Source organism: Tepidibacillus fermentans (assembly GCF_004342885.1).
Lineage (GTDB): Bacteria > Bacillota > Bacilli > Tepidibacillales > Tepidibacillaceae > Tepidibacillus > Tepidibacillus fermentans.
This window is the reverse complement of the sequence record NZ_SMAB01000007.1, coordinates 1-57,671: the sequence shown is the minus strand read 5'-3', so window position 1 is coordinate 57,671 and position 57,671 is coordinate 1. Positions and strand designations below refer to the sequence as shown.

The 57,671-nt window shown below is 35.5% G+C and carries 60 protein-coding genes and 1 pseudogene (1 of these 61 running past the window's edge); 5 read left to right on the top strand and 56 right to left on the bottom strand.

The window, feature by feature from the left end; all coding sequences use genetic code 11:
* The 8 genes from rseP to rpsB form a co-directional block, all read right to left on the bottom strand.
* On the bottom strand, positions 1 to 1,130 hold the 5' portion of the coding sequence (rseP, locus tag EDD72_RS06185) for an RIP metalloprotease RseP (RefSeq protein ID WP_132768368.1). The gene continues 127 nt to the left of window position 1, outside the view; 1,130 of the gene's 1,257 nt are visible here — the first part of the coding sequence; it begins with the start codon at positions 1,128 to 1,130; its stop codon lies off the left edge, out of view.
* Positions 1,131 to 1,149: 19 nt separating this feature from the next.
* Positions 1,150 to 2,295, bottom strand: a complete 1,146-nt coding sequence (locus EDD72_RS06180; protein WP_132768366.1) for a 1-deoxy-D-xylulose-5-phosphate reductoisomerase — start codon at positions 2,293 to 2,295, stop codon at positions 1,150 to 1,152.
* Positions 2,296 to 2,321: 26 nt separating this feature from the next.
* Complete coding sequence (locus EDD72_RS06175; RefSeq protein ID WP_132768364.1) at positions 2,322 to 3,113, bottom strand: phosphatidate cytidylyltransferase; 792 nt, start codon at positions 3,111 to 3,113, stop codon at positions 2,322 to 2,324.
* Between the two features lie 12 nt (positions 3,114 to 3,125).
* Complete coding sequence (locus tag EDD72_RS06170; protein ID WP_132768362.1) at positions 3,126 to 3,896, bottom strand: isoprenyl transferase; 771 nt, start codon at positions 3,894 to 3,896, stop codon at positions 3,126 to 3,128.
* 66 nt (positions 3,897 to 3,962) lie between these two features.
* Positions 3,963 to 4,520 carry a ribosome recycling factor gene (frr, locus tag EDD72_RS06165; protein ID WP_132768360.1) on the bottom strand — a complete coding sequence of 186 codons (558 nt, stop codon included), beginning with the start codon at positions 4,518 to 4,520 and terminating at the stop codon, positions 3,963 to 3,965.
* Positions 4,520 to 5,245 carry a UMP kinase gene (gene pyrH / locus EDD72_RS06160; RefSeq protein WP_132768358.1) on the bottom strand — a complete coding sequence of 242 codons (726 nt, stop codon included), beginning with the start codon at positions 5,243 to 5,245 and terminating at the stop codon, positions 4,520 to 4,522. The genes frr and pyrH overlap by 1 nt, the downstream gene beginning before the upstream one ends.
* 205 nt (positions 5,246 to 5,450) lie before the next feature.
* Positions 5,451 to 6,101: a translation elongation factor Ts gene (gene tsf, locus EDD72_RS06155; RefSeq protein ID WP_132768356.1), complete on the bottom strand. Its 651-nt coding sequence runs from the start codon at positions 6,099 to 6,101 to the stop codon at positions 5,451 to 5,453.
* 152 nt (positions 6,102 to 6,253) lie between these two features.
* Entirely contained in the window at positions 6,254 to 6,952 is a 699-nt protein-coding gene (rpsB, locus tag EDD72_RS06150) for a 30S ribosomal protein S2 (protein WP_132768354.1), read from the bottom strand.
* A 376-nt stretch (positions 6,953 to 7,328) separates the two neighbouring features.
* Between rpsB and EDD72_RS06145 the strand changes: the two genes are divergently transcribed.
* Positions 7,329 to 10,793, top strand: a complete 3,465-nt coding sequence (locus tag EDD72_RS06145) for a pyruvate carboxylase (RefSeq protein ID WP_132768352.1) — start codon at positions 7,329 to 7,331, stop codon at positions 10,791 to 10,793.
* A 108-nt stretch (positions 10,794 to 10,901) separates the two neighbouring features.
* Here the strand turns inward: EDD72_RS06145 and EDD72_RS06140 are convergent, their stop codons facing one another.
* From EDD72_RS06140 to EDD72_RS12495, 47 genes are all read right to left on the bottom strand, one after another.
* Positions 10,902 to 11,357: an endolytic transglycosylase MltG gene (locus EDD72_RS06140; RefSeq protein ID WP_132768350.1), complete on the bottom strand. Its 456-nt coding sequence runs from the start codon at positions 11,355 to 11,357 to the stop codon at positions 10,902 to 10,904.
* Complete coding sequence (locus EDD72_RS06135; RefSeq protein WP_132768347.1) at positions 11,350 to 11,766, bottom strand: DUF2802 domain-containing protein; 417 nt, start codon at positions 11,764 to 11,766, stop codon at positions 11,350 to 11,352. The genes EDD72_RS06140 and EDD72_RS06135 overlap by 8 nt, the downstream gene beginning before the upstream one ends.
* Positions 11,767 to 11,785: 19 nt before the next feature.
* On the bottom strand, positions 11,786 to 12,037 hold the full coding sequence (locus EDD72_RS06130) for a hypothetical protein (RefSeq protein ID WP_132768345.1): 252 nt from the start codon (positions 12,035 to 12,037) through the stop codon (positions 11,786 to 11,788).
* A 13-nt stretch (positions 12,038 to 12,050) separates the two neighbouring features.
* Positions 12,051 to 13,466: a DUF342 domain-containing protein gene (locus tag EDD72_RS06125; protein ID WP_132768343.1), complete on the bottom strand. Its 1,416-nt coding sequence runs from the start codon at positions 13,464 to 13,466 to the stop codon at positions 12,051 to 12,053.
* Positions 13,467 to 13,492: 26 nt separating this feature from the next.
* Positions 13,493 to 14,263, bottom strand: coding sequence for a FliA/WhiG family RNA polymerase sigma factor (locus EDD72_RS06120; protein WP_132768341.1), 771 nt, complete (start codon positions 14,261 to 14,263; stop codon positions 13,493 to 13,495).
* A 17-nt stretch (positions 14,264 to 14,280) separates the two neighbouring features.
* A complete protein-coding gene (locus EDD72_RS06115; protein ID WP_132768339.1) occupies positions 14,281 to 14,676 on the bottom strand; it encodes a hypothetical protein in 396 nt (131 codons plus the stop codon).
* Positions 14,673 to 15,161 (bottom strand): chemotaxis protein CheD, encoded by a 489-nt coding sequence (locus EDD72_RS06110; protein ID WP_132768337.1) that lies wholly within the window; start codon positions 15,159 to 15,161, stop codon positions 14,673 to 14,675. The genes EDD72_RS06115 and EDD72_RS06110 overlap by 4 nt, the downstream gene beginning before the upstream one ends.
* Entirely contained in the window at positions 15,158 to 15,781 is a 624-nt protein-coding gene (locus EDD72_RS06105) for a chemotaxis protein CheC (RefSeq protein ID WP_132768335.1), read from the bottom strand. The genes EDD72_RS06110 and EDD72_RS06105 overlap by 4 nt, the downstream gene beginning before the upstream one ends.
* Positions 15,782 to 15,783: 2 nt before the next feature.
* Positions 15,784 to 16,263 (bottom strand): chemotaxis protein CheW, encoded by a 480-nt coding sequence (locus tag EDD72_RS06100; protein ID WP_132768333.1) that lies wholly within the window; start codon positions 16,261 to 16,263, stop codon positions 15,784 to 15,786.
* Positions 16,264 to 16,274: 11 nt separating this feature from the next.
* Positions 16,275 to 18,290 carry a chemotaxis protein CheA gene (locus EDD72_RS06095; protein ID WP_132768331.1) on the bottom strand — a complete coding sequence of 672 codons (2,016 nt, stop codon included), beginning with the start codon at positions 18,288 to 18,290 and terminating at the stop codon, positions 16,275 to 16,277.
* Positions 18,281 to 19,378: a protein-glutamate methylesterase/protein-glutamine glutaminase gene (locus EDD72_RS06090; RefSeq protein ID WP_132768329.1), complete on the bottom strand. Its 1,098-nt coding sequence runs from the start codon at positions 19,376 to 19,378 to the stop codon at positions 18,281 to 18,283. Before EDD72_RS06090 ends, EDD72_RS06095 begins: the two co-directional genes overlap by 10 nt.
* Before the next feature lie 10 nt (positions 19,379 to 19,388).
* Positions 19,389 to 20,261, bottom strand: coding sequence for a MinD/ParA family protein (locus EDD72_RS06085; protein ID WP_243643787.1), 873 nt, complete (start codon positions 20,259 to 20,261; stop codon positions 19,389 to 19,391).
* Positions 20,248 to 21,429 (bottom strand): flagellar biosynthesis GTPase FlhF, encoded by a 1,182-nt coding sequence (gene flhF, locus EDD72_RS06080; RefSeq protein WP_132768327.1) that lies wholly within the window; start codon positions 21,427 to 21,429, stop codon positions 20,248 to 20,250. The genes EDD72_RS06085 and flhF overlap by 14 nt, the downstream gene beginning before the upstream one ends.
* Positions 21,426 to 23,459, bottom strand: coding sequence for a flagellar biosynthesis protein FlhA (gene flhA, locus EDD72_RS06075; protein WP_132768325.1), 2,034 nt, complete (start codon positions 23,457 to 23,459; stop codon positions 21,426 to 21,428). The genes flhF and flhA overlap by 4 nt, the downstream gene beginning before the upstream one ends.
* Before the next feature lie 14 nt (positions 23,460 to 23,473).
* Positions 23,474 to 24,565 carry a flagellar biosynthesis protein FlhB gene (flhB, locus tag EDD72_RS06070; RefSeq protein WP_132768322.1) on the bottom strand — a complete coding sequence of 364 codons (1,092 nt, stop codon included), beginning with the start codon at positions 24,563 to 24,565 and terminating at the stop codon, positions 23,474 to 23,476.
* Between the two features lies 1 nt (position 24,566).
* Complete coding sequence (gene fliR / locus EDD72_RS06065) at positions 24,567 to 25,346, bottom strand: flagellar biosynthetic protein FliR (RefSeq protein ID WP_132768320.1); 780 nt, start codon at positions 25,344 to 25,346, stop codon at positions 24,567 to 24,569.
* A gap of 7 nt (positions 25,347 to 25,353) precedes the next feature.
* A complete protein-coding gene (gene fliQ, locus EDD72_RS06060) occupies positions 25,354 to 25,623 on the bottom strand; it encodes a flagellar biosynthesis protein FliQ (RefSeq protein ID WP_132768318.1) in 270 nt (89 codons plus the stop codon).
* Between the two features lie 12 nt (positions 25,624 to 25,635).
* Complete coding sequence (gene fliP / locus EDD72_RS06055; protein ID WP_132768316.1) at positions 25,636 to 26,397, bottom strand: flagellar type III secretion system pore protein FliP; 762 nt, start codon at positions 26,395 to 26,397, stop codon at positions 25,636 to 25,638.
* Positions 26,390 to 26,857 (bottom strand): flagellar biosynthetic protein FliO, encoded by a 468-nt coding sequence (locus tag EDD72_RS06050; RefSeq protein ID WP_165894982.1) that lies wholly within the window; start codon positions 26,855 to 26,857, stop codon positions 26,390 to 26,392. Before EDD72_RS06050 ends, fliP begins: the two co-directional genes overlap by 8 nt.
* 155 nt (positions 26,858 to 27,012) lie before the next feature.
* Entirely contained in the window at positions 27,013 to 27,375 is a 363-nt protein-coding gene (locus EDD72_RS06045) for a response regulator (RefSeq protein WP_132768312.1), read from the bottom strand.
* A 22-nt stretch (positions 27,376 to 27,397) separates the two neighbouring features.
* The gene (gene fliY / locus EDD72_RS06040) at positions 27,398 to 28,588 is read right to left on the bottom strand and encodes a flagellar motor switch phosphatase FliY (RefSeq protein ID WP_132768310.1); all 1,191 of its coding nucleotides are present in this window, start codon (positions 28,586 to 28,588) and stop codon (positions 27,398 to 27,400) included.
* Positions 28,581 to 29,576 (bottom strand): flagellar motor switch protein FliM, encoded by a 996-nt coding sequence (fliM, locus tag EDD72_RS06035; RefSeq protein ID WP_132768308.1) that lies wholly within the window; start codon positions 29,574 to 29,576, stop codon positions 28,581 to 28,583. Before fliM ends, fliY begins: the two co-directional genes overlap by 8 nt.
* A gap of 30 nt (positions 29,577 to 29,606) precedes the next feature.
* Positions 29,607 to 30,053 carry a flagellar basal body-associated FliL family protein gene (locus EDD72_RS06030; protein WP_132768306.1) on the bottom strand — a complete coding sequence of 149 codons (447 nt, stop codon included), beginning with the start codon at positions 30,051 to 30,053 and terminating at the stop codon, positions 29,607 to 29,609.
* A 21-nt stretch (positions 30,054 to 30,074) separates the two neighbouring features.
* On the bottom strand, positions 30,075 to 30,269 hold the full coding sequence (locus EDD72_RS06025; RefSeq protein WP_132768304.1) for a flagellar FlbD family protein: 195 nt from the start codon (positions 30,267 to 30,269) through the stop codon (positions 30,075 to 30,077).
* Between the two features lie 62 nt (positions 30,270 to 30,331).
* Positions 30,332 to 31,249 carry a flagellar hook-basal body complex protein gene (locus EDD72_RS06020; protein ID WP_132768302.1) on the bottom strand — a complete coding sequence of 306 codons (918 nt, stop codon included), beginning with the start codon at positions 31,247 to 31,249 and terminating at the stop codon, positions 30,332 to 30,334.
* A gap of 73 nt (positions 31,250 to 31,322) precedes the next feature.
* Positions 31,323 to 31,712, bottom strand: coding sequence for a TIGR02530 family flagellar biosynthesis protein (locus EDD72_RS06015; RefSeq protein ID WP_243643786.1), 390 nt, complete (start codon positions 31,710 to 31,712; stop codon positions 31,323 to 31,325).
* A complete protein-coding gene (gene flgD / locus EDD72_RS06010; protein ID WP_132768300.1) occupies positions 31,709 to 32,149 on the bottom strand; it encodes a flagellar hook assembly protein FlgD in 441 nt (146 codons plus the stop codon). The genes EDD72_RS06015 and flgD overlap by 4 nt, the downstream gene beginning before the upstream one ends.
* 12 nt (positions 32,150 to 32,161) lie before the next feature.
* Positions 32,162 to 33,946, bottom strand: a complete 1,785-nt coding sequence (locus tag EDD72_RS06005; RefSeq protein WP_132768298.1) for a flagellar hook-length control protein FliK — start codon at positions 33,944 to 33,946, stop codon at positions 32,162 to 32,164.
* Between the two features lie 39 nt (positions 33,947 to 33,985).
* Positions 33,986 to 34,603, bottom strand: coding sequence for a MotE family protein (locus EDD72_RS06000; protein ID WP_132768296.1), 618 nt, complete (start codon positions 34,601 to 34,603; stop codon positions 33,986 to 33,988).
* Positions 34,604 to 34,617: 14 nt separating this feature from the next.
* A complete protein-coding gene (gene fliJ, locus EDD72_RS05995) occupies positions 34,618 to 35,055 on the bottom strand; it encodes a flagellar export protein FliJ (protein ID WP_132768294.1) in 438 nt (145 codons plus the stop codon).
* A 3-nt stretch (positions 35,056 to 35,058) separates the two neighbouring features.
* Positions 35,059 to 36,378: a flagellar protein export ATPase FliI gene (gene fliI, locus EDD72_RS05990; protein WP_132768291.1), complete on the bottom strand. Its 1,320-nt coding sequence runs from the start codon at positions 36,376 to 36,378 to the stop codon at positions 35,059 to 35,061.
* Complete coding sequence (gene fliH / locus EDD72_RS05985; RefSeq protein ID WP_165894981.1) at positions 36,375 to 37,184, bottom strand: flagellar assembly protein FliH; 810 nt, start codon at positions 37,182 to 37,184, stop codon at positions 36,375 to 36,377. The genes fliI and fliH overlap by 4 nt, the downstream gene beginning before the upstream one ends.
* Complete coding sequence (gene fliG / locus EDD72_RS05980; protein ID WP_424565536.1) at positions 37,177 to 38,187, bottom strand: flagellar motor switch protein FliG; 1,011 nt, start codon at positions 38,185 to 38,187, stop codon at positions 37,177 to 37,179. The genes fliH and fliG overlap by 8 nt, the downstream gene beginning before the upstream one ends.
* A 19-nt stretch (positions 38,188 to 38,206) precedes the next feature.
* Positions 38,207 to 39,808, bottom strand: a complete 1,602-nt coding sequence (gene fliF / locus EDD72_RS05975) for a flagellar basal-body MS-ring/collar protein FliF (protein ID WP_132768285.1) — start codon at positions 39,806 to 39,808, stop codon at positions 38,207 to 38,209.
* A 31-nt stretch (positions 39,809 to 39,839) separates the two neighbouring features.
* Positions 39,840 to 40,136 (bottom strand): flagellar hook-basal body complex protein FliE, encoded by a 297-nt coding sequence (gene fliE, locus EDD72_RS05970; protein WP_132768514.1) that lies wholly within the window; start codon positions 40,134 to 40,136, stop codon positions 39,840 to 39,842.
* A gap of 16 nt (positions 40,137 to 40,152) precedes the next feature.
* A complete protein-coding gene (gene flgC / locus EDD72_RS05965) occupies positions 40,153 to 40,605 on the bottom strand; it encodes a flagellar basal body rod protein FlgC (protein ID WP_132768283.1) in 453 nt (150 codons plus the stop codon).
* A 3-nt stretch (positions 40,606 to 40,608) separates the two neighbouring features.
* On the bottom strand, positions 40,609 to 41,025 hold the full coding sequence (gene flgB, locus EDD72_RS05960) for a flagellar basal body rod protein FlgB (RefSeq protein WP_132768281.1): 417 nt from the start codon (positions 41,023 to 41,025) through the stop codon (positions 40,609 to 40,611).
* Between the two features lie 401 nt (positions 41,026 to 41,426).
* A complete protein-coding gene (codY, locus tag EDD72_RS05955; protein WP_132768279.1) occupies positions 41,427 to 42,206 on the bottom strand; it encodes a GTP-sensing pleiotropic transcriptional regulator CodY in 780 nt (259 codons plus the stop codon).
* Positions 42,207 to 42,223: 17 nt separating this feature from the next.
* Positions 42,224 to 43,615, bottom strand: coding sequence for an ATP-dependent protease ATPase subunit HslU (hslU, locus tag EDD72_RS05950; protein ID WP_132768277.1), 1,392 nt, complete (start codon positions 43,613 to 43,615; stop codon positions 42,224 to 42,226).
* 13 nt (positions 43,616 to 43,628) lie between these two features.
* The gene (hslV, locus tag EDD72_RS05945; RefSeq protein ID WP_132768275.1) at positions 43,629 to 44,174 is read right to left on the bottom strand and encodes an ATP-dependent protease subunit HslV; all 546 of its coding nucleotides are present in this window, start codon (positions 44,172 to 44,174) and stop codon (positions 43,629 to 43,631) included.
* Between the two features lie 214 nt (positions 44,175 to 44,388).
* Positions 44,389 to 45,285: a tyrosine recombinase XerC gene (gene xerC / locus EDD72_RS05940; RefSeq protein WP_132768273.1), complete on the bottom strand. Its 897-nt coding sequence runs from the start codon at positions 45,283 to 45,285 to the stop codon at positions 44,389 to 44,391.
* Between the two features lie 48 nt (positions 45,286 to 45,333).
* Positions 45,334 to 46,665: an FADH(2)-oxidizing methylenetetrahydrofolate--tRNA-(uracil(54)-C(5))-methyltransferase TrmFO gene (gene trmFO / locus EDD72_RS05935; protein ID WP_132768271.1), complete on the bottom strand. Its 1,332-nt coding sequence runs from the start codon at positions 46,663 to 46,665 to the stop codon at positions 45,334 to 45,336.
* Positions 46,666 to 46,694: 29 nt separating this feature from the next.
* Positions 46,695 to 48,767: a type I DNA topoisomerase gene (gene topA / locus EDD72_RS05930; RefSeq protein ID WP_132768269.1), complete on the bottom strand. Its 2,073-nt coding sequence runs from the start codon at positions 48,765 to 48,767 to the stop codon at positions 46,695 to 46,697.
* A 139-nt stretch (positions 48,768 to 48,906) separates the two neighbouring features.
* Positions 48,907 to 50,013, bottom strand: coding sequence for a DNA-processing protein DprA (gene dprA / locus EDD72_RS05925; RefSeq protein WP_132768267.1), 1,107 nt, complete (start codon positions 50,011 to 50,013; stop codon positions 48,907 to 48,909).
* 143 nt (positions 50,014 to 50,156) lie between these two features.
* Positions 50,157 to 51,065: a succinate--CoA ligase subunit alpha gene (gene sucD / locus EDD72_RS05920; protein WP_132768265.1), complete on the bottom strand. Its 909-nt coding sequence runs from the start codon at positions 51,063 to 51,065 to the stop codon at positions 50,157 to 50,159.
* A gap of 16 nt (positions 51,066 to 51,081) precedes the next feature.
* The gene (gene sucC, locus EDD72_RS05915; RefSeq protein WP_132768263.1) at positions 51,082 to 52,245 is read right to left on the bottom strand and encodes an ADP-forming succinate--CoA ligase subunit beta; all 1,164 of its coding nucleotides are present in this window, start codon (positions 52,243 to 52,245) and stop codon (positions 51,082 to 51,084) included.
* Between the two features lie 174 nt (positions 52,246 to 52,419).
* A complete protein-coding gene (locus EDD72_RS12495; protein WP_165894979.1) occupies positions 52,420 to 52,596 on the bottom strand; it encodes a hypothetical protein in 177 nt (58 codons plus the stop codon).
* Positions 52,597 to 52,913: 317 nt separating this feature from the next.
* On the opposite strand from EDD72_RS12495, the gene EDD72_RS05905 reads away from it, so the two are divergent.
* The 4 genes and pseudogenes from EDD72_RS05905 (at position 52,914) to EDD72_RS13160 (ending at position 55,577) form a co-directional block, all read left to right on the top strand.
* Complete coding sequence (locus EDD72_RS05905; RefSeq protein WP_132768261.1) at positions 52,914 to 54,959, top strand: glycosyltransferase; 2,046 nt, start codon at positions 52,914 to 52,916, stop codon at positions 54,957 to 54,959.
* Between the two features lie 97 nt (positions 54,960 to 55,056).
* Positions 55,057 to 55,236 carry a transposase gene (locus tag EDD72_RS13025; protein WP_341539467.1) on the top strand — a complete coding sequence of 60 codons (180 nt, stop codon included), beginning with the start codon at positions 55,057 to 55,059 and terminating at the stop codon, positions 55,234 to 55,236.
* A 175-nt stretch (positions 55,237 to 55,411) separates the two neighbouring features.
* Positions 55,412 to 55,498 (top strand): annotated as a pseudogene (locus tag EDD72_RS13070) (hypothetical protein); the annotation flags it as partial.
* On the top strand, positions 55,491 to 55,577 hold the full coding sequence (locus EDD72_RS13160) for an integrase core domain-containing protein (RefSeq protein WP_481557237.1): 87 nt from the start codon (positions 55,491 to 55,493) through the stop codon (positions 55,575 to 55,577). The pseudogene EDD72_RS13070 and the gene EDD72_RS13160, both read left to right, overlap by 8 nt.
* Positions 55,578 to 55,801: 224 nt before the next feature.
* On the opposite strand, the gene EDD72_RS05895 is transcribed toward EDD72_RS13160, so the two are convergent.
* Positions 55,802 to 57,358 carry a YifB family Mg chelatase-like AAA ATPase gene (locus tag EDD72_RS05895; protein WP_132768259.1) on the bottom strand — a complete coding sequence of 519 codons (1,557 nt, stop codon included), beginning with the start codon at positions 57,356 to 57,358 and terminating at the stop codon, positions 55,802 to 55,804.
* Positions 57,359 to 57,671 lie beyond the last annotated feature (313 nt).

The following is a 57,671-nucleotide window of genomic DNA, read 5'->3' as shown; positions in this document are numbered from 1 at the left end:
ATCGTTAAAAAAAGTAGTCGACTACCATCTAAAGCGGGAATCGGTAACAAATTGAAGATTCCTAAGTATAAACTTAAAATAGATGCCCAATTAAACAATGTAGCTAAACCTTGTTTTGCAGCATCACTGGTAATTTTCATGATACCTACTGGGCCAGCTAGATCATTCATCCCTACATGACCTGTCAAAATCATTTTAAAACCGTCTAATATCACTTTGGTCATCGCAACTGTATTTTTAACAGAATAGGATGCTGCTTCAATAATTGTCGCCTTTTTCTGCGCTTGAGTAACAACGGCACCAATTCTACCCGTTTTCGTTTTTTCATCGAATTGTGGTATAACGATAAGTGTCTTTTCTTCACCTTGTCGATCAATAGTAATATTTAATGGTTGATTAGGAGATTGTTGAATCAACCCAATAAAATCTTGAGTAGATTCTACTGTTTTTCCGTTAATACTACGAATCCAATCACCTTCTTGCAGACCTGCTTTCTCTGCTGGAGAATTAGAGGTGATTTCTCCCAATACAACTTTGTTGGAAGGAACACCAACCATATTAAAAACAATAAAAAATAAAACGATGGTTAATAAAATATTAAATAAAGGACCTGCGAAAACAGTTGCGAAACGATCAAAGATTGACTTTGAACTAAATTGTCGATCCCATGGTGCAATCTGAACTTTTTGTTTTTCATAATGTAAGATCGCTTGACGAGATACAGGATATTGAATCAACTGTCCATTTTCATCAGTTCCCTTTATTTCAAGCTCACGTTCTAGATCAATCTCCTCTACATGAATCACTTTTTGACCCAGTTTTATGTCACTGGTGAAAATATCGGTTACTTGATCATTTTTATTTAGATTTACACCGATTTCATCACCACTTTTGATTTCAATAACTTCAGGATCTTCTCCGGCCATCCGTACATATGCACCAAAAGGAAGGATTCGTAATGAATACTGTGTTTCTCCCTTTTTTATAGAAAAAAGCTTAGGACCTAGCCCTAAAGAAAACTCCCTTACAAATATACCTGCTCTCTTCGCAAAAATAAAGTGTCCAAGTTCATGGATAAACATGATAGAAACAAACACAAGAATAATTTCAAGCACTAGTTTAATATCCAAATCGTCATCACCAGTCCCTTCATTTCAACAAATTTGCGATCATTTTTCTAGCCCACTGATCCGCTTCCATAATTTCTTCTAGATTTGGGTTAGAAATTTTAAGATGCTGATCAAGGACTTTTTCAATAAAAGATTCTATTTCAATAAATGGTACTTTTCCTGCCAAAAAAGCGGCAACAATCTCTTCATTTGCAGCATTTAAAACCGTCGGCATTGTACCTCCATCTTTTCCACACTCATAAGCCATTTTTAAACTTGGAAATCGTCTAAAATCCGGTTTTTGAAAATGTAATGAACCTATCTTTGTTAAGTCTAGGGGTTCTTGTTTCAGTTCGAAACGATCAGGATAAGATAACGCATATTGAATAGGTACTTTCATGTCAGGTGTACCTAATTGCGCAATAATGGCACGATCAACATACTCTACCATAGAGTGTATGATACTTTCGGGGTGAATCATGACATCAATTTTATCAAAAGGCATTTGAAATAACCAATGTGCTTCAATGATCTCTAATCCTTTATTCATCATTGTAGCGGAATCTATCGTAATCTTTGCACCCATCGACCAATTTGGATGTTTTAATGCATCTTGTATTGATACATTTCTTAACTCTTCTCTTGTTTTATCGCGAAAAGAACCACCAGAGGCAGTTAAGATAATACGACGTACTTGTTCTTTTTTTTCACTGTTTAAGCTTTGATAAATTGCCGAATGCTCACTATCAATAGGCAAGATAGGAATTTGATGCTTTTTAGCTAAGTCCATTACGATGTGTCCAGCAGAAACTAATGTTTCTTTGTTTGCTAAGCCGATATGCTTTCCAACTTTAATCGCTTCAATGGTTGGTCTCAACCCTATACTTCCTACTACAGCTGTTACCACAAAATTTGCATCAGGATGAGTAGCGACTTCAATGAGTCCCTCTTCTCCATAAACGATTGTAACACGCGAACCGACTTCACGTCGAAGTTCTTCCGCTAATTCTTTTGTTTTCACAGATACGAGCTTTGGCGAAAACATCTTGATTTGTTCCCTTAATCGATTAAGATTTGTTCCGCCAGAAATTGCGACCACACGAAATTGATCTGGATGAGACCTTACCACTTCTAATGTTTGTGTACCAATTGATCCAGTGGATCCTAAGATTGACAAGGTTTTCACGATAATCACCTCAAGGAATAGGAATCTTACAAATTAAAGAGTAGAAACAATATTGGGAAGGTAAAAATGAGGCTATCAAATCGATCTAAAACACCACCGTGTCCAGGTAATAAATTACCAGAGTCTTTAACTCCTTTTGAACGTTTTAATGCTGATTCAACTAAGTCTCCAATTTGCCCTACGATAGATACAAGTATACTCGCTAAGACCACTGTAGTCATTATACTCGTAAAATGTAAGATTTGATTCATCAATAACCCAGCAACGATCGCCAACAATATGCCTCCGATTGAACCTTCAATTGTCTTTTTCGGGCTAATTTCTGGCCAAAGTTTATTTTTCCCAAAAAATCGTCCGCTAAAATAAGCTCCTGAATCGGATGCCCAGGTTGTAATTAATACAAATAAGGTTAAGGCAAACCCATTTTCAATCAATCTTGCCTTCAACATAAAACCAAAGCCAAAAGAAACATAAATTGCTCCAACTAAAAGGATAGAAATCTGGTCAAAAGTAATCTCATTTTTTACAAAGACAACGAAAGCTAGAAATATCCAGAGACTAATTATGAATATATGTAAAATAGATAAACGCTCAAAAAAAGGAACTATCGGATTAAGGCCGAGAATAATAGCAATAACGGACAATAACCCTAGAATACCTTGAATTGAAAAAAAATTCGTATGATTCATTTTAAGAAATTCATAATAGCCTATTGTGGCCAATACAAGAATAAATAACGAATAAGGGACACCCCCGAGAAAAACTAAATATAAGAAACCAATTCCACCTACTAATCCGGTTATGATTCTTTTTTTCATCGTAACACTCCCTTAGATTGCCCCAAACCTTCGACCCCTTTGTTGGTAATCATAAATGGCTTCTATGAAATGTTGTTCATTAAATTCTGGCCAGAAAGCTGATGTAAAATAGAGTTCTGTGTAAGCCATTTGCCATAACAAAAAATTACTTAATCGCAATTCACCGCTTGTGCGGATCAGTAAATCAGGATCCGGATAATTCTTTGTTAATAAATATTGTCCAAGAAGCCTCTCATCAATTTGCTGTTCAGTGATTTTTCCTTCTAGAACGTCATGAACAATTGATTTTGTGGCATGAACAATTTCATGTCGACTACCATAATTCAAAGCGAAATTAAGAATAAGGCCTGTATTCTTTTCTGTTCTTCTCTCTGCCTCACGTACTGCCTTAATTGTATGTTCCGGTAAATTTTCATCAAAGCCCATAATTTTTACTTGAACATTTTGCTCGTTTAATTCATCGATTTCCTTTAGAAGAAATTCTTGAGGAAGACCCATTAAAAAATTCACTTCATTTTCAGGTCTTTTCCAATTTTCAGTCGAAAAAGCAAATAATGTGACAATTTCAACCCCTACTTTATTTGCCGCTTTAGCAACTCTTTTAATTGCCTCCATTCCAGCACGATGTCCTGCGATTCTTGGCAATCCTTTTCCTTTTGCCCATCTACCATTTCCATCCATAATAATTGCTACATGTTTCGGTATATTGAAAGGGTTTAGATCTTCAATATTTACTATTTTTGTGGAATTATTTTTTGTATTTTGAAAAAGTCCTTTAAACATGAACGATCCTCCATCTCCTAAAACAAGGCATTTGAAAAAATCCCCCCTCATGTAAGGGGGGAAAAATTATACTTCCATGATTTCTTTTTCTTTTACACTTACGATTGTATCGACTTCAGCAATATATTTATCTGTTAATTTTTGAATTTCTTCTTGGGTTCGTCGAAGTTCGTCTTCAGATATATCACCATTTTTCTCAAGCTTTTTCAAATCATCATTTCCATCACGACGAATATTTCGAATCGCTACTTTACTTTCTTCTCCCATTTTTTTCACAACTTTAACAAGATCTTTTCTTCTTTCTTCAGTTAATTGTGGTATTGTTATCCGAATCACAATTCCATCATTTGTTGGGGTAAGTCCAAGATCGGATTTTAAAATAGCTTTTTCAATTTCTCCAATTACGCTTTTATCCCAAGGTTGGATCACTAGTGTACGTGGATCTGGAGCTGAGATATTTGCTAATTGATTGATTGGAGTTGATGTACCATAATATTCGACATGAACTTTGTCAAGTAAAGATGGATTGGCTCTTCCAGCTCTTACACTTGCAAGATCCTTCTTTAAACTAACAATGGCTTTACTCATTTTTTCATCTACATTTTTTTTAATGGTTTGAGGCATTATTTTTCCCCTCCAATGATTGTACCGATTTTCTCACCAAGGATTACCTTTTTAATATTACCTTCTTCTGAAATATTAAATACAATTAACGGAATATTATTATCCATACATAATGAAGAAGCTGTAGAGTCCATAACTCCTAAACCTCTTTTAATGACTTCTAAATATGTAAGTGTATCATACTTCACAGCGTTTTTATCTTTGATTGGATCTGCAGAATATACTCCATCTACTTTATTCTTTGCCATAAGAATAACATCTGCTTCAATCTCAGCAGCCCTAAGTGCAGCGGTCGTATCTGTAGAGAAATAAGGGTTTCCTGTACCAGCAGCAAAAATAACGACTCGATTTTTCTCTAAGTGACGGATCGCTTTTCGACGAATATAAGGTTCAGCAACTTGTCTCATTTCGATTGAAGTTTGAACTCGGGTTGGTACAGAAATATTCTCTAAGGCATCTTGTAGCGCTAAAGAATTCATCACCGTTGCTAACATCCCCATATAATCTGCCGTCGCACGGTCCATTCCTTTCGCACTTCCAGCAACTCCTCGCCAAATATTTCCCCCACCAACGACTACAGCTACTTGTACGCCTAATTCTACAATTTCTTTAATTTGATTAGCAATTGAAGAAATGAATATAGGATCAATTCCATACTTCTGTTGGCCAGCTAAAGCCTCCCCACTTAATTTTAAAACAACGCGTTTATATTTTGGACGCTCCATTTAATAGCCCCCGTTCTTTATTCTACAATTGTATTCGTTTTCCTGCCTAAAAAGGACAAATTTGCCTAGTAAAAAATTTAGAAAACCAGAATATATTAGATAATTTTTTTCTAATCAAAAAACAACGTGGTCTTAACTTTAAAAAAATAGGGACACAATGTGTACCCTATTTTAATTAAAATGTATACAGTCAATTGAAGCAAGATTACATTTTAGCCTGTGACATAACTTCTTCAACGAAATTGTCTACCCTTTTTTCTAATCCTTCCCCTAATTCGAAACGAACGAAACGACGAATATTAATATTTTCGCCAATTTTAGCGATTTGCTCTTTTACTAATTGATCAATCGTTTTGTCGGGATCTTTCACAAATGGTTGCTCCAAGAGACAAATTTCTTTATAGAATTTCTCTAAACGTCCTTCAACCATTTTTTCAACGATCTTTTCAGGTTTTCCTTCATTTAAAGCTTGTTGAGTTAAAATCTGACGCTCTTTTTCGATCTCCTCTTGAGGTACCTCTTCACGAGCAATGTATTTTGGATTTGTTGCTGCAATATGCATAGCAACATCACGAACAAAGGTTTTAAATTCATTCGTCTTTGCCACGAAATCTGTTTCACAATTTACTTCTACAAGAACGCCGATACGTCCACCACCATGAATGTATGATTCAACAATACCTTCTGCTGCAATACGGCCAGCCTTTTTAGCAGCAGATGCAATTCCTTTTTCACGAAGAATTTCAATCGCTTTTTCCATATCGCCATTTGCTTCAGTTAGTGCTTTTTTACAATCCATCATTCCTGCGCCAGTTTTTTCACGAAGTTCTTTAACAGCTGATGCTTTAATTTCCATCTTTATTCCTCCTTCAATTTTTCCAATAAGTATGAACCATTTAAAGAGTTACTATGTAATGAAATCAATTGAAAGCTCATATAAATTTGTTATCGTTAAATATAAAAGGGGTGGTAAGGGTATCTTACCCTTAGGCCACCCTTATTGATGACTTACGCGATAGTTTGTTCCCCTTGTTTCCCTTCAAGGATCGCATCTGCCATTTTTTCAGTTAATAGCTTTACTGCTCGAATTGCATCGTCATTACCAGGAATTACATAATCCACTTCATCCGGATCACAATTCGTATCAACAATGGCAACGATTGGGATATCTAATTTTCGAGCTTCTGCAACAGCGATACGCTCTTTGCGAGGATCAATAACGAACAACGCACCAGGAAGTTCTTTCATTTCTTTAATACCGCCTAAGAACTTTTCAAGACGCTCTTTTTCTTTTTTAAGAATGATAACTTCTTTCTTTGGTAGAACATCAAATGTTCCATCGACTTCCATAGTTTCTAATTCTTTTAATCGTTCAATTCGTTTTTGAATGGTAGCAAAGTTGGTTAATGTTCCTCCTAACCAACGTTGGTTAATATAAAAGCTACCGGAACGTTCTGCTTCTTCTTTTACAGAATCTTGTGCTTGTTTTTTTGTACCTACAAAAAGGATACTTTTCCCTGAAGCGGCAACTTCACGAATAAAATTATACGCTTCTTCTACTTTCTTTACCGTTTTTTGCAAATCAATAATATAGATCCCATTTCTTTCCGTGAAGATATAGCGAGCCATTTTGGGATTCCAACGACGTGTTTGATGTCCAAAATGAACGCCTGCTTCAAGCAATTGTTTCATTGAAATTACTGCCATGTTTTTCTTCCTCCTTTGGTTGTTTTCCTCCGCTTACCTCATCTTTAATGATGACTTATCTACATAAGCACCGATCATTAAATTCGTAAACGTGTGTTATTTAACACCGACAAATACTATACCATATCTACTTATTGGATGCAACTATATAGAACAAAAACAAGCAATAATCGATAATTCGTATGTTCACAGACTCAAATCCCAATCGAGAAATTCGATCTTATGCATCATTAATTAATTTGTTAAAAAATTCTTATTAATACGCTTTCATTTATTTTTATACATCTTTTCCCCTTCAAAATATTCAATTAATTGTGGTATATTAATGAATTAAAAAAGGATAAAACTTTACTAGCATATGAAGGGAGAATGAATCATGAATGAAGTTCGGCAGTTTCGTAAAGTTCTTGTGGCTAATCGTGGCGAAATAGCTATTCGTATTTTTCGTGCATGTACTGAATTAAATATTCGCACCGTTGCCATTTATTCAGAGGAAGATAGTGTTTCTCTTCATCGTTTTAAAGCAGATGAAGCCTATTTAGTGGGAAAAGGGAAAGGTCCCGTCGAAGCATACCTCGACATTGATGGGATTCTTGAAATCGCTAAGCGGCATGATGTCGATGCGATTCATCCAGGGTATGGATTTCTATCAGAAAATGCGGAGTTTGCCCGTCGTTGTGAAGAAGAGGGCATTGCTTTTATTGGTCCAAAACCAGAACATATTCAAATGTTCGGCGATAAAGTCAAAGCAAGACAAATGGCGATAGAAGCTGGTATTCCAGTGGTCCCAGGTACAGAACAACCCATTGAACATTTACAAGATGCTATTTTCTTTGCGAAAGAACACGGTTATCCCATTATGGTCAAAGCTGCATTAGGTGGCGGCGGCCGAGGAATGAGGATTGTTCACAATCAAGAAGAATTGGCAGAAGCCATTGAAAGAGCCCGTTCCGAAGCCCGTTTAGCTTTTGGCCATCCAGAAGTCTATATTGAAAAATATTTAGAAAAACCAAAACATATTGAAGTGCAAGTACTTGCTGACAAATATGGTCATGCTGTTCATTTATTTGAACGGGATTGTTCTGTCCAACGACGCCATCAAAAAGTGGTAGAAGTGGCCCCAGCTTTAACCCTATCTGAACGTTTAAAAAATCAAATTTATGATGCAGCTTTAAAATTGATGAAAAAGGCGAATTATGTGAATGCAGGAACCGTTGAATTCTTGGTAACACCTGATGAAAATTTTTATTTTATTGAGGTTAATCCGAGAATTCAAGTAGAGCATACCATTAGTGAGTTGATTACTGGCATCGATATTGTCCAAGCCCAAATTAGGATAGCCGAAGGATACGCATTAGATAGTGAGGAAATTGGGATCTTTTCTCAAGATGCAATTGAGAAAAAAGGATATGCTATTCAATGCCGCATCACCACAGAAGATCCAGAGAAAGGATTTTTACCTGATACAGGACGAATTGTAGCCTATCGTTCGGCTAGTGGATTTGGAGTACGCCTTGATGCAGGCAATGGTTTTGCTGGTTCAGAAATTACTCCTTATTATGACTCTCTTATTGTCAAGGTATCAACTTATGCCAATACTTTTGATCAAGCAGCAAAGAAAATGCTTCGTACGTTGCGGGAGTTTCGCATTCGAGGAGTAAAAACAAACATCTTGTTTTTGGAAAACTTGGTCCAAAACCCGGCGTTTTTAAAAGGAGATTATGATACTTCCTTTATTGATGCACATCCTGAATTATTCATCTTACCAAAACGGCAAGATCGGGCAACGAAACTTCTTTCTTATATCGGCCACATCACAGTCAATGGATTCGAAGGATTACCAAAAAAGGAGAAAAAACCAATCTTTCATCCACCGAGAATCCCAAATACTTCCATTAAAGAGCCTTACCCTTACGGTACAAAACAAAGGCTGGAACAAGAGGGAGTGGATGGTCTCATTCAATGGATTTTACAACAAGAAAAGGTGCTCATCACGGATACGACTTTACGTGATGCCCATCAATCCCTTTTTGCTACCCGTATGCGTACGTATGATATGTTACAAATTGCAGAAGCCACCAGCAAATTAGCACCAGAACTGTTTTCCCTTGAAATGTGGGGCGGTGCTACATTTGATGCAAGTATGCGCTTTTTGAAAGAAGACCCATGGGAAAGACTACATCAACTTAGGGAACGGATTCCAAATATTCTTTTTCAAATGTTGATTCGCGGGGCAAATGCCGTAGGATATACCAATTATCCTGACAATGTGATTAAAGCTTTTATCCAAGAATCTGCAAAGGCAGGAATTGATATTTTCCGTATTTTTGATAGCCTCAACTGGCTAGAAGGAATGAAAGTTTCCATTGAAACGGTACGAGAAACGGGTAAAATTGCCGAAGCAGCCATTTGTTATACCGGTGACATTCTTGATCCTTCGAGAAATAAATATACCCTTCAATATTATGTAAATCTGGCAAAAGAATTAGAGAAAGCGGGAGCTCATATCATTGGAATTAAAGATATGGCTGGTCTTTTAAAACCTTACGCAGCTTATCAGTTAGTGAAAGCATTGAAAGAAGAAGTCGCACTTCCGATTCATTTGCATACCCATGATACGAGTGGAAATGGGCAAGCAACATTGTTAAAAGCCATTGAAGCAGGAGTAGATATTGTCGATGTAGCCATGAGTGCCATGTCAGGTCTTACCTCCCAACCTTCATTAAATGGCCTTGTTGCCGCTCTAGAGCATCGTGAACGAGAAACAGGTCTAAATTTAGATAACCTTCAAAAACTGGATCACTATTGGGAAGATATTCGCCCTTATTATGGATGCTTTGAAAGTGGACTAAAATCAAGCAGTGCAGAAGTGTACAAATATGAAATGCCCGGTGGTCAATATACCAATCTCAAACAGCAAGCCATTTCTTTAGGTCTTCGAGATCGCTTTGATGAAGTGAAAGAAATGTATGCTAAGGTTAACCAAATGTTTGGCGATATTATTAAAGTGACTCCTTCATCAAAAGTTGTTGGTGATATGGCCCTATTCATGGTACAAAACAATTTAACGGAACAAGACATTTACGAGAGAGGAGAAAAAATCGACTTCCCTGATTCTGTCATCCAATTTTTCCAAGGTTATCTCGGCCAACCTTATGGTGGTTTTCCTGAACGTTTGCAGGAAATTATCTTAAAAGGGAGGGACTATATTACTTGTCGTCCTGGTGAATTGTTACCCCCTGTTGATTTTGATCAATTAGAAGATGAACTTACAAAAAAAATCAATCGAAAGCCTTCTAAACAAGAACTCTTAAGTTATGCTCTTTATCCAAAAGTGTTCTTAGAAAAAGAAGCATTTATTAAAGAATATGGTAATATGGCCATTCTAGATACGTCTACCTTCTTCTATGGCATGCGGCCAGGAGAAAAAATTGCCGTTGAAATCGAAAAAGGAAAAACCTTAATCATCAGACTCACATCTATTGGCGAATTAAAATCAGATGGATCAAGAACCATTTATTTTGAATTAAATGGAATTCCAAGAGAAGTCATTGTACGGGATCAAAGTACAGGAATCACCATACAAAAACGAAGAACGGCTGATCGAGACAATCCCCTTCATGTGGGTGCAACCATGCCGGGTAAGGTTGTTAAAATCATGGTGGAAAGAGGAGATTCGGTTGCTAAAGGAGATTACCTGGTTGTAACAGAAGCGATGAAAATGGAGACCACGATTCAAGCCTCCTATGATGGTGTGATTAAAGACGTATACGTCAAACCTGGTGATACGGTTGAGATCGGTGACCTGTTAATTGAGTTTGAATATATTAAACAGAAATAATAAAACCCTCTTTTATCTCTATAAGTTAAGGCTTGTATGTTTCAACGCGATCCCAGTCGCATTGATAGAAACATACAAGCCTTAATACATTAGAATCAAGGATGAGTTTCAGGGTTTATTCGTGATTAGAACAATTACATCATTCATCGTCATTTCTGGAGAATAAGAATAAGTACCTGCTTTAATTTCTTTTACTAGACCTTGCTTCTGAAGAATTTCTATGAATTCTTGTTTATCTTTAATGATACGTTGCTTGTAGAGCAAATCTGCAATTTCATTGGTGGACATCCCTTTCTCAATTCTAAAAGATATGGGAGTTCCTTGATCTTTATATGGTTGTGACTGTGTTTGATTCTTGTTCTTTATTTGTTCTATTTCTTCCTTTGTGTATAACTGGTACCCATATTTATTAGCAGCCTCTTTAATTTCTTGTATAGATAATGGTTTGGATTGGTCTTTTGTAGAAAAATCATCTTGGTTTTTTGTAGGTAAAATCATGAAAATGAAACTACTAATCATCAATCCAATTCCTAACCCCATTAAAAAATTTCGGTTTCTAAACATATGAAAACCCTTTCTTCATCAATTCAATAACGAGTTCTACTTCTCCTTGCCCCATATTGGTTTTTCGTGCGATTTGCTGAATACTTTCCCCATTTTGATAGAGTCTCATCACCTCTTGATATTTGGGATTGATTTGTTGGGAAAGTGTTTTTTGGCTTTTTTCGAGTTTATTTAATCGTTCTTCTATGAGATTGACCTTTTGCTCAACATTTGTAAAAAATTGTTGTTGCGATTCTTTAATTTTTTGGATGAATTCATCATTTTCCAAAGAAAATTGAAACGTAAAATCTTCAATGATTTTTTCAATTTTTTCTTCCATCAACTGTTGGTCTTTGGGTTTAAAAAATGCGAGGACAACAATTCCAACTCCAAATAAAAAAAGAAGAATTTCTACCCATATTTCTCCCATATGATCACCAATCACTTCATTATAATTCTAAGTCTATGAATCTACCCTTAGTTTGTTCATGATTTTTCGGGCTTCTTAATGTGTTATGTTCTTGTAATAAACTCTTTTTCAACTCTTCAGTTTTTCTTTTTCGTTTGGCCTCTATTTTTTTTGTCTGTGTTTTCAGATGGCTTTGGTTGATTAGATCTGTTTGCTGAATTTGCTTTTGAATTTGACCTACGGTTTGTGTTTTCGGTAGTGCCAATTGTAATTCGATCACTTTTAAACTCAAACTACATACCTCCTTAAGGAAGTAATTGTCGTGACACAATTTCCCCTTCTTCAAAAATGAATTTTACGCACTTATGCACATCCTTGATAAATTTTCGCTGTTTTCCGATCACGAGTTTCACACCAGGATAGATTACATTTTGTACCTCAATGCTCGATTGATCATTCATATTCATGTTTATTTCAATTGTTTTTTCTCGAAGATCTAATTCTTTCATACGTTTCTCAATCAACGATTTTTGATTCAAAAGTTCAGTGAGTAAACTCTGTTTATTAGGTGGTAAATCACCCATTGTTCTTTGAAGTCGATTGATAAAATGTATTGCTTTTTCTATTTTATCAAATAATTGAAAATTTTCCCGCTTTTTTTCTTGTAATTCTCTTAATTCTTCTCGTAACATTGGATTAATTCCTACTTCAATCGATGTTGGTGTCGCTAAATGATTTCCAATGATGGAAGCAATCACCTTTGTACCGGCATTGGTTTGTCCACCAACAATCAATCCCTTTGTTCCTAAGCAAATGACTTCTTTTCCTGCGATGATTTCACTACGCATGATACTTTGCGAAATATGTACATTTTCACCAGCATACACCGTTGCGTCCATAATGTATAAAGCCTTAACACTTTTAGCTGCTCTGATGGTTGATCGTTGATAGCCGATAACTCCTTGTTGTATTTCGATATTCCCGCGTTTTGAGATTAATTCCGCACCTTCTACATATCCAAAAATTTTAATATCATCTAAAGCATGTATTTTGAAACCATCTAAAACATTCCCACTTACAATGACAGTACCAACAAAATCAATATTTCCTACGCTAAAGTCTACATCTCCCTTTACTTCATAAATAGGTAGTACCTGAACCTTATCGTCAATGACAACTTGACCATCCACTGAAGCGTAAATACTGTCTTTCGTTTCATTTAACACGACATTTTTTCCTATTTTAAAGGAGAGATCTTTTCCAGGTTTTGCTGGTATTGTTTTTCCTCTAACCGTTTTCCCCTCTTCTCCTTTGGTAGCAGGAATTTTTTGTGCGATTAATTCACCTTTTTTTACATTAATAATGGTATTGACTGAATAATAATCAACTCGATCCCCTTCTACTACTTTTGGTTTATTCCGTTCTTTTTCCTCTAATATCACCCATTTGATTTTTGCATTCTCTCCGTGTATCGGTTTTAAACCCTTTGCTATTTCTATTTGTTTTTCACTATATGATAAAGGGTGTTTGCAAATGAGTGATAATAATTGCTCATCGATACCATAAATAATTTGCTGTTGTTTTAAAAGCTCGATCATTAAATGTAAAGGGATCTCTTCATTTAAACGTTCATCTTCTCGAATTGAGAGGATCGCGACCATATCAGATTGATCAATTTTCACTTTGACGATTTCATTGAGATCTGTTAATTTCCACGTCATGATTCGCCCATCCTTATAATAAACTCTTAAAATAATTGATTTTTCATTCGTCCTAATGAACCTCTTAAACGGTAGATTGCTTTTGTATGCAATTGAGAAATTCTTGAAGGTGATAATCCTAGAATTTCAGATATCTCCGTAATATTCAGTTCTTCATAATAGTATAAAGTGATTACTAATTTTTCTTTTTCAGGTAAGCGATCAATCGATTTGGCTAAAACATCTCGAACAAATTCACGACTGATTTTTGCATCAAGATTTTGACGTGGATCTTCTAATCGGGTTGCACGTGTTGTTTCCTGTTCAAAATCTATTGGCTCATCAAGAGACAAACAATGCAAAAAAGAAGTTTCCTTTAATTGTTGATAAAACGCTTCAAGTGAAAGATGAAGATACTCACTCACTTCTTTGTCGGTGACACTTCTTAAGTACTTTTGCTCTAGTTCTTGGTAAGCCCTCTGAATTTTTTTTGCCTTTTCCCGGATGGAACGAGGAATCCAATCTGTTTGACGTAGCCCATCAAGAATTGAACCCCTGATCCTTAGTGAGGCATAGGTTTCAAACTGATAACCTTTCTGATAATCGAATTTTTTTAGAGCATCTAAAAATCCGATCATTCCATGGCTTCTTAATTCATCATAAGTGACTTGGTCTGAAATTGAGGGTTGCATCTTTAAAACAATTTGGTCTACGATTCCAATATAATAGTTTACTAATTGATGATAAGCCTCTAAATTCTCATCATGCCGCCACTGTTCCCATAGATGTTCAATATTCACTTCTTGTTGACTTTGCATGAGATGAAACTCCTCTCTTAATCATCATGGGACCAAACTCGTACTCCTTTTACAATTTGCTCGATATTTTGCTCATCAGTTTTGATTTTTTCAAACTCTAATGGTTGGAAGTCAATTAGATTTGATTTTTTTTGATCATCTGTTTGGTATATTTCTTCAAATAACTTCTGATCATCATCTTGAGTAGTCGTTAACTCGATATGTTGGTAATTAGCATTTTCTTTTTGACGAGTACCAAAAACAAGATAAAGTTCTCTTAACAACCAAGTAAAAAAATAGAAAAAAACAAATGCAAAGATACTGCGAACAAAGGCTGTGGAAAACAGATTTAAACGTGAATTCATGATAAAGATTAAGATTGATATACTAAACGCAAGAAGTAGTTCAAATTTTCTTTTCTTGATCGATTTCATATTTCCTGAACACCTTTATTTACTGTTCTAATATATAAAATCCCACTAAGTGTATCCAATTCAATTGTTCGGCCAAAATTACCTCCTGTATCTTCTGCAACAATCGATATACCTAATTTCTTTAAGGTCTCTTTTGTTGCTTCTACATTTCTTGGACCAATTCTCATCATGTCATTTTGGGATTGAAATTGAAACATCTGAGCTCCACCAGCAATTTTTGCAATAATTAAGCCTTTTTTTGCTCCTAAATTCGTCATTTCATCCAATAATAAGGGAATTGCTGTATCTGCATATTTCGCTTTATTTATCTTACCTACCCGTACCATCTCTGATGATGGTAACATAATATGAGCCATGCCACCAATCCTAGTTACTGGATCATATAGTACAATTCCCACACAAGAACCTAATCCAGTTGTCCGAATACGATTAGGAGCAGTTACAGTATTTAAGTCAGCCATTCCTACTTTTATTACATTTGTCATTCCCACGGCACTCCTAATGCAGAAAATAATGTAGAAAATGATTCTGTATCTGGTATTAAGAAAAAATGGCCTTCTACAAGCTGCTGTCCTTCAAAAAAAGTCGTATCGATGACAATGGCTACATCACTAAACTGACTGACTTGAATTAATCCAAAACTTAGAATTGCTCCTACCATATCAATCGTTATGGCTGGAACAGTAGGATATAGTTTGAGATTCGTGAAATCCGCAAGCGATGAGAGATAGGAACCTGCTAATATGTTACCAAGCTCATTAAGAGCAGAATTTTCTAAGTCAGAAAAAAACTTCTGTTGGTTTGCCATGGGTCCTAATATTTCTTTCAGAAGTTTTTTCGCAGAATCAATGGTCATCATAAACAACATATTCCCAGGGGCATCTCCTTCAACTCGTAGAAAGATACAAACCATAATTTGGTCTGAACCGCCCAATAACTCTTCTACCTCTTCAAAAGGTAATATTTTAACTTTTGGAACATTCATCTCTATTGTTTTTTTGATCATTTTTGAAAGTGCAGTAGCCGCGTGAGCTGCCCCAATATTACCAACTTCTTTCAGAAAATCAAGCTGAATATCTTTTAATTCATGTAGCTCTTTCGTCATAGTTATGCCCCAAACTTTTCTAGTTGTTTCAATTCATCTGCATTTAAAATTTTATCAAGGTTTAACAAGATAAGAAGTCGGTTTGTTAATTTTGCTACCCCCCGCAAATAAACGGCTTCAACTCCACCAACAACTTTTGGTGGTGGCTCAATGGCACTATCTGGAATATCGATCACATCATTCGCAGCATCGACAATCAACCCAACCTCCATCTCTTCTACATGAACGATGATTATGCGGGTCGAATCGTTATATTCTTTTTCTGAAATACCAAGACGATTTCTCAAATCAATAATTGGGATAATCACTCCACGTAAATTAATGACTCCTTTTACAAAGGATGGGGTATTTGGAACTCTTGTAATGTGTTCCATTCGTTCAATTGATTTTACTTGTTGAACATCAACCCCATATTCCTCAGAATCTAAACGAAAAACAATTACCTTCACTTCACCAAGATTTTGATCTACTTGTTGATTCATAAATATTCCCCCTATTTTATCAAAGCATTTGTATCAATAATTAAAGCGACTTGTCCATCACCAAGAATCGTTGCTCCCGAAATAGCAAAAACGTTAGGTAAATAAGAACCTAATGATTTCAAAACAATTTCTTGTTGACCAATGAAAGAGTCGACGACTAAACCAGCCATTTTATCTCCTTTTCGAACAATTACCACAGAGATATCCTCTTCTTCAATTTCTCCATCTGGAACAGCAAAAATCTGTTTTAATGGGATTAAGGGAACTATATGGCCGCGAAAATCAATGACTTGTTGCTTATGAGCATACATGATATCTTTTTCCTTATAAATAGCCGTCTCAATAATTGAACTTAAAGGAATCGCATATTTTTCTCTCTGTATTTGAACGAGCATTGCAGAAATAATCGACAATGTTAATGGGAGTTGGATAATGAATGTTGTCCCTTTTCCAGGTGTTGAATCGACAGTAACAAATCCACCTAGAGTTTCAATTTTGTTTTTTACAACATCAAGTCCTACTCCACGACCTGAGATATCGGAAACCTTCTCGGCAGTGCTAAATCCCGACTGGAAAAGAAGATTATATACTTGTTTGTCAGATAGCTGGTTCCCTTCTTCTCTCGTAATTAATTTTTTTTCAATCGCTTTATTTAACACTTTTTCTCGATTAATTCCCCGTCCATCATCAGTAATTTCAATAAAAACATAATTGCCACTATGGTACGCTTTTAAAGTAATTTCTCCCTCTTCAGGTTTATGATTTTTAATTCTTTCTTCAACCGATTCAAGTCCATGATCCACTGCATTTCGAAGTAAATGAACGAGTGGATCACCAATCTCATCAATTACTGTGCGATCAAGTTCGGTTTCTGCACCAAAAATATTTAGATTTACTTTCTTATTTAATTCCTTTGCCAAATCACGAACCATCCTGGGAAAACGATTAAATACTTGCTCAACTGGAACCATTCGAAGGTTAAGAATAATATTTTGTAGATTACTGCTAATTCTATTCATATGCTCTACAGTATCTGTTAGTTCAGCATGATTGATTTCATTTGCTAACTGTTCCAGACGTCCCCGATCGATCACAAGTTCGCTAAATAGATTCATCAATTCATCTAAACGCTCAATATCAACTCGAATCGTTTTTGCCGACAAATGTTTTTTCTGTTGGCCATTCGTACCTGCTGATGATTTATTGCTATTCTTTTCGACCGTTTGAGTTTCCATATGTTGATTTTGACTTGTGAGTTGATCTTTTTTTATTTCTAGAATATGAATTGATTGAATCTCAGAAATATTTAGAATCGCTTTTCGGATTTCTTCTTGATTCTTTTTCGAAATCAGTATAATCGTAAAATCATTACCAAATTCATCGTTTTCAATTTCTTCTACTGGTGGATTCGACTTAAGAATTTCTCCATAATTCTCTAGTTCCTTAAAGACCATAAAGGCTCTAGCTGATTTGAGAATTGTTTCTTCATCAAGATTCACTTGAATTTGATAAATAGAAAAATCAGATTCCATCGACTGTAAAAGTACCGTTAATTCATATTCATCAAACGTAAGTAATGTTTGACTTTGTAGATTATTTGTTGTAGTAGAATGATTTGAATTCACTTCTTTCAAATCATGTACTGGATTTCCTGATAATATGGTTTCAAGTTGTGTAATGAGATCTTCAGTATCAACTTGATCATGACCTTCATTTACGATCATTTCGACCATTTTTTCTAAGCGATCTACACAATGAAAAATAACATCCATCATATTTGAATCTACGACTTTTTTATGATTTCGGACCTGATCGAGCACATTTTCCATCTCATGGGTTAAGCTTGCCATTTTTTCAAAGCCCATCGTTGCAGCCATTCCTTTTAATGTATGGGCAGATCGAAAGATTTCATTGACAAGATCAGTATTTTGAGTATCCGTTTCCAGTGCTAATAATTTTTCATTTAAATTTTGCAAATGTTCTTTTGATTCTTCTAAAAAAATATCAAGATATTGATTTAATTCCATGATTGCCACCCTCTTTGTTTTTGTATCGTTTCTACGATTTTATTTGCAATATCATATAAAGGAACAATCATATCTATCACTCCACTTTTAATTGCAGATTTTGGCATTCCAAAAACAACACAAGTGCTTTCATCTTCTGCAATCCTTATCACATTTCCATCTTTGTGCATCGATTGAAGTCCTTTCGTTCCATCACTTCCCATCCCGGTCATAATGACCATTACTTTATTTAGAGGTACATCCGATAATGACTTGAATAATACATCCACAGATGGTCGATGTCCACCAACAGGATCATTTTGATTCAATCGAATGAAATATTGGTTGGATTGTCGTTCCACAACCATATGATAGTCGCCTGGTGCAATGTATGCCGTTCCAGGTTGTAAAGCTTGTTTATCTTCTGCTTCCACTACATGAATTTCTGAAATAGAATCTAAACGGGTAGCAAGTGACTTTGTAAAGCCTGCTGGCATATGTTGAACAATCAGAATCGCATAAGGAATATTTTTAGGTAATTTTGTAACAACTTCTTGTAAAGCTTTTGGTCCACCGGTTGATGTACCGATCGCCACAATTCCTTGAATGTTCTGATTATCTTTAAGCTGCTCAATATACTTTTGAGTTTGATTTCGTATACTAATAAAACCTTTCTTATTTATATTCCACTGCCTGATCCATTTTTCCTTTTGTCGATACGCAATTAATATCTTATCAACCAATTCATCTTTTACTTTTGCAATGTCAAACGATATTGCTCCTGATGGTTTCGCAATAAAGTCAAAGGCCCCAAGTTGTAGTGCATGGATCGTAGTGTCTGTTCCTGTTTTTGTAAGACTACTTACCATAATGATCGGGACAGGATGGTTTTTCATAATTTGTTCTAGTGCTTCCAACCCATTCATCCTTGGCATCTCAACGTCGAGGGTAACGACATCTGGTTTTAACTTTTTTATTTTGTCAATTGCTTCTATCCCATCTTTAGCTGTATCAACAACTTCAATAAGTCCACTTTTCGACAAAAGATCAGAGATTAACTTTCTCATGAAAAAAGAGTCATCGACAACGAGTGCACGTACTTTTGTCAAACCATCACTCCTATCTACGAAACAAGGAATACATTTTTTCCAAAAAAGCTTTTGTTCCACCTATTGGATATGGTTCTTGTTTTTGAATGTACTTTTCAACAATTGTTCTTATGTTTTTACTAGCCTTACTATTAGGATAGGATAAATAAAATGGCTCCTGTCTCTTTACTGCTTTTGATACATGTTCATCGTTAGTGATATATCCAAGGTAATGGATATCAAAATCTAAAAAGTTTTTTGAAACGATCCGGATACGATTTGCTGTACTAAGCGCTTCTTTTTCATCAGAGGACCGATTAATAATTAAAGAGACTTTTTTTGTTTTTTCCCTGGAATGAATCATTTTAATGATCGCATAGGCATCCGTAATCGCTGTTGGTTCGGGAGTAGTAACCAAGAACACTTCATCAGAAGAGAGCATAAACTTTAATGATTCAGGTGATATGCCTGCTCCCGTATCTACAAGTAAGGTATCAACATGTCCATTTAATAATTGAAATTGTTCAAATAGGTAGGACACGTTTTGCTGGTTTTGTTGACTTATAAACAATTCTAAATCTGAACCTCCAGCAATGAAGTTGAGACCTTTAGGTCCTTTTTCAATAATTTCCCAAATACCAAGTCGTTGTTCTAAAAGATCTTGTAAAGTATATCTGGAATGAACTCCCATTAAAACATCGATATTTGCTAAACCGATATCAGCATCTAGAATGGTTGTTTTGTGGTTATGGTCCAATAAAGCCAATGCAAAGTTTAAGGTGAAATTCGATTTCCCTACTCCACCTTTACCACTCGTGATCGTAATTACACGAGTTGATTGCACTTTCTGAGGAGAGGTTTGTAATTTTCTTCGAAGGCTTTCTGCTTGATCATTGCTTATCACCGATCACCCCTCCTAAAATGGCTTTCGCAATTTTCTCCTCATCAAAAATTTCGATATCATCCGGGACATTTTGCCCAATTGTTAGATAAGACACCTGATATGGAAATTTTGAAACTATGTTAACAATGGCGCCATAGGTTATCGTCTCATCAAATTTAGTAAATAATAATTTATCTATTTTAACATTCTTAAAGCGTTCAAGAATCGAAAGCATATCTTCATATTTGTGAGTTAAGCTTAAAACTAAATAAGTTTCACTTTTAAAATTTGTTGATAGAAGATGATTTAACTCCGATATATACATCTCATTATGATAATTTCGACCCGCAGTATCCATAAAGATGAGATCATAATCTTTCAATTTTTCTAAAGCTTTTATTGTATCTTGTGGTGAAAATACCACTTCAATAGGTGTGTTTAATATCTCTGCATATGTACGGAGTTGGTCAACAGCAGCAATACGATATGTATCTGCCGTAATAAAGGCAATTTTTTTGTGATGTTTAAGTACACTCTCAGCAGCTAGTTTTGCGATCGTCGTCGTTTTGCCTACTCCAGTTGGTCCAACGACATGGATCAATTTCGTTTGGGATTGAATTTCTTTATTCGTACCATTCTTACGCAACTTTTCAATAATTTTTTGGATTGTGACTTCATAAACATGTTTTTTTTGGTAATTTTCCCCTATATTTTGTATAACTTCTGAAATAATAGTTCCTGCAAGTTCTTCTTCAACTCCCTGTTTAATCAGGCGTTGATATACTTCTTTTACTTCATCAGAATAGTTAGAATCCACACCATTGCTTTGTTGGTTCATCATCAGTTGAACCATTAGTTTCTTGATGTCTTTAACCTCTTGAATGATTGTATCAGATTGTGTTGAAGGTTGATTGGGGTCTGAATCATTAGATGAGTGAACCGTTTGCGACCCTTTTATTTTATTCACATTTTCGATCTGTCGTGATGAAGTTGAATTTTTAGGAAGTGATTTTTCACTCTTTTGATCAACTGCAGCGATCACTTCTACTTTTTCCTTTCCAAAAAAGCCCAAAAATCCTCCAACCTTAATCTTTTTTGTATGCAATATAATCGCATCTTCTCCTAACTCCACTTTAATCTGTTCCATTGCTTGCGGTAGTGTATTTGAAACATATCGTTTTACCCTCACTGTAAATTCACCACTCCTATGCTTTGCACTTCAACATGAGGTTCTAATTCATTATAAGATAAAACCGGAACTTCTGGCATAAGACGTTCTACTACTTGTCTAAAATACATTCGAATCATAGGCGAAATTAAAAAAATAGGTTGACTTCCCGTTTTTACGATTCGATTGATTTGCTCGCTTACATTACGATAAATGATTTGGGAAGTGGTAGGGTCTAAAGCTAAATAATTTCCTTGTTCTGAATGTTGAATGCTCTCTGCAATCTTCTTTTCTAGATCGGGACCAATTGTAATTACTTTTAACAGTTTGCCATTTTCTGCATATTGTAAAGTGATTTGTCTTGCTAGGGCTTGTCTTACATACTCGGTTAATACGAACGGGTCTTTTGTATAACTAGCATAATCAGCTAGTGTTTCAAAAATCGTTACAAGATTTCTGATTGAAACTTTCTCTTTAAGTAAATTCGCTAAAACCTTTTGAATCTCCCCTATCGATAACAAGTTTGGAACTAGTTCTTCAATAAGAGCTGGTTGTGATTCTTTTACATGATCTACAAGTGCTCGTACTTCTTGTCTTCCTAATAATTCGTGAGCGTGTCGTTTGATAACTTCCGTTAGATGAGTAGCCACAACAGAAGGAGCATCAACAACGGTATAACCTGCTATCTCCGCTTTTTCTCTCACTTCTTCATTAATCCACAAAGCTGGTAATCCAAAAGCTGGTTCTGTCGTTTCAATCCCTGTAACTGAATCATCATCCACTCCTGAACTCATCGCTAAGTAATGATCAAGTAAGATCTCACCTTCTGCAACAAGGTTACCACGAATTTTAATGATGTACTGATTTGGTTTTAATTGAATATTATCACGAATACGAATAACAGGTACCATTAAACCCAATTCGAGGGCAATTTGCCTACGAATCATGATAACCCGATCTAACAAGTCACCTCCCTGGTTTGCATCAGCTAGTGGAATCAAACCGTAGCCAAATTCAAATTCAATCGGATCAATAGAAAGCAACTGCATAACATTTTCAGGACTACGTATTTGTTCCATTTCTTGCTCTTCTTCAATTTGTTCATTGATCACTTGTTCTTTTAATTGGTTCTGTTGCATACGGTACCCACCTATTGCTAAGACACCAGCAACTGGAAAGGTAGTAATTGGAGATATAAAAAATCCTAGTACTGCAATAGTGGCTGCAACAATATACAAAAGTTTAGGATAAGCGAAAATTTGACTAGTTACATCTTCACTTAAATTACCTTCTGATGCAGCTCTCGTAACAATAATACCAGTTGCTGTTGAGATCATTAGAGCGGGGATTTGACTTACCAATCCATCACCGATAGATAATAATGTAAACCTTGCTGCAGACTGAGCTACATCAAGATGAAAATAAACCATTCCAATGATAAAACCGCCAATAATATTAATAATCAGAATAACAATTCCCGCAATGGCATCACCTTTTACAAATTTACTCGCTCCGTCCATTGCTCCATAAAAATCTGCTTCCCTTTCAATCGTTCTTCGTCTTTCCCTTGCTTCCTGTTCCGTAATCATACCCGCATTTAGATCTGCATCAATACTCATCTGTTTTCCCGGCATTGCATCCAGGGTAAAACGTGCAGCTACTTCCGCTACTCGTTCTGATCCTTTTGTAATAACTACGAATTGGATCACAACAAGTATCATAAAAACAATAAAACCAACTACTGGATTTCCCCCAACAACAAATTGCCCGAATGCCTCAATGACTTTCCCTGCATCACCACGTGTTAAAATCGAACGGGTGGTTGATACGTTTAAAGCAAGTCGAAACAATGTTGTAATTAATAGCAATGAAGGAAAGATGGAAAATTGCAGCGGTTCTGTCGTAAACATTGAAACTAATAGAATCGTTAATGATAGCGAAATATTGATAATAAGGAGAAAGCTTAATAACCATGTAGGCAGAGGAAGAACCATCATCATGATTATAAGAACAATGGTGACTGGTATGGCAATCTGTCGAAACTGTTTCAACTCTGTTCTCCTCCCTATTTAACCTTGGCTACACCCTTAATTCGATAAACGTAAGCCAAGACTTCTGCGACTGCTTGATATAATTCAGTCGGAATAAAATCATCAATTTCCAATTGATAGTATAAAGATCTAGCTAACCACTTATTTTCAACGATAGCAATGTCATGTTCTTTTGCTACCTCTTTTATTTTCAATGCTAAATAATCCATACCTTTGGCAACGACTTTAGGGGCTTCCATTTCATTTGGTTTATAGGAAATGGCTACTGCAAAGTGAGTAGGGTTTGTAATCACGACATCTGCTTCAGGTATCGCTTGCATCATTCTACTCATAGCCATTTGTCGTTGCCTTTCTTTTATTTTCCCTTTAATTAAAGGATCACCTTCTGATTTCTTAAATTCCTCTTTTATCTCCTGTTTAGACATCCGAAGATTTTTCTCGTAATCGTAACGTTGATATACATAATCAAATATAGATAGGACAATGAACAAAACTGAGGACTTTAACCCAATTTCTAGCATTAATTTACCGATAATCGAAACGATCCCATTCAGATCAAACTGATATAAACTTAATAATTTTTCTCTGTTATCCCATAAAACAGCATAAGTTGTATAACCAACTACGATAATTTTAAAAATCGATTTTAATAGATCAACAAGTGCTCTTTTGGAGAAAATTCTTTTTGCCCCTTCTAGCGGATTTAACCGATCTAATTTAATCTTTAAGGGTTCACTGATAAACATAAAACCAATCTGCATTAAGTTTCCGGTAAGGCCCCCAATCAACGTAATCGCAAAAATCGGAAGTATTGCCCAGATTAAATCAGAAAGTATTCCAAGAAAAAGTGGTCGTATGTTATCTATAGTTACATCATATAAAAGATATTGATTAAAAAACTTTCTATAAATATTCAATATATGTTTGGATAAATAAGGGCCTGATAAATAAAATAGTAAAAATGATAATAGAAAGATAATTGCAGAGGAAAGTTCTGCTGTTTTGGCAACCTGCCCTTTCTTACGCGCCTCCTTTTTTTTCTGGGGCGTTGCTTTTTCAGTTTTCTCACCTGCAAAATATTGCAGATTCATTGGTAGTTGCTTCATATTATGACCCCATTAAATCTAGCAATTGTTTCATCGAAATAAACGTCTCTGCAAAGAGTTGTTTTAAAATATAAATGAACCCTGGGGCGATCACAATCATCATCAAAAAGGTAACGATGATTTTGATTGGTAAACCTACAACAAAGATATTGAATTGAGGAACAGTTCTTGAAACAATTCCCAATGCCATGTCACTTAAAAAAACCGTTCCAACGATTGGCGCAGCCATCTTAAACGCGATAATAAACATCGATTGGAATATATCGATACCAAAACGAATGATAGACTCGTGATCAAGCTGAGATATCCAATCCATACCAATAGGGATTTTATAGTAACTAGAAACTATACCATCAATAAAAAGATGGTGACCATCTAAAGCTAGTAATAAAAGAATGGCAAACATATATTTGAAATTTCCCATAATAGGACTTTGAATTCCTGTTTGCGGATCAATTACATTGGCGATCGCAAAACCAATTTGCATGTCAATCAATGAGCCTGCAACTTGAACAGACATAAAAAGTAATTGTGCAAGCCATCCCAATGCTAAACCAACCAAAATTTCACGAAAAAGATAAAACAAATAGGTTCCATCGATTGTCAAATCATTAACATTCACCTTAATCACAGGTAAAATAACCAATGAAATGAAAAAGGCGAATCCTAGTTTATAAGATGTTGGAACTCCTCGTGAAGAAAAAACGGGAGCAGTTACAAAAAATGATGTCATTCGAATAAAGACAAGTAAGAATAGATAAAAGTATGTAAATGTAAACATGAAGATATCATCCTATAAAATTACCTAATTGGCCAAAGATTGCTTGAGTAAATTCTACTAATCGAGATAGCATCCATGGTCCAAAAAAAACAATAGCAAGTAAAACAGCAACAATCTTAGGAACAAAAGCTAATGTTTGTTCTTGAATTTGCGTAGTTGCTTGAAAAATACTAACCAGTAATCCTACTAAAAGGCCCAAACCGATGACCGGTGCACTTACGATTAAGATCGTATAAACGGCATTCTCAAAAAGATGAATCACAAAGTTTTCCGACATAGTTTTCCACTCCTAATGGAAGCTTTCTAATAAAGATTTCACAACTAAATACCATCCATCAACAAGTATAAATAGTAAAATCTTAAATGGTAATGAAATCATAACTGGTGGGAGCATCATCATTCCCATTGCCATTAAGATACTCGATACAACCATATCGATAATTAAGAATGGTATAAAAATCATGAAGCCCATTTGAAACGCTGTTTTTAATTCACTAATTGCAAATGCTGGAACTAGCACACTAAGAGGCATTTGATCCACGTTTTTTGGCTTGTCCATTTTGGCATAATTTAAAAATAAAAGAATATCTTTTTCTCTTGTTTGTTTGATCATAAATTGCTTAAAGGGCTTTGCTGCTTCATTAAAGGCTTGTTGTTGAGTAATTTTCCCATTCATATATGGTTGTAACGCCTTTTGATTCACTTCGGTAAAAGTTGGTCCCATGACAAACAACGTTAAGAATAATGCTAATCCTATAATCACTTGATTTGGTGGCATTTGCTGAGTAGCTAGTGCATTTCTCACAAATGATAGAACAATGACGATTCTAGTAAAGCTCGTCATTAATATTAAAATTGCAGGTGCCAATGATAGAACAGTTAATAGCAACAAAATCTGAAGAGATGTCATTACATCCTGAGGTTGATCCGATGTTCCTACTTTAAAATCGAATCCAGGTATAACTACACTCGATTCAGCATGAACAGTTAGAGGAATGAACAACAGGAAAATGAAGAAGCCAAAAAATATATAGCCAATTTTCTTATTCATCTGAATCCCTTTTCCCTAATTTTTCTGTTGAGGTATCACTTTTCGTGTGAATAATTTCCTTTAATGATTGTGTTCGTTGCTCTTTTAAGTCTGCCATTTTTCGATTCAGTAATTCTTCAAATGATTTTATTGAGTGGATTTTTTCTAAATTTTTCTTCTCCATGAAACGTTTTAAAGGAGAAAAAACAGATTTTATGTGATTTAACCATCCTATCAATCTATCATTTGCGATAGAAGGAGCAGATACCAAATCTCTTATTTGTTGCAATTCTTCTTGGTTATCAATGATCTGTAACAAGTGAACATCTTGTCCAATACCTAAAACATAAATTTTTTGACCTATTTCCACGAATTGAATCGATTTATTTTGTCCTAATGGAATCCCTCCAAGAAGTTGAAAAGCATTTGAGCGAACCAAACCGTTTTTCCGGGAGAGAAAACGAAACAGAAAGTAGATCATTGCTAATATGAGAAACAAAAAGAAAATAAGTTTAAAGAATTGCCACCCCAGATTAGGTTCTTGAAAAGTTTGATTTTCCTCTGCAAATGAAATCTGAGATGGGGACAATAAGAAAATAATGAATAATGAAAAAAACGAACCATATGATGTCATCCTTATCCAAGTGCTTTCGTAATCGCTTCAATCACACGATCAGCCTGGAAAGGTTTAACAATAAAGTCTTTCGCTCCTGCTTGAATTGCATCAATAACCATTGCTTGTTGTCCCATTGCTGAACACATGATCACTTTTACATTCGGATCAATTTTTTTAATTTCTTTTAGTGCTGTAATGCCATCCATTTCAGGCATCGTAATATCTAAGGTTACCAAATCTGGTCGGAGTTCTTTATACTTTTCCACAGCCTGTATTCCATCGCTCGCTTCACCAATTACCTCAAAACCATTTTTAGTTAAAATTTCCTTAATCATCATTCTCATAAACGCTGCATCATCAACAACTAAAATTCTTTTTCCCATATTGTTCTTTCTCCTTTCATGATTATTGCAATTTGCGAATTCGATCAGATTGACTAATAATATCTGTGACCCTGACGCCAAAATTTTCATCAATAACGACCACTTCACCTTTAGCAATTAACTTATTGTTTGCAAGAATATCCACAGGTTCTCCAGCTAATTTATCTAATTCAATGATTGAACCCTGTGCCAATTCTAAAATCTCTTTGATCATTTTTCTTGTTCTACCTAATTCTACTGTAATTTGTAAAGGAATATCCATCAAGATTTCTAAATTAGGATCTAAGTTTTTTACAGATTTTTGTAAATCAAAATCTGCAAATTGTGCGGTTTGTATTTTGGGATTCTGATTTACTTGCTCTTTATTCGTTACATTTCCAGAAGAATGATAATAGGTATCTCCTTTTTCATAACGGTTCGTCGGTTTTGACTGATATTCAATCCCTTTTGGAAGATCAATCACATCATGTAGATTAGATAAATCATAATCATTGCTTGTCTCTTCTTGAACATTACGAGTGGAAGAATTTGTACTTGAAGTATCTGTTCCTAATAACTGACCAACCATCTTTTTTGCTAAATCAACGGTTGTTATTTGCATGATATTCGAATCAATTAACGTCCCTACACGCAGACGGAAGGAAACTTTAATAAGAATATCATCATTTGGAATATTTTCTTCCCCTATTCCCTCGGTTAAATTAAGAATATCAATTCCTGGCGGTGAAATGTTAACTTTTGAATTAAAAATCGTGGACATCGACGTTGCAGATGAACCCATCATTTGGTTCATTGCTTCTTGCACTGCACTAATATCCATCTCCGTTAAGTTATCGTCTAAAACTTGACCACTTCCTCCCATCATCAAATCAGCAATAATCTTAGCGTCTGATGACTTGATAACTAGAACGTTCGTTCCTTGTATACCATCTGTATATTGGACATACACTGCAACATATGGAGTTGGAAATTCATTAGCCAAATTTTTTCTTTCTATAGCTGATACAGTAGGTGTAGTAATTTCAACTTTTGTTCCTAATAGTGTAGATAATGCAGTAGAAGCACTACCAAAAGAGATATTTCCAATCTCTCCTAAAGCATCCTGTTCCATCGGAGTTAAATATTCATCTATATCTACCGAGTTCTCTTGATCCCCTAATGTTTGTCTTAATAATGCATCGATTTCATCTTGGGATAACATCTCCCTACTCATTTTGATTCCCCCCTTCCTCTATATTCTCAATGATTTGTACTGCTATCTTTCCCTTTGATAACCCTGGTTGTACATAGTATTTTGGTACATCACCAACTGAAGCGACTAATGGTTCTTTTACATTTTTATCCAATTGTATCACATCTCCAACATCTAATTGTAAAAGGTCGGAAATCGTTATTTCAGTATGACCTAATTCCACTTTAATGGGTAATGCTGCGAAACGAATCCTTTTTTGTAATTTTTTTACATCTTCTTGGTTCGCGATTTTTTTTTGCTCTGAAAACCAATTATGTGACGATAATTTTGGCATGATCGGTTCTAAAACAACATGTGGCAAACAAAGATTAACCATTCCCGAAGTATCTCCGATTTTCGTATTAAAAGAGATCACGGCTACAGTTTCGTTAGGCGAAACAATTTGCATAAACTGAGGATTCACTTCCATCATTTCTAAACGGGGGTTGATATCGATTATATTTTTCCATACCTCTTGAAAGTAATCCAAAACTTTACGAAACATACTTTCCATAATCATTGTTTCAATTTCGGTTAAATTCCCAATCTTATCTGGGGCAATTCCAGGGCCTCCCAAAACCCGGTCCATCATCGCATAGGCGATGTTAGGATTTACTTCTATTACCATTCTTCCTTCAAGAGGCTTTGCTTCAAAAATGTTCAAAATCGTCATTTTAGGGATCGAACGAATGAATTCCTCATATGGTAACTGATCAACGGAAACGACCGTAAACTGGACGAAGGTTCTAAGCTGTGCCGAAAAATGGGTGGTTAAGAGACGAGCAAAATTTTCATGAATGCGTGTTAAACTTCGAATTTGATCTTTGGAAAAACGAAGTGCCCTTTTGAAATCATAAACTTTTACCTTCTTCTGTTCTTCTTCTTTTTTCAGTTCTTCTGCATTCATTTCTCCAGAAGATAATGCTGCTAATAGTGCATCGATTTCACTTTGCGAAAGAATCTCGCTCATTCTAATTCACCTCCCCAGTTATACGGAAACCTATTGTAAAAAGATTTGGGTAATATCAACATGGACCACTTTGCCCTCTAATAAAATCTTATTTAAACGAGAGATCAATTCCACCTTAAATTGATTAATTTTTTCCTCACTCGCAAAAGATTTGGCAGTTTGGTTCTTTAATAGCAAATTTACTTTATCTTGAATTTGGAACATTCGTTTTTCAGCCTCAACCTTTGCGTCTTTATTATCCATTTGTAAAGTCATTTCAAGCACAATAACCGTAGAATCTCCTAAATTTGTACTAATTTTAGGTACTTTTACAGTCAATGGTACAATTTCGTCAATCGATGGTGCTTTCACTTGATTACCTTGAACCGATTTAACATTCCAAAAAGTATATTGATACAAGAAGAAAGCAACAACAACTAATAGAGCGATCGAAATAATAATAATTAAAGACATATTAAATAATTTGTTTTTGAACACGGTTTTACCCTCCGCCTTATTTTACTCACTTTGTATCGTATGAGTTCGCCGAATAAAATCCTCAAATCGTTGAATAATTTCATCCACACTTTGCTTGACCATTATTTTTTTACCGGTAGTTAAAGTGACAATTGTATCTGGGGTGCTTTCTACCGATTCGATTAATAAACCGTTAATGACGAATTCTGAACCATCTAATCGGTTTACCTTGATCATTATGTATAGCCCCCTATTAGGGACTGGGGAGAGAGCTCCCCAGTTACCTATTTACAATCCTATTATCGTTTCAAGTTAACAAGTTCTTGTAGAATTTCATCCGATGTAGTAATAATCCTTGAGTTGGCTTGGAATCCACGTTGAGCTACGATCATTTCGGAGAATTCATTCGTTAAATCAACATTAGACATTTCTAGGGTACCGGTACGAATGCTAGTTCCTAATTCTGTTGGGACATTGATATCGTCAGCTTGAGCATTTAAAGATTCGATATATAAACTATTTCCCGCTTTTTCAAGACCGCCAGGATTGGTAATTTTCACAAGACCAACTTTTACAAATTCAGTTGGATTTGTGCTTGTTGGATCTTTGGCTAATTTTATAACCGAGCCATTAGCTAATGTAAGATCAATACCACCGTCAGAAGCGATATTATAGGCGACCACTTTTTCCATTTGCTTTGATGCATTTGTATCGTAAGCATTGTCAGGAATTTGAATATTTGTCGGAATTGTATTTCCATTTACATCGATTACGGCTTTTCCAGTATTATCAACAACTACCCCTTGAACATAATTTCCTTGTGGAGTTACTAAGTACCCATTATCATCTAGTGTAAAATTCCCTGCTCGAGTAAAATAGATTTTATTATTGGGAGCATCTAATACTTGGAAGAATCCATCTCCATCAATTGCAAGATCAGTAAGCACATTTGTGGTCTGAAAACTTCCAGGAGTATGTAAAGTATCAATAGTACCAACCATCGAACCTAATCCCACTTGTTTAGGATTCATACCTCCTCGTTGTCCAGCTGTTGGCTGCATGGCACTACCGATCTTTTGACTTAATATATCTTGGAAGTTGACTCGACCTGCTTTAAAACCTACTGTATTCACATTAGCAATGTTATTACTAATCACATCTAATTTAACCTGAAAACCTTTCATACCTGAAATACCAGAATATAATGAACGCAGCATAATTAATTAACCCTCCCTTTAATATCACCGTATCAATCGGTCAACGGTGTGAGGCCCCCCGTTAGGGTCCAGCCTATAAGATGATAGCACTATCAATTTGCGTAAAAACATGTTCTTTCATTGAATCTTTATCCATTGCGGTCACTACAACGCGGTTCGGAACATTAACGATAAAGACAAGATCATTGATTAAAATCATCGAATCCTTTGAACCTTTCTTTGCAGCTTTTTCTACCGCCTGATTTAACTGTTGGATCTCATTAGAAGCAAGCTCTATTCCACGACTGTCTAACCTTTGCATAGCATGAGCGCTAAATTTTAATTCCTTTTGTTGCGGTTGTATCTGCTGTGTAAGAACATCTTTAAAACTAGGGCCTTGGTTTGGAATCGAATTTTTCTTTTCCTGTGTTACAATCGGGTGTTTTGGAAAATACGTTTGACCAATTCTAAATGTTTCACTCAAGATGATGCACCTATTTCTACTTTATATAATTCGTAAATTGGAATCTCAGACTCACCAATCGTCACATAATACTCTCCGTCTTTCATTAAAACACTCGTGATCAGTCCTGATTGTTCTTTCCCATCCGTATTTTCCCAGTAACCAATCTTTCCAATCAGGTTAGAAATTGCTCCAAGAGAATTTTGTTGACTTAATAAAGCCTCTATCCCTGCCATCCCATTTGCCATATTGGTGATCTGCTCTAAACTACTAAATTGAGCCATTTGTGCTATAAAATCTTTGTCTTGCAATGGTTGTAATGGATCTTGATTTTTAAGTTGGGTAATAAAGATTCTTAAGAAATCATCTTTTCCAAGTATATCCTTTCTTTCATCTTGCGGATTTGTACTTGTTGTTGCAGAAATACTTGTACTACTTGTTGTTGCTTGTGTATTCATTGGCACCCTCCTTTAGGCGGTATAATCAATCCCAGATATTTGGTAAGCTACCCCATGAAATTCCTCTTGTTCATCCGAATAAACATAATAAGAGGATAAATTCTGTTTCGGTCGAGAAAATTGTCTAGCCGTTTGCTGTTGTTGTGAAAATTGAAATCCACCTTTCATATCTTGGAAAGAATGAGTAGCTGGTGAAGACGGGACATGTTGGACTTCAATTCGTTCAACGATAAAACCCTGTTGAATAAGCGATTGACGCAATTGTTGGATTTGGCCTTCCATTAATTCTTTTGCTACTAGAGTATCTGCTACCAATTGAGCTGAAATTTGACCTTGATGGCTGGTAATTTTTACATCAATTTGGCCTAACTCTTGAGGATGTAACTGAATTTTCGTTTCCGATACACCACTTGGCAATTGAACATGCTTTACAATCACCTTTCCTAATTCATTAGCAAAGTTGTGAGTTAGAGGAAGGGATTCCGACTTATTCTGATAAGTCGTAATTACCTTTGCATCCTTGATAATAAAAGGTGTAATTTGATTCGATTGTCCTGAATTTTGGTCAGTGACTAAATGAATACTTTCATCAAAAGATTTAATCGATTCTCCGTCCTTTGATGAAACGATTGGTTCGTTATGCGTTTGTGTATTCATCATATCCTTTTGAAACTCAACTTTATCCAATGAAATACCCAATTGATCCAGTGCTCGTTGTAATTGTTGATTTTGGCCTTGAGTCTCCATTTGTCCTTGGATAACGGTTAATTTCACATTTCCATGGTCTATTTCCTTTGGATGAAATCGATATTTTTCAGGACTTTTTGGGTTTAGAATCGTTTCAATATTGCTTTGCTGGATAGGATCTTCCTTTGCATCTTCAATAATTGGTAATATCGGCGATTGATTTAGATTACTTAGCCTTTGACTCGTGTTCATAGTAGCTGAGCCACCCAAAGAATTTATTTGTTCACCGTCGAGTAGTGAACCAACAGTCGAGTAAGTATTCGTTTGGGTGTACACCATACTCTTTTGAAACTCTATTCCATCTACTACTCGAATCCCTAGTTTGGCCAATAATTGTTGAATTTGGCCTTGAGTCTCCATCTGTCCTTGTGTAACGATAAATTTCATATTTCCATGGACAGTTTTTGTTTCCTGTTTGTTAGAACTTTTTAGATATAGGGTCGTTCCAATGTTGTTTTGCTGAACAGAATCTGTTTTTTTATCTCCAATAATTGATAAATTTTGCAATTGATTTGTGTTATCCAAACTTTGATTCGTATTACTCTGAACGTAATTTGTATGCATAGTAGTTGGATCATCAGAAAATTTTATGGGTTCATTTTTTGTCTCATTTGTCCAAGCCGTTATTCCTTGAAGCTTAATACCATTTCCTTGAATTTCTGGCTGTTCCAATAATTGTTCTAATACTTGGAGTTGTGACGAAGGCAATTCAGTAATTGTTTGGATAACAGCTGAACTTTCTGAAGTTAATGGAATCTGAAATAGGGACCCTATCAGTGGATTGATGAAGTCGTTTTGACCTTTATCTTGCTTTGTATTCTCTTGTGACTTCTCGTTCCCATTCGATAAACCCACATTACCAACAGATTCTAACTCTTGTTTTTCAGTTTGTAACAAGGATGAGTGTTCCATTAATCCAATTAACAAATTTGAAAAATTAACACTTACATTTTCAGTAACTGGCGTTATCACTACGTTCGTTAATGAATTTGAATTTTGGTTTTGAAAAATAATCTGTGAACTGATACCATTTGCTATTTGCGTATTCATCTTTTCTCACCTCCTTTCAATGTCTCTAAATCACTCTGCTTACTGAGCCGGAGTAGTCGACTTTAACTTTAGTGATAAACTTGCTGCTTTTTTGGGATCCATTTTTTCTAGAATAAGGCTTTTATTATCTACACTCATCTGACTTAAAATATTTGCTGCTTCCTGCTCATTAAGATTCGCGAGTATACTTGCAGCATTCTTTGGATCCATATTGGAATAAACTTTTGCCAGATCAGTCCATTCTTTTTGATTCGCCTGATCTGATGTGTTTTTTATTTGTGCTTGATTTGTTAAATCATTTATTTGTTGCTGTAATTGAGCTAATTCTGTATCCTTTTTTACCATATCGGTTTTCAATTGCTTAATTTGGTTATTCTTTTGATCTAAAGCAGCTTTTAGCTCTTGTATTGTTTTTTCTAATTGCGGGTTTTGTTTTGAAGTCGTATTTTGTTTTGTACTTTGGTTTACTTGCGCATCAGGGATGAACTTTTCGATAACAGGTATCTGATTAAGAGTCGTTAAAATTTTTCCTTTGACATCATAACCAAGGAACCAAAATAAAATCATGGTCAATATTGTAATAAACAAAACTGGAACAATGACCATAAAAAATAGCCATTCCAACTTGCTATACTCTTTTTCAGCAGTTGGCTTCATAATTGTACTCCCTTCTAATAATAAGACCGATAAGTGGCTAATTCATCCATTTCCTTTTGCTCATTTCGATCCGATTCTAGCAAATATTCTTGTAATTTTTTTTCTCGGAAATTCTGCCAGATCTTTTCTTCTATTCTAACTTCTTTTAACTGTTCCTTCTTTTCTCGTAATTTTTTTTTTGTCTGTTCAATCATTTCTTTTTGCAGTTTGATTTGTAATTCGATATAAGTAAGGTAATCACGTATTTGTTGTATCTCAACAATTGATATCCCTTTTTGTTGTTCCATTGATAATAGGCTCTCGATCCGTTGTTTATCAAAAAAAAGGCCAGATAATTTTTTTTCTTCATCTTGTAAATCATTTAATAGATTCGCATAACTCCATTCCACTTGCTCACGATTTTTTTCTTTCATATCGATTACTTTTTGCAAATGAAATTGAAATTTTTTCATCGATTATATCTCCTTAAAATTACGAATAAGTTGTTGAACAGTATCAGAAAAGTTAGCCTGTTCATGAATTTTTTGTTGAATAAACTGATTAATCTGTGGAATGTATTGGATGGCTTTGTCGATTAAAGCATTCGATCCGGACTGGTAAGCTCCTATATTAATTAAATCTTCTGCGTCTTTATAAGTTGCAAGTAACATTTTTAATTTTTCAGCTGCTTGAAGATGATCCTCTAATACGATGTCTTTCATTACACGGCTAACGCTAGCTAAAATATCAATAGCCGGAAAATGTCCTTTTTGCGCTAATTTTCGATCTAGAACAATATGTCCATCTAATATTCCTCGAACAGCATCAGCAATCGGTTCATTCATATCATCGGAATCGACTAACACGGTATATAATGCTGTAATCGTTCCGTATTGATTGGTTCCTGAACGTTCGAGTAAACGGGGTAGCATAGCAAAAACAGATGGAGGATATCCCTTCGTGGTAGGCGGTTCCCCAATAGCAAGACCTACTTCACGACCAGCCATAGCAAATCGAGTAATGGAGTCCATCATTAAATTTACATTTAATCCAAGATCGCGAAAATATTCAGCAATACTTGTTGCTATAATCGCTCCTTTGATCCGAACTAAAGCCGGTTGGTCAGAGGTTGCTACTACGACAACCGATTTTTTCATTCCTTCTTCTCCTAGATCACGTTCAAGAAAATCTCTTACCTCTCTTCCCCGTTCACCAATCAATCCTATTACATTTACATCAGCTGAAGTATTCCTAGCAATCATCCCAAGCAGAGTACTTTTCCCAACCCCACTTCCTGCAAAGATACCAATCCTTTGCCCTTTACCAACGGTTAAAAGAGCATCAATTGCTCTTATTCCTAAAGTAATCGGTTCTTGAATTCTTGGCCTTGTTAACGGATTAGGGGGCATCTGATTCGTTGAATAAAACTCTAAACCTCGAGGTAACGGTTTGTCATCTAATGGTTCTCCTAGTCCATTTAATACCCTTCCTAATAAAGGTAACCCAACCTTAATATTTAAGGGAGAACGTGTATTCACAACATCACAACCAGGGCCAATTGCCCCTAAATCTCCTAATGGCATGAGTAGAACACGATGATTTTTAAAACCCACTACCTCAGCTTTGATTGGATCATCTTTATCTAAGGGATAAATCAAGCAAACATCCCCGATTTTCGCATCAGGCCCTTGAGACTCAACGGTCAAACCAATCACTTGGATTACCCTTCCATACATTCGGATGGGAGTCGACTGTTGAATAGCCGTTTTTAATTGGTCAAGATCGAATGGAATCATAATACTCTCCTATTTAAAACGTCTAGTAAGATCTGTTTGAGTTCTTCCAGTTGTGTATCCACTCTCGCATCTAAAGCTCCATAGGATGTTTTGACTACGATACCAGCATCTTGAATTGAAGAATCTGGAAAAATAGATAAATCTACATTCCCATTCAATTCCATCATTAATTCTTCTCTCGCACTTTGTAAATAGGCAAAATAATGAGGATCAACATTAATAATTACTTTCTCAAACTCTTTTGAATTTCTTAACGCTTCTCGTGCGATTTTTTTGACAATATCTGGATCTATTTCAACCTCTTTCATGACAATTTTTTTTGCAATTGTTACAGCAAGTTCAATAATTGTCGGCTCTGCTTCCTGAATAATTTGTTCTTTTAAAGAATAAGCTTCTTGTAAGATTTGATTCGCTTGTTGTATTTGCTCTTGGTACTCGCTGGACGCCTTCTGTAATCCATTTTGAAAACCTTCCTCAAAACCGGTTTGAAATCCTCGCTTTTCTGCCTCTTCTTCTTTATGTTGCAACTCTACCTTTTCCTGTTCCCACCAAGATTGAATCTCATTTTTTGCATCCAGTTTTAATTGTTCTGCATCTTGTTTAGCTTGTTCGATAATCTTTACCGCTGTTTCTTCAGCATCCTGTATGATTTGAGTCGATTGACTCGCCTCAAATTCATCCCGTTTCGAATAATCAGTTGCCACAAACCTACGATCGTTATCTTGTTGAGAAACAGTAAAAGTGTGAGCAATTGTTTTCACTTCTTTTACATCTTCATGCTGAACAGATTTAAAAATTCTAGACAATGATATCGTCGCCTCCACCACGAGCGATAATAATTTCACCTGCTTCTTCAAGACGTCTAATGATTCCCACAATTCTCGATTGTGCTTCTTCTACGTCCCGTAAACGAACGGGTCCCATGTATTCCATTTCTTCTTTAAATGTTTCCACCATCCGTTTTGACATATTTCTAAAAATCGCTTCGCGTACATCTTCACTTGCGATCTTCAATGCTAATTGTAAATCACTGTTTTCTACATCTCGAATGACCCGTTGAATCGAACGGTTATCCAGTTTAACGATATCTTCAAAGACAAACATACGCTTTTTAATTTCATCTGCTAATTCTGGATAATCCATCTCTAAGGTGTCTAAAATTGTCCGTTCTGTTCCACGATCTACACCATTAAGAATCTGAACGATACTTTCTATACCACCAGCAATTGTGTAATCCTGTAGAACGGTATTCGATAGTTTTTGTTCAAGTACACGTTCCACCTGATGAATCACATCAGGAGTAGTTCCATCCATCATTGCGATCCTTCTCGCAACATCGGCTTGTTTCTCTTGAGGTAATTCAGATAAGATCATTGCAGCCTGTTCAGGATGTAAATAGGATAAAACAAGAGCTATGGTTTGCGAATGCTCATTTTGAATAAAATTTAAGATCTGATTTGGGTCAGATTTTCTTGCAAAGTCGAATGGTCGAACTTGAAGTGAGGCTGTTAAACGATTAATCACATCGATTGCCTTTTGTTGACCTAGGGCTTTCTCTAAAATATCCTTGGCATATTCGATGCCACCTTGAGAAATAAACTCTTGGGCTACAGCCATTTGGTGAAATTCATGTAATACCCTTTCTTTTTCCATACTATCAATTTTTCGTATATTCGCAATTTCTAAAGTAAGTAACTCAATTTCATCTTCACGCAAATGCTTAAAAACTTGCGCGGAAACTTCTGGACCTAAGGAAATCAGTAAGATTGCAGCTTTCTGTTTTCCAGTTAATTCTTGGAATCTAACCAAACAGATCCCCCCTACTTTCCTACTCATCTAATAGCCAAGTACGAATTAATTTTACAAATTCCTCAGGTTTCTGATTGGCTAATTTCTGTATCTCCTTATTTAGTACCATCTCTTCCGTAAGGTTAGGTGTAAAATCAATTTCTGGTGTTTTTACTTCTTTTGGCTGTAATTCTTCTTCTTCAACTGATTCGTCTCTCTTTCTCCTTCTATTAACGATTGTATATCCTACACCACCCACTGCAAACACAGATAAGCCAATAAGTCCGTATAGTAAATATGGATTCATACGATTTGAATTTTGTACATTTTGTTGTTGATTTGAAACCCCTTGAAAAGGATGAGCGATGACAGCAATTTTTTGCTCAATAACAGTTGGATCATTCAGATTCGCTTTTTGTTGATCATTTAGTGCTGCTAACAGAATCGGTTTAATTAAATTTTGAATTGCGATTTTGGTCTGCCCTGTTTTTGAATTTGGGTTATTATCTTCAGGCATATTAATGGCTACATTAATACTAAGATCTTCTAAGCGATAAGGACTACTTACGATCTCCTTCGTTATTTCATTCACTTCATAATTAATTCGTTCTTCATTATGTTCATAATTCCCGTTACTATTTGTGCCTGCTTGATAACCAGGTATTTGCGTATTTCCTGTTCCCGCTATTCCACCTGGTGGATTTCCTTGCCCAGTAAAAGATTCTTGGATTTTTTCTACACTTCTAGCAATCCCTTTTCCGTCAACAACTGGTTCTTTTAAATTTTCAACAGTTTTTTGCTGGTCAAAATTCATTCTTGCAAAAACGGTTACGATCGCTTGATTCGGTCCCAAAACGGTATCTAACATTTTTTCTATTTCTTTTTTTAAGTCCTGCTGAAAGTCCGCTTGAATTTTACGTTGTTGATCAAAAGTTGTCATATTCCCAGAATTATTATTTGGGACCGAATTCGTATATTCTAAAGGTTCACTATATTGATCCACAATCGTAATATTTTCAACAGGTAAATTCGGAACACTTTTTGAGATCAAATTATACATACTTTTAATTTGATTAGGATTCAATTCTACTCCTGGTTCAATATTCACGATCACAGACGCAGTAGCTTTTTGTTCATCCTCAGAATAAAAAACTTTTTCCTTTGGTAAGGTAATCATCACATTAGCATCTTTAATCCCCTTAATCCCATTTACAATCAAATCACGTAATTCTTGCTCAATCGCACCACGTTCTAATACTTGAAATTGGGAATCTGTCATTCCAAATGAAGCACTATCCCAAAATTTACTATATATATTTCCATTTCCTAAAACATCTTCTTGGGCAAGTGTGACTTTTACCTTTGCTACTTGGGACTCTGGAACAGAGATATTTTGTCCTCCTGCACTGAGTTGGTATGGTACCCCCATTTCATCCAATTTTTTAACGATTAATCCCGCTTGTTTTTCATTCACACCTACAAAAGCAAGTTCATATCTTGTACGTGTTGCTAGATATGTATAGATAGAGATTGAAATCAATAAAATTATAAATGTCGCGATGAGCATGATTTTTTGACGTTTCTCAAGCGGATTCCATAATTTAGCGATGTTTTCATTATATTTGCGAAGTAGTTCACTCACAACTTAATCTCTCCTCGCCCACCAAGATCTACTAAACTTGCATTCTCATGATCTCCTGGTAAGCTTCTACTATTTTATTTCTTACTTGCACAGTTAATTGCAAACCTAAATTGGCTTTCTCTGTAGCAATCATCACTTGATGCAAATCTTGTATATCTCCTGTAGAAACTTTTTTTACTAGATCATTCGATGTTTTGATATCTGTTTCCACTTGATTTAATGCATTTTTAAGAATTTCGGAAAATGGAGTTACCGGGTCTTTTGAAGCCGGTTCGACCTTCTCAGTCATTTGAGGATTCACTTGAATTAGAGGATTGATTCTATTAATCACTCTTTAACACTCCTTATCTGCCGATTTCTAAAGCTTTTGTTAACATCGATTTCGTAGAGTTTATCGCTGTTACATTCGCTTCATATGCTCTTGTAGCCGAAATCATATCAACCATTTCCTTTAAAATGTCTACATTAGGATACAAAACAAATCCATTTTCATCTGCATCAGGATGATTTGGTTGATAGACTCGTTTGTATGGAGTTGGATCATTTACAATTTTTGAAACGCGAACCCCCTCTGCAACGGATAGATCATTCGAATAGCGACTTAACACACGCTGGAAACTATCCTCTGAAGTCGGCTCCATAACAATCATTTTTCTCGTATAAGGGATCCATTTTCCATCTACATATTGACCTCTAGTCGTTTCCGCGTTGGCAATGTTAGAGGAGATCACATCCATTCTCAATCTTTGAGCAGTTAAAGCAGATGCACTAATATCCATTGTCGAAAACAATTTCATTTATTACCGTCTCCCTTCACTGATCACATAACGTAGCATTGAAAATTCTTTATTTGCCATTTGCGTTAAGGTATTATACCAAATATTATTCTCAGCTAGTTTTGTCATTTCATAATCAATATCGACGTTGTTCTCATTATTTAATAACGAAGTTCGGTTTTCCATGATGATTTTTGGTTGGTACGTATTAGTTGAAGCAGAACCGATTTGAATATGCTTAGGATTAGTGCGATATCCTTGAAATTCAAACTCATCTCCATTTTTTATCTGTTCCTTTTTTAATATTTCAGCAAAAGAAACATCTTTGGTTTTGTATCCAGGCGTTTCAACATTTGCAATATTACTAGTTATCAACCTCTGCCTTAATGATGATACATCTAAAGCCCGTTCTAATGATTGAATTGAATTGAAGAGATTCATTCTTTCATCCTCCTTCAATTAGGAGATTTAAATTCGACCATATTTTTCTTTCAATACATTTATACATAATTCCTGCATGTTCGACATTTTTTTATGGAAGATTTGTGAAAAATATTATTTGGAAAAATGTCACAAAATCAATTATATCTAAGAAAAGCAAAACCAAAAAGACCTATATATCCCGATAAAAAACATTTATTTGGAAAGTACTAGTCCATTTTATCTAGGGAAATAGTCCTGCAAGATGAAAATTTACATTGTATATTTTACTCAGAAATCCGACCTGACGAATAAGTAAAATAATCAATTTTTAAAAAATATCCACAGTTATAGGAAATTTATTAATTCCTAAAAAAAAGAAAAAAGACCTACACTAGTTAGTAGGTCTTTATTGACAAAAATTAACTTGTTCTAAGTTTGTCTAGTTCAGATAACAATTTCTCATTTAGTACTTTTATATACGTACCCTTCATCCCAAGAGAACGAGATTCAATAACCCCTGCACTTTCAAGTTTCCGTAAAGCATTCACAATAACTGAGCGAGTGATCCCTACACGATCCGCAATTTTACTTGCAACTAGCAAACCCTCTTTCCCATCTAATTCCTCGAATATATGTTCAACAGCTTCTAATTCACTATATGAAAGTGAACCAATAGCCATTTGAACAACTGCTTTACTTCTTACTTCCTCTTCCATTGCTTCTGAACGTTCTCTGAGAATCTCCATCGCAATTACGGTAGCACCATATTCAGCGAGGATCAAATCTTCGTTATCAAATTGTTTGTTTAGTCGCCCAAGAAGTAGTGTTCCTAACCGATCCCCACCGCCAATAATAGGTACCAATGCGGTATAACTATCTTTGAAGATGTCCTTCATCTCAACCGGGAATGAAGACAATGGACTCTCAATGCCAATATTTGAGACGGTTACATCTTGCTTCAGAATAAGTGTATTATATTCTTCTGGAAACTGTCTTTTCTTCAACATTTCAGCGATTCGCTCATTGTCAATTTCTTGAGCAATAGCTAAACCAAGCAATTTTCCTTTACGACTAACTACAAAAATATTTGCTTCAATGACATCACTAAGAACTTCGGCCATCTCATTGAAATTGACTGCATGACCAGCAGCTTTCTGTAAAAGTCTATTAATTCTTCGAGTTTTTGTTAATAAATCCATGTTAATCCTCCTACTTTCTACAAAATATACTGCGATAAATCTATATTTTGGACAATATTGGTTAATTTTTCTCTTACATATTCTGGAGTGATTGAAATTTTTTCAAGCTGAATATCTGGAGCTTCAAATGATAGATCTTCTAATAGTTTTTCTAACATCGTATGAAGTCTTCTTGCTCCAATATTATCCGTTGTCTGGTTTACTTCTGCTGCCAATTTTGCAATTTCATATATTGCATCATTGGTAAATTCAATCTGTATATTTTCTGTAGCTAAAAGTGCTACGTATTGTTTGATTAACGCGTTTTTTGGTTCTGTTAATATTTGAACAAAATCATCGATAGTCAGTGACTGAAGTTCCACCCGAATCGGAAAACGTCCTTGTAATTCAGGTATAAGGTCCGACGGCTTAGACATATGGAAAGCTCCAGCAGCAATAAAAAGAATATAGTCTGTTTTAACTGGACCATATTTCGTCATTACTGTTGAACCTTCAACGATTGGAAGAATGTCACGTTGTACTCCTTCTCTCGAAACATCTGGCCCTCTTTCCTTCCCAGCAATTTTATCAATTTCATCAATAAAGATAATTCCTGATTGCTCAGCCCTTTGAATAGACTCTTGTATCACTTCATCCATATCAATCAATTTTTGAGCTTCTTCTTGAATTAAAATCTTCCTAGCCTCTTTAATCGGTAGTTTTCTTCTTTTTGTTTTTTTCGGAACAAGGTTTCCAAGTACATCTTGCATATTTATTCCCATTTGTTCCATATTCGATCCTGAAAAGATTTCTAGCATGGAAGGTACGTTATCTTCCACCTCAATTTCAACGATTTCTTCCTCTAATTGGCCATTTAATAGCTGAAATCGAATACTTCTACGTTTTTGTCCAAGTTGTTCCTCCTCCTGTTGATCATCTGAAGTGTTTTGCTGTACCTGTCCTCCAAATAACATTTCAAGAGGGTTTTTAAGATTTTTCGTTTTTCTCTTGGAGGGTACAAGGAGTTCAACTAACCTTTCATTTGCTAACTCTTCAGCCTTATCTTTTACTTGTTCTGTTTTTTCATTTTTCACCATGCGAATCGACGTTTCAACTAAATCTCTAACCATTGACTCGACATCGCGACCAACATAGCCGACTTCGGTGAATTTAGTCGCTTCTATTTTAATAAATGGAGCTCCGACAAGCTTAGCTAATCGACGAGCGATCTCCGTTTTACCGACCCCAGTGGGGCCGATCATTAAGATATTTTTAGGAACAATTTCATCTCGAAGAGACTCATCTAATAAACTACGGCGGTAACGATTTCTTAATGCGACTGCTACTGCTCGTTTTGCTTGTTTCTGGCCCACGATGTATTTATCCAGTTCCTCAACGATTTGCTTTGGAGTCAACGTTTGTCCTACCATATCGTTCCCTCCCTTATTCAATCTCTTCAACTATAATTTGATTGTTTGTATATACACAAATTTCTGCAGCAATTTGAAGTGCTTGCTCAGCGATCTCTTTTGCAGTCAAATGTGAAGCATTTCGCTTTAATGCCCTTCCTGCAGCAAGTGCGTATGAGCCTCCTGAACCAATGGCCAAAATACCATCATCTGGTTCTATCACTTCTCCATTTCCAGAAATGAGTAAGAGATTTTCTTTATTCATTACAATTAACATCGCTTCAAGACGACGTAATATTTTATCCATCCTCCATTCTTTCGCTAGTTCTACCGCTGCTCTTGGCAAATTACCATGAAATTCTTCTAATTTTGCCTCAAATTTTTCAAATAAAGTAAAAGCATCAGCAACAGAACCAGCAAAACCGGCTATAACTTGACCATGATAGAGGCGTCTTACCTTTTTCGCTGTATGTTTCATTACCATGCTGTTACCAAAAGTTACTTGACCATCCCCTGACATTGCTGACTTTCCTTTATGCTGGATAGCAAAAATGGTAGTAGCGTGAAAGGTTTGTAACATTCCTTACCCTCCTTTATTTCCAAATAAACAGGTTTATATTCAGAATTTTATAGAGTTTTATCACAATAATAAAAAAACTTCTATCGATGTCTTTTCGAAGATGTTGTCTAGTTCTAACGAAACCCCACAAAGTGACGTACTACTACGAAGAGAATCCAGAATAACTTTGTGGAGCCCGACAGATGCGGTAAAAAATATGTCTCATGAATGAAAACTAAGCTCTTGGATGGGTATTTTTGTAAACTGATTGCAATCTATCCTTTGTTACGTGAGTATAAATTTGAGTTGTTGATATATTTACATGTCCTAAAAGTTCTTGAACGGTACGCAGATCAGCCCCGGCATTTAGTAAGTGTGTTGCAAAAGTATGGCGTAATGTATGAGGACTGACCTTTTTGATCATTGATAAAGACTGTACGTATTTTCCCAACATTCGACGAACACTACGATCAGATATACGATTTCCATATCGGTTTAAAAATAACGCCTTTTCTTGAGAGGCTGGGTTCAATTTGGGTCGAGCATGATCAATGTACTCATTTAATGCTTTAATCGCATAACTTCCTAAAGGAACGTAACGCTCTTTTGCTCCCTTACCAAATACGAGAGCATTTCCAGTGAGTAGATCAATAGAGTCGATATTCAAAGAAACTAATTCACTAACCCTCATGCCACTCGCATATAGCGTTTCAATAATAGCACGATCTCGAATTCCGATTGGATTAGAACGATCAGGAAGTTGTAATAACTCTTCAATTTCTTCCATATAGAGAAACTGAGGAAGTTTTTTTTCAATCTTTGGCGTAGAAACCATTCGAAAAGGATTGGTTTGAATATGATTTTCTCTCGTCAAAAAACGAAAAAAAGTCCGAAGAGACGACAATTTTCTTGAAATGGTCTTCCGAGTATATTCCTTTTTATTTAAAAGAGCGAGATAACTACGGACATGAAGATACTCCACTTGATCATATGTAGTTAAACCTAATGAAGCCATAAAAGCAAGAAAATCATCAATATCCTTCAAATAATTTTTTATCGTATGAATTGAAGCGTTTTTTTCGATTTGAAGATATCCTTGAAATTCAATGAGGTATTGATCAAATGACTCCATTCATCTATCCCCCATATTAAAACCAAAAATAATATTACCACAATATAATTAATTGTGACACCCTAAATTGTGTACGTATTGTGAAAAATTCAGAATTATATTTAACGATCTTTGCGAAATTTGTAAGTTTCTATCATTTTTATTTTTAATTTTCTCTGATAATGGTGGAAGTAAACCAAAGTTTGCATTCATTGGTTGAAAGTGTTTTGGATCGGCAGTAGTGATATAATGAGCCATACTTCCAAACACCGTTTCTCTTGGGAAAACAAGAGGATCTTTTCCTTTATATAATAAAGCAGCATTGATACCTGCAATTAATCCAGATGCAGCAGATTCAACATAACCTTCTACCCCTGTCATCTGACCAGCAAAAAACAGATTATCACGATCTTTAAATTGGTACGTTGGTTTTAACAATTTGGGTGAATTGATAAACGTATTGCGGTGCATCACTCCATAGCGAACAATTTCAGCATTTTCCAATCCAGGAATGAGCTGAATAATCCGTTTTTGTTCGCCCCATTTTAAATGGGTTTGAAAACCTACTATATTATATAACGTTCCTTCCGCATTATCTTGTCGTAATTGAACTACGGCATAGGGCTGTTTACCCGTTCGCGGGTCGATTAAGCCTACCGGTTTCATCGGACCGAAGAGTAAAGTTTGCCTACCACGTTTTCCCATAACCTCTACAGGCATACAACCTTCAAAATAGATTTCTTTCTCAAAACTCTTTAATTCCGCGGTTTCAGCTTTTACCAATTCATCATAAAAATGATTAAACTCTTCTTCTGTCATCGGACAATTAATATAAGCAGCTTCCCCTTTATCATAGCGAGAAGCGATAAATACTTTACTAAAATCAATACTGCTCTTCTCAATAATTGGAGCAGCTGCATCATAAAAGTAAAGATATTCTTCACCAATCAACTCTAAGATCCTTTTCGCTAATGCATCAGAAGTTAATGGACCAGTCGCAATAATCGTTAATCCCTCAGGGATATCAGTTACTTCTTGATGAACAACCTCAATAAGGGGATGATTTTTGATTGCATTTGTGATGGTTTGTGAGAATAGGTTTCGATCTACAGCAAGAGCGCCACCAGCTGGAACAGAATAGCGATCAGCTGTATCGATAATGATGGAATCAAATTTCCTCATTTCTTCTTTTAACAACCCTACGGCATTTGTAAGACTATTGGAACGAAGAGAATTACTACAAACTAATTCTGCAAAGTGTTCAGTATGATGGGCGGGTGAATTTTTGATCGGTCTCATTTCGTAAAGCCGTACAGGGACACCGCATTTTGCAATTTGCCAAGCCGCTTCACTTCCAGCAAGACCTGCACCTATTACATTAATCGCTTTTTGTTCTGTCATCTTGAAATAATGCCTCCATATTACTAGAATTATTGGACGGTCTCTTTGTAATCACAATCTGTACATTGATACACTGTTTCTTTTTTTGATTTCTTTTCAATCATTAAATTGCCACATTTTGGACATGGACGTGGAAGAGGTTTATCAAAGGATATAAAGTCACAATTCGGATAATTGCTACAACCATAAAATACTTTCTTTTTTCCTTTTCGTTCTACAATCTCTCCTCCACATTTTGGACAAGAGATGTTTAAACTTTTAACGATTGGTTTTGTGTTCCTACATTCTGGAAATCCTGAGCAAGCTAAGAATTTACCAAAACGTCCCATCTTATATACCATTGGACGACCACATTTTTCACAGACTTCATCTGAAACTTCATCTTTAAGCTCGACTTCTTCCATTTCTTTTTCTGCATAACTCAATCGTTTTTCAAAATCCTCGTAAAAATCACGAATCACATTAACCCACTCTAAGCTACCTTCTTCAATTTTGTCAAGATTATCTTCCATTTGCGCAGTAAATTCTACATCAAGAATCTCTGGAAAAAACTCTTCCATCAATTCAATAACAAGAATCCCTAATTCTGTAGGTACAAATTTTTTATCTTCTAATTTCACATAACCACGTTTTTGAATCGTATCAATCGTGGGAGCATAAGTACTAGGTCGACCTATCCCTAATTCTTCCATCGTTTTTACTAATCTTGCTTCTGTATAGCGCGGAGGTGGTTGGGTAAAATGTTGTTCTGGCTCAATTTTTTGTAGTTTTACTAACTCCTGTTCTTCAAGCGGTGGTAAGATTCGATCTTCTTCTTTTTTATTGTCATCGTTCCCCTCAATATATATTTTCATAAAACCAGGGAACTTTATCTTGGATCCTGTAGAACGAAAAATCGCTTTTTTGCTACCAACAGTCATGTCTACAGTCATTGTATCCAGTATTGCTTGTGCCATCTGACTGGCTACAAAACGTTCCCAAATTAAACGATATAAACGCAACTGATCTCTTGATAAAAAACTCTTGATTGAGTCAGGTGTTCGAAATACGGAAGTAGGACGTATGGCTTCATGGGCATCTTGCGCATTTTTTCCCTTTTTCTCCGTTTTATTTCCATTGGATACATATTCGCTTCCGAATTTTTCTAGAATATATTCCTTTGCCTCATCTTGAGCTGTTTGGGAAACCCTTGTAGAATCGGTCCGCATATATGTGATAAGACCAACTGTACCTTCTTTTCCAAGCTCAATTCCTTCATAAAGTTGTTGAGCGACTTGCATTGTTTTTGCCGCTTTAAAATTAAGCTTTCTCGCTGCTTCTTGTTGAAGAGAACTAGTAATAAATGCTGGCGCTGGATTTCTTCTACGCTCACTTTGTTTTATCTCCGAAATAATGATCGGTTGGTCTTTGATACTCGCTAATAACTCATCAACTTCTTCTTTCGATTGAAGTTGAATTTTCTTGCCATCGTATCCATAAAATTTTGCTTCAAAAAGCTCTTCTTTGCTCTCGAGGTAAAGAGTTACAGTCCAAAATTCTTCAGCGATGAAGTTTTCAATTTCTTTTTCTCGATCATAGATTAATTTAACCGCTACGGATTGGACACGACCCGCACTAAGTCCTTTCTTAACCTTTTTCCATAGCAGAGGACTAATTTTATAACCAACTAAACGATCTAACACTCTTCTCGCTTGCTGGGCATCAACAAGATGATGATTAACAGGTCTAGGAGATTTAAAAGCCTCTTGAATCGCTTTTTTCGTAATTTCATGAAATACGACTCGACATTTTTCTCTTTCGTCGATATTTAATACTCGTGCGAGATGCCAAGCAATTGCTTCCCCTTCACGGTCAGGGTCGGCAGCAAGATAAACTTTTTTTACTTTTTTTGATGTTTCTTTTAATTCTTTAAGAATATTACCTTTACCGCGAATGGTAATGTATTTAGGCGAGAAGTTATGATCTATATCAACACCTAATTGGCTTTTTGGTAAATCAATCACATGCCCCATAGAAGCTTTTACAATATATTTCTTTCCTAAATACTTTCCAATAGTTTTCGCTTTTGCTGGAGATTCTACAATTACTAATGTATCAGCCACGAATCTTCCTCCCCTCTTTAGACACAATACAAGTCAATTTTGTTAAACATTCCTTATTATTAAATAGTAGACTTCCATTTGTCAAATTATTCAATATAAATTTATGACTTCTAAATATGAAAGGAGAGGATTCACCCTCTTATGTATTCTTCCGATAATAACCTCCTGGTATTTGTTTGATCTTTCCTTTTATTTGTAACGAAAGTAAGCATTCATAGACATCAGAAAGACCTAGATGCGACCGTGACAGTATTTCATCAATATGAATCTTATCCGTAACCAATGAATATACTTTTTCCTCATTTTTTGTTAACTTGATACTTTCAGATCTTATAGACCGTTTTTGCGTCTGATTAAGGTAAGGAAATTCTTGATTCACATCATCTACTGTTTGGATTAATTTTGCTCCTTGCTGAATCAAAGAATTGGTTCCAAGACTTTGTTTAGAAGTGATAGAACCAGGTACAGCAAAAACTTCCCTTGATTGATCAAGCGCATGTTGCACAGTGATCAGTGAACCACTTTTCAATGATGCTTCTACCACGATTGTTCCATAAGAAAGTCCACTAATAATTCGATTCCTTTGCGGGAAAAAACCTGGTACGGGAGGAGTTCCTGGTGGATATTCTGATACAATTAAACCATCATTTATAATTCTTCTGTACAGACGCTGATGTTCTTTTGGATAAACGATATCGATTCCACAGCCTAAAACTGCAATGGTGCTACCATTACTCTCTAATGTTGCCTCATGGGCTACGCGATCAATTCCTCTAGCCATCCCACTAACCACTGTCCAACCATATGTTGTCAGCTCTTTTGCTAATTTTTCCGTAACAGTGACCCCATAGGAAGTTGGATTTCTTGTCCCAACAATTGCGATGGAAGACTCGTGAATAAGATCTAAGTTCCCCATACTATATAAAACCCAAGGTGGTTGAGCAATTTCCTTTAATAACCTGGGATAGTTTTCATCATTAGCAGTCAAAATTTGAATTCCATTTCTTTTCCATTCAATCATTTTTTCTTGAAATTGAATGATATTTTCTTTCGTAAAACTAGCTATGATTCGTTCTGCATTCGTCAAATCTATTCCTGAAAGCATCGACAATTCTAAGGGTGCAAAATCAAAAAGTAGATGAAGCGACTCAAGTGAAGTCATGATCCGCTCGATTGTTTTCCATCCAACCCTATCTATCGTATGTAAATAGATTAATAATACTCTCTCTTCCATCACAAACACCATCCAACTTTCTCTTTACATCACAATATGTTATGAATTTTCGAACGACTTCTTCTCAAGTTTGCCAAAAAATACCTAGTCTGTAAAGCAAATTTTTCTGGAATATAAAAAAAAAAGGGACGAAATGATCCCTTTTAAGAAAATCATTATTCCTTATTTGTGATACACAGATCAAGTAATCCTTTTTCTTTCAAAAGTTCAACAAGTGTTGAACCCATTTCTGATGGAGTAGGAGCAATACGAACTCCTGCTTCTTGTAATTTAGCCACTTTTTCTTTTGCAGTACCTTTTCCACCAGAAATAATCGCTCCTGCGTGTCCCATTCTTTTTCCTTTCGGAGCTGTTTGTCCACCAATAAAACCAACAACTGGTTTCGTCATATTTTCTTTGATCCATTCAGCTGCTTCTTCTTCGGCAGTTCCTCCAATTTCTCCAATCATAATAACCGCATAGGTATCTGGATCCTCATTAAACATCTTCAAAACATCAATGAAGTTTGTACCGTTTACAGGGTCACCACCAATACCAACTGCAGTAGATTGACCGATACCATAAGATGTTAACTGATGAACCGCTTCATATGTTAAGGTTCCACTTCGGGATACGATTCCCACATGGCCAGGCATGTGAATATAGCCCGGCATAATTCCAATTTTGCACTCACCAGGAGTGATCACACCTGGACAGTTTGGTCCAATGAGACGTGTTTTCTTACCTTCCATATATTTTTTTACTTTCACCATATCCAAAACAGGTATTCCCTCTGTAATGCAGACCACAAGATCTAATTCGGCATCAACAGCTTCCATAATTGCATCAGCAGCAAAAGCTGGCGGAACATAAATGACAGACGCAGTAGCTCCCGTTTTCTTCACAGCTTCTTTCACTGTATCGTAAACCGGTAAACCTAATACAGTGGTACCTCCTTTTCCTGGAGTAACCCCTGCAACCATTTGTGTACCATATTCTAATGCTTGCTGAGTATGAAACATCCCAGTCGAACCGGTGATTCCTTGGGTAATTACTTTTGTATTCTTATTAATTAAAATACTCATTGTATCATCCCGCCTCCTATTTTTTCACTAGTTCTACAATTTTTTTAGCACCATCAGCCATTGAATCAGCAGCAACGATATTTAACCCAGATTTGTTCAGGATTTCCTTACCTAGTTCTACATTTGTTCCTTCAAGTCGAACAACTAATGGGCGATCTAACTCAACTTCCTTAGCGGCGGTTACAATTCCATTTGCAATAATATCACATTTCATGATTCCACCAAATATATTCACGAAAATCCCTTCTACTTTAGGATCAGAAAGGATGATTTTGAAAGCTTCTTTTACTTTTTCTGTAGTTGCCCCACCACCGACGTCTAAAAAGTTAGCAGGGTCACCACCATAATATTTAATAATATCCATCGTAGCCATTGCCAAACCTGCACCATTTACCATGCATCCGATATTTCCATCTAATGCAATATAGTTTAGATCATAACGAGAGGCTTCTACTTCTTTTGGATCCTCTTCATCAAGATCACGAAGTTCCTTAATATCAGGGTGTCGATAAAGTGCATTCGAATCGAAATTAATTTTAGCATCAAGCGCAAGCACATTTCCATCTTCTGTAACAACCAATGGATTGATTTCGGCAATTGACGCATCTTTTTCTACAAATACTTGATATAAGCCCATCATAAATTTAACAGCTTTATTTACCAAAAGCGAAGGAATATTGATCGCATATGCTAACTTGCGGGCTTGAAAAGGCATTAATCCAACTGTTGGATCAATAATTTCTTTGAAAATTTTCTCTGGAGTCTTTGCCGCTACCTCTTCGATCTCAGTGCCTCCTTCTTCCGAAGCCATCATAACTACACGGTTTGTTACCCGATCAACAACCATACCAATATAATATTCTTTTTGAATTTTGCTTCCTTCTTCAATAAGTAAGCGCTTAACTTCTTTTCCTTCTGGACCTGTCTGGTGTGTGACTAAAGTTTTTCCTAACAGTTGTTTTGCATAATCACGTACCTCATTTAAATTTTTGGCGAGTTTGACGCCACCTGCTTTTCCTCGTCCACCAGCATGAATTTGTGCTTTTACGACAACAACATCAGAACTAAGGCTTTTTGCAACATTTACTGCCTCTTCAACAGTAAATGCTACATTTCCGTTCGGCACAGCAACTCCATATTTTCTAAGGATTTCCTTTGCTTGGTATTCGTGGATATTCATTTCCTAGCCTCCTACATAATAACTTTGTTATTTCAACTCTGAAAGAAGGATGCAATTAAAAGGTTTAATAGCTACTAACATATTGTAATCAATTCTATATAAAATTTAAATAATTTGTTGAAATATAATAATTATTTTTATTTTACTTCACTTATACAAGTTAACATAATAAAATTATTGTTGTGTTTGATATACCATAATGACGACATATTCTGTTTGTCCTGGAGCTAGAACATTACTATGAAACTTCATATCAACAACATTCACATCTTTTTGTTCTTTTAACCATATATTAATCAATTCTTCTAATAAATTGAGTTGGTTCGCTTGTAAAATTTTCACTTGATACATCTGCATTTCTCCTTTTTAGACCACTAACAATCTTACTTATATTCACTCTATTGTTTATTGTACCAAAAACAAAATGAAATGAAATAAAAAAATTGATTTTATTGTTGCGAACACGTAGCAAATGTAGTGCTTTTTGTCAATCAGCTTGTAAAACCTCTATGTAGTGCAGGTAATACTATTTATTAGACTAAAAAAGAGTTAAAATCGAATAGGAGGGATTTCTCCTCTCCTACTCGATTGTTGCATTTATTATTTCAATTTAGGAATTTATAATAGTTATAATTAGTAAATAAATTATTTGTTTTAGGAGTAGAATCATGCTATCTAACGTAATTTACTTTTTAGAAAACTATAGTTATTATTATCTATCCATTCAACTTTTTATAATTTTTCTGATTTTTATTTTAACTCGATATAATATAATTAGTCGTCATGTAATAATCATTTACACAGTTATTTTAGAAACCTTATATATAATTTGGCGTTTCTTTTTTACGCTTGTTTTTGATGGGTTATTTAACTTGATTTTTTCACTGCTTCTCTATTTTTGGGAATTTATTGGGTATTTTCAACAAATGATTTTTTATATCACCATGTGGAATCCTCTAACGCGAAAAACTCCTGAATTAAACGGTTTTACTCCAACTGTAGATATATTTGTTCCCACTTATAATGAATCATTAGATATTTTAAAAAGAACACTCGTTGCCTGTACTTATATAGATTATCCTAGAGAAAAATTACAAATATATGTGCTTGATGATGGTAATCGTAATGAAGTAAAACAACTTGCATTTGAACTCGGAATTAACTATATTGCTCGCCCCGATCATAAATATGCCAAAGCTGGAAATCTAAACTATGCATTATCCAAATCTTCTGGAGAATTAATTGTAACACTTGATGCAGATATGGTTCCAAAATCTAATTTTCTAAAAGAAACTGTTGGTTTTTTCCAAAAAAGAAAAGTAGGATTTGTGCAAGCACCACAAGCTTTTTTTAATCCAGATCCTTTTCAGTATAATTTATTATCAACTAAGCAAATTCCTAACGAACAAGATTTTTTCATGATAGAAATGCAAGCAGGCAAAGATCGTTTCAATGCAACCATGTATGTGGGTAGTAATACCATATTTTCCCGACAAGCATTAAATTCTATTGGCGGATTTGCTGTTGGTTCTATCACCGAAGATGTTGCAACTGGCATGTTAATTCAAGCGAAAGGCTATCGCTCTTTTTTTGTCAAAAAAGTATTAGCAAAAGGGTTATCTGCTGAGAATTTTTCCGAACTCCTTCATCAAAGAGATAGATGGTGTAGGGGAAACATTCAAGCTGCTAAAATATGGAATCCCTTAATAATTCCAGGTCTTAGCATTATGCAACGCCTTATATACCTTTCTGGAATTATCTATTGGTTCTTTGGTATACAAAAACTTGTATACATTTTTTCACCAATTTTATATCTACTGTTTAATGTTCAATCTATTCGTTCAACCCTTGTTATGCTCCTTGTTATTTGGTTACCTAAAATGATATCAAGTTCTCTAACATTTCGCATTTTATCTAATGATAGAAGAAATATCTTTTGGAGTCATATATATGAAACAGCCATGGCACCAAAATTAGCATTATCTGCTATAAAAGAAACGATTGGATTAAAATCTTCTAAAAAATTTCGTGTTACTAACAAAGGAATAATATCTAATAAAATTCATATAGAGTGGGGAATTTTTACATTTTATTCTTTTATGCTTATTTTGAGTTTATTTGGGATCTCTAAAGTTATTTATTTATATTTCATAGGTAAAATGATCTCTTCAGGTGACATTATGAATGTTTTTTGGGCTTTATATAATTTAAATGGAATCATATTTAGTATTTTTGTTAGTATTGAAAAACCAAGATACAGAAAAGCAGAACGTTTCCCGGTTACTCTTTCATGTAAAATGTTAGTTGGTAATACTACATACAATGGTTATATTAAAGATATTAGTGAATCTGGAGCAAAAGCACAGTTTGAATTATCTGTTCCCATGATAGAACAAACTTGTAAAATTTATATACCAGAAATAAATTCATCTCCATTATCAGCAAGAGTGGTCTTTATCCCATCAGAAGATCGTTTCACAACTCGTTTTTTCTGGGAAAAATTATCTTTAGAACAATATAAGGATTTAATAAAACTTATTTATGACCAAACAGAAGATTTGATACATGAATATAAAATGCATAATCATTCTGGTTTTCTTCATACTTTTTTGCGCAATATTAATGATAAATTACAAAATATTTCTCGTACAAAAAAACGTTCTAATAATGTTTCTTTAAATTCCAATAAAAATTCAAAAAACATATCGATGTGATAACTTCAATATTGAGGCATTTTCTTTTAGAAATAAATTATAATGCTCCCATATGGGGTGAGACACAGGAGCGTGATAAATAAGTTATAATAGAAATATGGAAAAGAGAAATCGATATATCTCAGAATCTAAAACAAAAGTTGTTCTCGAGGTCTTGCGAAAAGAACAGACCGTTAACGAGATTGCTACAAAATATGAGTTGAATCAAGTTATGATCAGTCGCTGGAAAGCTGAATTTTTAGAACGTGCCTCAATCGTATACGAGAAAGGACCGTGAGGCGGATAAGATCCGCAAAGAATATGAGACAAAACAAGATCGTTTAGAGAAGTTGGTCAGTCAATTAACCGTATGAGCTGTCTAATACGTTAGAAAAAAGCTTTGTCATAAATACGCTTAAAAGAGCATTAAAACGCTTTAAGCCAGAAATCATCAATAGCGCTTCTTTAGATCTTTAAAGTACAAATGCGTTTATCTAAATGAATTTGAAAATCCACGAGAATTACGAAAAGGCATTAACCAATACGTAAAGTATTTATAACACAGAACGCCCTCACCAATCTTTAGACTATGCGACACCAAATAAGATTTACTATGGGAATGTGAAAGCAGTAGCGTAGGCGGCTTTACATGGAGTGGCGGGCATGATAGGCTGGTTAGCCTTGCGACTCTAACGAATTAGACATCGCCTAATCGAAAGAATTCATATCCGCAGAGGCTCCGTGTCAAGCTGCCGTCAGGATTGCACCACCATTAACATAGACAGGAGGAACATAACTTATTTTTTAAAAGATGTGTCTTGGCAATGGGGAGCATTACATTATTTTAAACTGCGAAAGTTGAGTCATAATAATTCTCTACGATCTAAGACTCGATAATTAATCGCTTCCGCAAGATGAGCGACTTTAATTGTTTCACTCTCCTCAAAATCAGCAATGGTTCGTGATATCTTTAAAATTCGATCTAAAGAACGACCACTAAAACCTAATTGGTCAAATGAATGTCTTAATAAGTTCTCAGCTTCTTGTTCTAACTGGCAAAACTGTTTCACTTGTTTTGCATTCATTTCCGAATTAAACTGAATTCTCTCATTTGCAAATCGCTGCTTTTGCATCATTCTAGCTCTTTCAATCGTTTCTCTCATCATTTGCGATGATTTTCCCTCTTTTTGTTCTCTTAACGTTTCAATATTCATCCAAGGCACCTCGATATGAATATCGATTCGGTCTAACAATGGACCCGATAGCCTTGATCGATACCGCTGAACCTCAAGTGGAGTACATTGACATTCGTGACCTGGAACTTCAGTCCCATAGTATCCACATTTACAAGGATTCATTGCACCAACTAACATGACTTGGGACGGAAAAACATATGTAGCCCTTGCTCGACTGACCGTCACTTTTCCATCCTCTAATGGTTGCCGCATACTCTCCAAACTATGTCGAGGAAATTCAGGTAGTTCGTCTAAAAAAAGAATCCCACGGTGAGCTAAACTGATTTCACCGGGTTTAGGGTTTGAACCACCGCCAATTAAACCTGCAGCGGATATGGAATGATGAGGTTGACGAAACGGACGTTTTGCCATTAATTTCCCTCTTTCATTCAATTCTCCTGCCACACTGTAGATCTTTGTTACCTCTAACATCTCATCCCAAGTTAAAAGAGGTAAAACAGAAGGAATTCTTTTTGCAATCATGCTTTTCCCAGAACCTGGCGGGCCAATCATCAACAAATTATGCATACCAGCAACAGCCACTTCAATTGCCCGTTTTACTTGAACATGACCTTTCACGTCAATAAAGTCTTCCACCTCAGATTCTACAAAACTGTTAAAAGCAATATATTCACTGTTTTTATCTTCCAACGAAGGATATCTGTTCGTAGTCAAAAATTCGATGACCTCTTGTAGATGAGAAAACCCGAACACTTCAATTCCCTGTACAAGCCGTGCTTCATCAACATTCTGATTTGGTAAAATCAATCTCTCTATATTCTTCTGCTTTGCCTCGATCGCCATCGGTAAGATTCCATTTATTCCATGGATTGAACCATCCAATGATAATTCACCGATAAATAATGTTTTTTCTAAATTTGTCTCGCTATCCCCTATGTCTATTTGTTCGCTTGCGATCAAAATTCCTATTGCCATCGGCAGATCAAATCCTGAACCTTCTTTTTTGATATCAGCAGGTGCTAAGTTGATCGTAATTCTTTTTATTGGAAAACTGTACCCAGAATTTTTGATCGCTGCTCGTACTCGGTCTTTTGATTCCCGAATTGAAGAATCAGGTAATCCTACGATTTGAAACTGGGGCAATCCATTTGCTAAATCAACTTCGATCTCGACTAAGAAACCGTCAATTCCTAAAATCGAAGAACCTAAAACTTTTGCATACATCCCTCTTTTCTCTCCCTTCCTTCTTTAGATGAATTCTTGAAAAAAATGAAAAATCCTTTATGATTTCTAATTTTTCAGTTTTAAAGAACAAAATAGGGTCTAAACATGAATCATTTAGATCTTGCCATTATGGATTATTTCCTCAATCGGGTAGGAAGTTACTCATTATTTGAGTAACCGACCTCCCACACCACCGTGCGTACCGTTCGGTACACGATGGTTCCTAAGTTTACGCAGTAACTTGTCGATAATAATCTGAAAAGTATAGGAATCCAAATCCTTTAAGTACATCATTTTTAAGGGACGTGGATAG

What these genes read in the sequence shown, in the direction of transcription:
- EDD72_RS06175 (WP_132768364.1), bottom strand. Translation starts at nt 3,113, where the DNA reads ATGAAAAAAAGAATCATAACCGGATTAGTAGGTGGAATTGGTTTCTTA.
- EDD72_RS06170 (WP_132768362.1), bottom strand. Translation starts at nt 3,896, where the DNA reads ATGTTTAAAGGACTTTTTCAAAATACAAAAAATAATTCCACAAAAATA.
- frr (WP_132768360.1), bottom strand. Translation starts at nt 4,520, where the DNA reads ATGCCTCAAACCATTAAAAAAAATGTAGATGAAAAAATGAGTAAAGCC.
- pyrH (WP_132768358.1), bottom strand. Translation starts at nt 5,245, where the DNA reads ATGGAGCGTCCAAAATATAAACGCGTTGTTTTAAAATTAAGTGGGGAG.
- tsf (WP_132768356.1), bottom strand. Translation starts at nt 6,101, where the DNA reads ATGGAAATTAAAGCATCAGCTGTTAAAGAACTTCGTGAAAAAACTGGC.
- rpsB (WP_132768354.1), bottom strand. Translation starts at nt 6,952, where the DNA reads ATGGCAGTAATTTCAATGAAACAATTGCTTGAAGCAGGCGTTCATTTT.
- EDD72_RS06145 (WP_132768352.1), top strand. Translation starts at nt 7,329, where the DNA reads ATGAATGAAGTTCGGCAGTTTCGTAAAGTTCTTGTGGCTAATCGTGGC.
- EDD72_RS06140 (WP_132768350.1), bottom strand. Translation starts at nt 11,357, where the DNA reads ATGTTTAGAAACCGAAATTTTTTAATGGGGTTAGGAATTGGATTGATG.
- EDD72_RS06135 (WP_132768347.1), bottom strand. Translation starts at nt 11,766, where the DNA reads ATGGGAGAAATATGGGTAGAAATTCTTCTTTTTTTATTTGGAGTTGGA.
- EDD72_RS06125 (WP_132768343.1), bottom strand. Translation starts at nt 13,466, where the DNA reads ATGACGTGGAAATTAACAGATCTCAATGAAATCGTCAAAGTGAAAATT.
- EDD72_RS06120 (WP_132768341.1), bottom strand. Translation starts at nt 14,263, where the DNA reads ATGCAAAGTCAACAAGAAGTGAATATTGAACATCTATGGGAACAGTGG.
- EDD72_RS06115 (WP_132768339.1), bottom strand. Translation starts at nt 14,676, where the DNA reads ATGAAATCGATCAAGAAAAGAAAATTTGAACTACTTCTTGCGTTTAGT.
- EDD72_RS06110 (WP_132768337.1), bottom strand. Translation starts at nt 15,161, where the DNA reads ATGACAAATGTAATAAAAGTAGGAATGGCTGACTTAAATACTGTAACT.
- EDD72_RS06105 (WP_132768335.1), bottom strand. Translation starts at nt 15,781, where the DNA reads ATGACGAAAGAGCTACATGAATTAAAAGATATTCAGCTTGATTTTCTG.
- EDD72_RS06100 (WP_132768333.1), bottom strand. Translation starts at nt 16,263, where the DNA reads ATGAATCAACAAGTAGATCAAAATCTTGGTGAAGTGAAGGTAATTGTT.
- EDD72_RS06095 (WP_132768331.1), bottom strand. Translation starts at nt 18,290, where the DNA reads ATGGAATTAAATCAATATCTTGATATTTTTTTAGAAGAATCAAAAGAA.
- flhB (WP_132768322.1), bottom strand. Translation starts at nt 24,565, where the DNA reads ATGAAGCAACTACCAATGAATCTGCAATATTTTGCAGGTGAGAAAACT.
- fliR (WP_132768320.1), bottom strand. Translation starts at nt 25,346, where the DNA reads ATGTTTACATTTACATACTTTTATCTATTCTTACTTGTCTTTATTCGA.
- fliQ (WP_132768318.1), bottom strand. Translation starts at nt 25,623, where the DNA reads ATGTCGGAAAACTTTGTGATTCATCTTTTTGAGAATGCCGTTTATACG.
- fliP (WP_132768316.1), bottom strand. Translation starts at nt 26,397, where the DNA reads ATGAATAAGAAAATTGGCTATATATTTTTTGGCTTCTTCATTTTCCTG.
- EDD72_RS06050 (WP_165894982.1), bottom strand. Translation starts at nt 26,857, where the DNA reads ATGATCTACTTTCTGTTTCGTTTTCTCTCCCGGAAAAACGGTTTGGTT.
- EDD72_RS06045 (WP_132768312.1), bottom strand. Translation starts at nt 27,375, where the DNA reads ATGGGAAAAAGAATTTTAGTTGTTGATGATGCAGCGTTTATGAGAATG.
- fliY (WP_132768310.1), bottom strand. Translation starts at nt 28,588, where the DNA reads ATGAGTAGGGAGATGTTATCCCAAGATGAAATCGATGCATTATTAAGA.
- fliM (WP_132768308.1), bottom strand. Translation starts at nt 29,576, where the DNA reads ATGAGCGAGATTCTTTCGCAAAGTGAAATCGATGCACTATTAGCAGCA.
- EDD72_RS06025 (WP_132768304.1), bottom strand. Translation starts at nt 30,269, where the DNA reads ATGATCAAGGTAAACCGATTAGATGGTTCAGAATTCGTCATTAACGGT.
- EDD72_RS06020 (WP_132768302.1), bottom strand. Translation starts at nt 31,249, where the DNA reads ATGCTGCGTTCATTATATTCTGGTATTTCAGGTATGAAAGGTTTTCAG.
- flgD (WP_132768300.1), bottom strand. Translation starts at nt 32,149, where the DNA reads ATGAATACACAAGCAACAACAAGTAGTACAAGTATTTCTGCAACAACA.
- EDD72_RS06005 (WP_132768298.1), bottom strand. Translation starts at nt 33,946, where the DNA reads ATGAATACGCAAATAGCAAATGGTATCAGTTCACAGATTATTTTTCAA.
- EDD72_RS06000 (WP_132768296.1), bottom strand. Translation starts at nt 34,603, where the DNA reads ATGAAGCCAACTGCTGAAAAAGAGTATAGCAAGTTGGAATGGCTATTT.
- fliJ (WP_132768294.1), bottom strand. Translation starts at nt 35,055, where the DNA reads ATGAAAAAATTTCAATTTCATTTGCAAAAAGTAATCGATATGAAAGAA.
- fliI (WP_132768291.1), bottom strand. Translation starts at nt 36,378, where the DNA reads ATGATTCCATTCGATCTTGACCAATTAAAAACGGCTATTCAACAGTCG.
- flgC (WP_132768283.1), bottom strand. Translation starts at nt 40,605, where the DNA reads ATGAAATTGTTTTCGACAATGGATATTAGTGCATCTGCTTTAACTGCT.
- flgB (WP_132768281.1), bottom strand. Translation starts at nt 41,025, where the DNA reads ATGAATCTCTTCAATTCAATTCAATCATTAGAACGGGCTTTAGATGTA.
- codY (WP_132768279.1), bottom strand. Translation starts at nt 42,206, where the DNA reads ATGGATTTATTAACAAAAACTCGAAGAATTAATAGACTTTTACAGAAA.
- hslU (WP_132768277.1), bottom strand. Translation starts at nt 43,615, where the DNA reads ATGGTAGGACAAACGTTGACTCCAAAGCAAATCGTTGAGGAACTGGAT.
- hslV (WP_132768275.1), bottom strand. Translation starts at nt 44,174, where the DNA reads ATGTTACAAACCTTTCACGCTACTACCATTTTTGCTATCCAGCATAAA.
- xerC (WP_132768273.1), bottom strand. Translation starts at nt 45,285, where the DNA reads ATGGAGTCATTTGATCAATACCTCATTGAATTTCAAGGATATCTTCAA.
- trmFO (WP_132768271.1), bottom strand. Translation starts at nt 46,665, where the DNA reads ATGACAGAACAAAAAGCGATTAATGTAATAGGTGCAGGTCTTGCTGGA.
- dprA (WP_132768267.1), bottom strand. Translation starts at nt 50,013, where the DNA reads ATGGTGTTTGTGATGGAAGAGAGAGTATTATTAATCTATTTACATACG.
- sucD (WP_132768265.1), bottom strand. Translation starts at nt 51,065, where the DNA reads ATGAGTATTTTAATTAATAAGAATACAAAAGTAATTACCCAAGGAATC.
- sucC (WP_132768263.1), bottom strand. Translation starts at nt 52,245, where the DNA reads ATGAATATCCACGAATACCAAGCAAAGGAAATCCTTAGAAAATATGGA.
- EDD72_RS12495 (WP_165894979.1), bottom strand. Translation starts at nt 52,596, where the DNA reads ATGTATCAAGTGAAAATTTTACAAGCGAACCAACTCAATTTATTAGAA.
- EDD72_RS05905 (WP_132768261.1), top strand. Translation starts at nt 52,914, where the DNA reads ATGCTATCTAACGTAATTTACTTTTTAGAAAACTATAGTTATTATTAT.
- EDD72_RS13025 (WP_341539467.1), top strand. Translation starts at nt 55,057, where the DNA reads ATGGAAAAGAGAAATCGATATATCTCAGAATCTAAAACAAAAGTTGTT.
- EDD72_RS05895 (WP_132768259.1), bottom strand. Translation starts at nt 57,358, where the DNA reads ATGTATGCAAAAGTTTTAGGTTCTTCGATTTTAGGAATTGACGGTTTC.